Origin of the sequence: Sporosarcina jeotgali, assembly GCF_033304595.1 — a bacterium.
Taxonomy (GTDB): Bacteria; Bacillota; Bacilli; order Bacillales_A; family Planococcaceae; genus Sporosarcina; species Sporosarcina jeotgali.
Map to the genome: position 1 here is coordinate 1 of NZ_CP116341.1, position 57,671 is coordinate 57,671.

Below are 57,671 nucleotides of genomic sequence, written 5' to 3' on the forward strand. Positions count from 1 at the left end.
ATTCATAAAATGAGTCGAGGAATTCATTCCTTGGCTCGTTTTTTTGTTTGTTGAATTTTATTCTTATCCAGGCGATAAAAGGCTGGTTGGATGGTGTCTATTTGGGAGAAACTTATTATATATGGTGGGTAGGATAGGTGGAGGTTCGATTCTTATGAGCGGAATTGTGAGTTTATGATCACAATGCTAGGGTTATGAGCGGAATTTTGGGTTTATGATCACAATGCCGAGTTTATGAGCGGAATCTGGGTTTTCTGATCACAATGCCGAGTTTATGAGCGGAATCCTGGGTTTATGATCACAATGCCGAGTTTATGAGCGGAATTGGGGATTTATGATCACAATTCCAAGTTTATGAGCAGATCCCGAGATTCATGAGCGCATTCCATCTTCAATCTCTTCAATCCATATGCTCCGTCTTGATATCAGGACTTCTTTTTTGCGCCGGGGGACGGTTTCCATTATGGTTAAGGGACTACCCCACAAGGAGATGGCGCACATGGAATCAGTTTATGAGTTTACTGTACAGAAACCTGATGGGACTGAGCAATCACTCTCTGAGTTCGAAGGAAAGCCGTTACTCATTGTAAACACGGCGAGTAAGTGCGGATTTGTAAAACAGTTTGATGAGTTACAAGAGGTCTATGAGACGTATAAGGATCAGGGACTGACCGTTCTAGGGTTCCCGTCGGATAACTTCAACAATCAGGAGTTCGGGAGCAGCGGTGAAGCTGAGGAGTTTTGTCGGATGAACTTCGGTGTAACCTTCCCGATGTTTGCGAAGGTGGATGTCAAAGGAGATCATGCAGAGCCGCTATTCCAGTACCTTTCCTCTGAAAAGAAAGGGATACTCACGGAAGGGATCAAATGGAACTTTACGAAGTTCCTTGTAGACCGGCAAGGCAATGTTGTCGATCGATTTGCTCCGCAAACAGGGCCGTTAAAAATGAAGGATGCAATCGATAAGCTGATATGACAGAAAAGGTCCAATACTTTTACTTATTATAGCTACCTTGACACACCTCAACGCCGCTGATAACCTATTATCTAATATTTAACCGAAACTATAAGGGGGCATCAGGCATGTGGGAAACTAAATTTGCACGTGAAGGGCTAACATTTGATGATGTATTGTTGATACCAGGAGCATCTGAAGTGTTACCAAAGGACGTATCGTTGTCTGTTCAATTAACGGACAAGATTAAGTTGAACGTTCCATTGATTAGTGCAGGAATGGATACTGTCACAGAATCTAAAATGGCGATTTCGATGGCACGCCAAGGCGGTCTTGGTGTTGTCCATAAGAACATGAGTATTGAAGAACAAGCTGAGCAGGTTGTTACTGTTAAGCGTTCTGAGAATGGTGTTATCACAAATCCGTTCTTCCTGACCCCTGAACATCAAGTATTCGATGCGGAACATCTCATGGGGAAATATCGCATTTCCGGTGTTCCGATTGTAGACACGCTTGAAAACCGAAAGTTAGTCGGCATCATTACAAATCGTGATCTTCGCTTCATCCAAGATTATTCGTTAACCATTGATGATGTCATGACGAAAGAACAACTCGTAACAGCACCAGTGGGTACAACACTTGAGGATGCTGAAAAGATTTTGCAGAACCACAAAATCGAAAAGCTTCCGATTGTGGATGAAGATGGAACGTTGCGCGGGTTAATTACCATTAAAGATATTGAAAAGGTAATTGAATTTCCGAACGCTGCAAAAGATCATCATGGCCGTCTTCTGGTTGGTGCAGCTGTTGGAGTTACATCAGATACAATGGTTCGTGTTCAGAAGCTTGTCGAGGCTGAAGTAGACGTCATTGTGATTGATACAGCCCACGGACACTCTCAAGGTGTTATTGAGATGGTGAAAAAGATTCGTGAAGCGTATCCTGAACTTGATATTATTGCAGGGAATATTGCAACTGCGGACGCTGCAAACGCATTGTATGAAGCTGGGGCAGATGTTGTCAAGGTTGGAATTGGTCCTGGATCTATTTGCACGACACGGGTCGTTGCAGGTGTAGGCGTTCCACAAATTACAGCAGTCTATGATTGTGCAGCAGAAGCACGCAAGCAAGGCAAGACGATTATTGCTGACGGAGGCATTAAGTTCTCTGGAGATATCGTAAAAGCACTTGCTGCAGGCGGACACGCAGTCATGCTCGGCAGCCTGCTTGCCGGGACAACTGAAAGCCCAGGTGAGACGGAAATCTTCCAAGGCCGCCGCTTTAAGGTGTACCGCGGTATGGGCTCTGTTTCTTCAATGGAACGCGGTTCAAAAGACCGTTACTTCCAAGAGGATGCGAAAAAGCTTGTGCCTGAAGGAATTGAAGGCCGCATGCCCTATAAAGGTTCCCTTGCTGATACAGTTCATCAGCTAGTTGGCGGTATTCGCTCAGGAATGGGGTATTGCGGAACAAAAGATTTGCATACATTGCGTGAAGAAGCACAGTTCATCCGTATGACAGGCGCAGGACTTCGGGAAAGCCATCCTCACCAAGTTCAAATTACAAAAGAAGCACCGAACTATACAATTTCTTAAAACTAGGTTTTCAGGAACTTCAGCACCTTTCTTCTCGTCTTATATGGGCGGAAAGGTGCTTTTTTTTATTTTATATCCATCCCTTCCTTTAGGTATGATAAACTATGGGAGTAAATCGCGATGACGGAGGTAGAAATGTGAAGAAGATGAAGAACAGATGGCTGTCTGTACTATGTTCGGCAGTCTTGCTTGTAGCAGTATTTGGTGCAACACCCGCTCAGGCGGAATCGGCGCTTGGCCTCCATGTGGATGCAGCCATTCTAATTGACGCAGATAGTGGAAAGATTTTATATGAAGAAAATGCAGATGCTCCGCTTGGCATTGCCAGCATGTCAAAAATGATGGTCGAGTACCTTCTATTTGAAGCAATCGAAGAAGGTTCAATTACTTGGGATCAGGAGTACAAAGTAACGGATTATACATACACGGTATCTCAAAATCGTAAGTTGAGTAACGTTCCGCTTCGCCGGGATGGTTCGTATACGATTAAAGAATTGTATGAAGCACTTGCAATCTATTCAGCGAATGCCGCAACAATCGCGATTGCAGAAACAATTGGCGGAACAGAAAAAGAGTTTGTAAAGCTGATGAACGAAAAAGCAAAAGAGCTTGGATTGAAAGACTTTAAGTTTGTCAATTCAACAGGATTAAATAATAAAGACCTTCAAGGCATGTATCCGGAAGGTGCGGGCCCGGAGGATGAAAACGTGATGCCGGCTAAGTCAGTAGCTAAACTTGCTTATTCGCTGGTTAATGATTATCCGGAAGTACTCGAAACGACTAAGATTCCTACAAAAATATTCCGTGAGAATACTTCTGACGCGATTAATATGATTAACTGGAACACTATGCTGCCAGGTTTCTTATATGCCTATGACGGCGTAGACGGTTTGAAAACAGGAACTACAGACTTTGCAGGACACTGTTTCACAGGAACTGCAGTTCGTGATGGCAAGCGTGTCATTGCAGTCGTGATGAAAGCCGTTGATGCTAAAGGTGAAGGATCTTATAAAGCTAGATTTGACGCAACACGTTCACTATTCGATTATGGTTTCTCACAGTTTTCTGAAGTGGAGTTTGTTCCTGAAGGCTACCAGTTCAAAGGTGAAAAGACTGTAAAGGTTCTGAAAGGAAAAGAGAAAGAAGTTGCCATTCATGTAAAAGAACCCATTAAAATGATGGTGAAAACAAGTGAAAAGAAATTGTACACGCCTAAGTTAGTCATCGATAAGTCGAAATTAAAAGATGGTTCGCTTCAAGCACCTATTAAAAAGGATGCAGTTGTGGGTCACGTGGAGCTCGTGAAGAAAGACGGCTCTGAAGATTACGGGTTCATCAACGGGAAAATGGCACAATCAGAAGTGGTAACTAAAGAAGCTGTAGATAAAGCAGGCTGGTTCTCTTTGGCAATGGGAGGCATTGGTCACTTCTTCTCAGGACTCTGGGATAGCGGGACAGGCTTTGTAAAAGGATTGTTCAACTAAAAAAACGGGACAGACGCTATTTGGCGCTGTTCCGTTTTTTTATATTCCAGATGTTCATAAGTTTATGAATGCCTGTTTCAATTTGCTGTTCGCTTAGTCCGCCAAAGCCAAGCAAAAAGGATGGTGAACCGGTCGCGTGAGTGGACTGGTAGTCTTGCAAGCTGTAAACACGGATACCTCCCTGAAGGGCGAGGTCAGCTAGCATGGATTCTGATTGCTTTTTTTGTACAGTGACAATGATGTGCATTCCGGCTTCATCGCCAGAATAAGAAATGGATGGTTCGTATGCGGTGAGAGATTCTGTGAGTGTTTGCAGCTTTTTCCGGTACACTTTCCGCATCCTATTTAAGTGCCGTGAAAACTGCCCTTCTGCCATGAAGCGTGCAAGCATGTGCTGGTCAAGCCGCGGAACTGTAGATGCATATTGGATGAATGCCCCCTTATAACGCTTCAGCAACGCTTGCGGAAGCACCATATAGGCAATTCGAAGCGAAGGCATGAGTGATTTAGAGAATGTACTTAAATAGATGACATTTTCACCACGATCCATTCCTTGCAGAGATGGAATCGGCCGCCCGGCGTAACGAAATTCACCATCGTAATCATCTTCGATAATAATATGTTCCGGATTGGAAGAGGCCCAGTTCAGCAAAGCGGCTCTGCGTGGTGCAGACAGCACGGTACCTGTAGGGAACTGATGAGAAGGTGTCACGTATGCAACTGTTGCAGCAGAGCGCTGCAGTGCATCCACATCCATCCCATCGTCATCCACGGAAATAGGTACTGCGGGTCTTAAGTGATGGTCGAATACGTGATGTGTCAGCGGGTAGCCGGGATCTTCGACAGCATACACGGCTTCGTCTCCAAGAATCCGGATAATGAGGGGAATGAGTTGTTCGGTCCCTGACCCGACAATAACTTGCTCAGGCGTGCAGATAACGCCTCTTGAATGGTACAGATACGTAGCAATTTCATTGCGCAGTTCTACATCACCATGAGGATCACCAAGCTGCAGCAAATGTGCCGCGTGTTCATCGATGACGTCTTTTGCTACTTTCCTCCACTTTGCAAATGGGAACAATTCGGGATCCACCATTCCTGGTGAAAAGTCGATGGCTGCTGCAGGTTTGACAGGAGTGAGCACTTCTTTCACCTCTGCAGACTCTGTATAGGCCAGTTCTTCAATGTCTTGAACATAATAGCCGCTGCGAGGGACTGCTGTAATGTATCCTTCCGAAACCAGCTGACCGTAAGCCAGCTCTATAGTTGTTTGGCTGACTGAAAGAAATTCACTTAACTTCCGCTTGGACGGCAGTTTTTTACCGACAGGAATTCGCTGTTCCGTGATATCCTGTTTCATTTGCCGGTAAATTTGTTCGTAAAGAGGAATTGCATGGGATTTATCCAATAAAATCAGCCATTCTTCCATTATGAACCTCCATTCTGACCTTATTGACTTCTTCTAACTGTTCAATTTGTAAAGGTTATAACGGAAGTATACCGCAAGCAGTTGAAAGTGAAAATGACCTTCGCCTTCTAAATCCGTCCTTTGCTTGCCAAACCTTCTGGCATATAGTAAAGTTAAAGTAATTTCATACGTAATACGATGAAGGGAAGCAGTAGCAGCTGCGTTTTTCTTAAGAGAGCCGACGGGTGGTGCGAGTCGGTGAAAACAACTGTGAATCCATCCTTGAGCAGCCAGACTGAACAAAAGTAGGTTTGTGCCGGCACCGGAGCCGTTATTTCCTGTAGAGTGGATCAGCAATGTGCTGATTAAACTGGGTGGTACCGCGGGTAGTTCTCGTCCCTATTGATAGGGGATGGAGGGCTTTTTTTGTGCCTGAATTTCGGAAATCGTTAAAACCAATTGAGGAGGAATCGTAATGTTAGACAGAAAAGTGTTGCGTACAGACTTTGAAGGTGTGAAGAAAAAACTAGCAGTTCGCGGGGAAGACATCTCTGAACTGGACAAGTTCCCGGCATTAGATGAAAGACGCCGTGAATTATTGGCAAAAGTTGAGGTGCTGAAAGCGGAGCGTAACGAAGTATCTCAGAAAGTAGCAGAGATGAAGCGCAACAAAGAAGACGCAGACGAGTTGGTTTTGAAAATGCGCAAAGTTGGAGAAGACATTAAAGCGTATGATACAGAGCTAAACGAAATTGAAGAGCAATTGGATTACGTACTGATGCGTATTCCGAACATCCCTCACGAAAGTGTTCCTGTCGGTGACAGCGAAGACGATAACGTAGAGGTTCTTAAATGGGGAGAAACACCGGAGTTTTCGTTTGAACCGAAACCGCATTGGGAAATCGGTACGGATTTAAAAATTTTGGAATTTGAACGTGCCGGGAAAGTTACGGGAAGCCGTTTCGTATTTTACCGGGGCATGGGCGCACGTCTGGAGCGCGCACTTATTAACTTCATGATGGATCTTCATCAGGATGAGAATGGATATGAAGAAATGCTTCCGCCATACTTGGTGAATCGTGCAAGCTTGACAGGTACGGGCCAGTTGCCGAAATTTGAAGAGGATGCGTTCCTTGTTGAAAAAGAAGACTACTTCATGATTCCAACTTCTGAAGTGCCAGTAACGAACTTCTATCGGGATGAAATCCTGAATGCAGATATGCTTCCCAAAGCGTTTGCAGCATACAGCACAAACTTCCGCTCTGAAGCTGGTTCTGCAGGCCGTGATACACGCGGGCTGATCCGCCAGCATCAGTTCAACAAAGTGGAACTCGTTCGCTTTGTAAAGCCTGAGGACTCTTATGACGAGTTGGAGAAACTGACTGGACATGCGGAAAAAGTGCTTCAAATGCTTGAACTTCCATACCGGAAGTTGAAAATGTGTACTGCAGATCTTGGATTTACTGCGGCGAAAAAGTATGACTTGGAAGTATGGATCCCAGCACAAAATGCGTACCGTGAAATTTCTTCATGCTCTAACTTCGAAGACTTCCAAGCGCGTCGTGCCAACATCAGATTCCGTCGTGAAGCCAAAGGGAAGCCTGAGTATTTGCACACACTAAACGGCAGCGGACTTGCGATCGGCCGTACAGTTGCTGCGTTGCTTGAAAACAATCAGCAAGAAGATGGTTCAGTACTGATCCCTAAAGTATTGCGACCATATATGGGTGGAAAAGAATACATTACAGCTGCTGAATAAATGTAAACGTAAATAGCGGCATTGGAAGTTATTCTGCTTCCAATGCCGCTTCTTTTTTCGCTCGTTTTTTCTTTTCACGCAACGCCCTGAAGAAGTCGGTAAGAAGGGCACCGCATTGTTCCCCAAGGACACCTTCACGGACCTCACATTCGTGATTGAACCGTTCATCATTCAGCAGCCGGTAAAGTGAATCGACACACCCTGCTTTTCGGTCCCGGGCGCCGTAGACAACTGTTGGGATTCTCGATTGTAATATGGCCCCCGCACACATCGGACACGGCTCAAGCGTCACGTAAAGAACAGTCTCTTCAAGCCGCCAGCTGCCTATGACCTCGCATGCATCTTGAATCGCAGAGAGCTCCGCATGAGTGACCGCATTTTGCGTTGTCTCCCGTAAGTTATGAGCACGCGCAATCACTTCACCTTGATGTACAATCACTGCACCTATAGGGACCTCACCAAGCACTTCCGCTTTTCTCGCTTCTGCTATCGCCAACTCCATAAAGTACTGATCTTGGTCGTTCACATTCATACTCATCGCTCCTTATCCTCAGTGTAGCATGGTTTTAAACGGAATGTTCCACGTGGAAAAAATGTCACAACCAAACGAGTGCCTCCTGTGATAAACTAAAGGGACGACATTAAGTGAAAGACAGGAGCGTTGGTCATGACCATTCCATTCATAGCAGTAGAAGGACCAATAGGGGTTGGGAAATCCACATTGTCCAAAGCGATTTCAGACACCCGCCAGTTCCATCTGCTCATGGAAATTGTGGATGAAAATCCGTTTCTCAATAAATTTTACGACGACATCGAAGAATGGAGCTTTCAAACTGAAATGTTCTTCCTTTGCAATCGTTACAAACAGCTCGGCGACATTCAAAAACACTATCTGGCAAAAGACAAGCCCGTCGTCGCAGACTATCATATATTTAAAAATCTCATCTTTGCACAGCGCAGTCTTTCGGAAAGCGACTATGCAAAATATGAGCAAATCTATTCCATTTTGACGGCAGGGATGCCCGTCCCGAACGTCATCGTCTACTTGCATGCGAGTCTAGAAACACTCATGAAGCGAATCTCCATGCGAGGACGTGACTATGAGCGGGGCATGGATCCGAACTACCTTCGCCAGCTGTCCGAAGACTACGATACATTCATTGATCGATTTGAACGCATGCACCCTGAAATTCCAGTCTTGCGTTTTAACGGAGACGAACTTGATTTTGTTGCGAACCCGCGTGACCGGCAATACATCCTTGACGCAGTTGATGCCGTCATGCAGAAAGAGGTTATTTAAGTGAACAACTTACGTGAAAAATATGGAATTCCGCAAAACGCGGTCATTACAATTGCAGGAACAGTAGGTGTTGGGAAATCGACAATGACAACAGCACTTGCTGAAGCACTCGACTTCCGCACGTCTTTTGAAAATGTGGACCAGAACCCGTACTTGGATAAATTCTATGAAGACTTCAAAAAGTGGAGTTTCCATTTACAAATTTACTTCCTCGCTGAACGTTTTAAAGAACAGAAGCGTATCTTCGAATATGGCGGGGGATTCATCCAGGATCGTTCGATTTATGAAGATACAGGGATCTTTGCACGGATGCATATGGAAGAAGGCACGATGGATCCGATTGATTATGAGACGTATACGAACTTGTTCGATGCGATGGTCATGACGCCGTACTTCCCGCATCCGAATTTGCTTATCTATTTGGAAGGCCCGCTTGACAGTATTATTGATCGCATTCATGAACGCGGCCGTGAGATGGAGCAAGAGACACCGATCACGTATTGGGAAGAAATGCATGCACGGTATGAGAAGTGGATTGACTCCTTCACAGCATGTCCTGTACTTCGTTTAGACATTAATGATTACGATTTAATCACGAACGCCCACGAGGTGGAATTGATCGTCGAGAAGATTGGCGGCATTTTGTCTCAAACGGAACCACTTCGCAGTTCATAAAGGAACAAGACCTTTTTCGGCAGTGAAATCTGTCAGGAAAGGTTTTTTTCATTTTTTATCGAATGAATGAATAGAGTAATCCTATCCGTGAACGGCGTAATTGACGCGTTGAAAATGATTCACGTATAGTGAACCCTATAGAAAATTCCACTTTGAAGGAGCGAATTCCTATGACTGTGAACAAAATATCGACAATTACGTATGCTCATGAGCTTGAGCAGCGTTATGCCGCGGCAAGCCGTCGTGATGAGTTTTACGTAAAAGAAGATGTGATTTACTTTGATGGCAACTCTCTTGGATTATTATCCAAACGTGCAGAAACCTCGTTACTCTCCGTTCTGGAATCATGGAAAACACATGGTATTGACGGATGGATGCAAGGGGAGCGTCCATGGTTCAACTTGTCTGAAGAATTGGGAGCTTCCATGGCTCCGCTAATTGGTGCTGAAGCTGAAGAGGTGATTGTAACAGGCTCGACTACTTCGAATCTTCATCAGCTGCTTGCAACATTCTTTAAGCCGGCAGAAGGTCGAACTAAAATTTTAGCGGATGAATTAAACTTCCCTACGGATATCTACGCAATCCAAAGTCAGCTGCAGCTGCATGGACTGGACCCTGCAGATCACCTCATACAAGTGAAAAGCCGTGATGGACAAACGTTGCAGACTGAAGACATGATCGAGGCAATGACGGATGACGTTGCCGTTGTGATTTTATCCGGAGTTCTCTATCGCAGCGGTCAAGTTCTCGACATGGAAAAGGTTACTGAAGCGGCTCATGCACGAGGGATTTTAGTTGGCTTCGACTTGTGTCATTCGATTGGAGCGATTCCGCATGCACTGGATGATTGGAATGTCGACTACGCATTTTGGTGCAATTACAAACACTTAAATGGCGGACCAGGTGCAACGGGCGGTATATACGTGAATAAAAAACACTTTGGGACACAACCAGGACTCGCGGGATGGTTCGGTTCTGCAAAAGACCGCCAATTCGATATGGAGCATACGTTTACGCCTGCAGCTGGTGCTGGGGCACTTCAAATGGGTACACCAAACTTACTCAGTGCTGCTCCATTGATTGGCTCACTAGAACTCATGAATGAGGTTGGAATGGAAGCAATCCGTGAACGTTCACTCGCATTAACTGCTTACTTGCAGGAGTTAATTGAAACGGATCTTGCAGACTATGAATTTACAGTAACCAGTCCACGAGAGGATGCTGAACGCGGCGGCCATGTCTTTGTCGTGCATAAAGAAGCTGCACGTATATGCAAGGCGCTAAAAGCAAACGGAGTTATTCCGGACTTCCGTACACCCAATGGGATCCGCCTTGCACCGGTTGCACTTTACAATACATTTGAAGAAGTGCTTGAGACCGTGAACATTCTAAAACGTATTATGGAAGAAGAACAATATAAACAATTTGAAAATAAGCGAGAAGTCGTCGCGTAAACGAAAACTGGGGGAATTGTCATGAATAAGGGGATTTCAGATTTGAACTTAGATCAAGAAGACATTCACACGGATTTTAAAAAGGAAATGACATACGGGGAATATTTGCGGCTCGATCAGATTTTATCAAGCCAAGAAAGATTGTCAGGCCATCATGACGAAATGCTGTTTATCATCATCCACCAAGTAAGTGAACTTTGGATGAAACTGACGCTGCACGAACTGACGGCAGCCATTACTGCAATCGACAAGGGAGAAATGCAATCAGCATTCAAAAAACTTGCGCGTGTGACGAAAATTCAATCTCAAATCATACAAGCATGGGACGTACTCTCGACAATGACGCCTGCGGAATACTTGGAATTCCGCGATTCACTCGGCAAAGCGTCCGGATTCCAGTCCTATCAGTATCGTCTAATTGAATTTGCACTTGGTTATAAGTCTTCTCACATTCTAAAGATTTACGAGAAGGACGCGGAAGTGCATGCGATGCTGAAAGACGCGTTGAACCAACCAAGTATCTATGATGTGGCAATTCGGGCATTATCAAAAGCAGGTTTTGCGATTAATCCTGAATTGCTTGATCGCGACTTCAGTGTCACGTATGCAGGGGATCCAACCGTTGAAGCAGCTTGGGAAGCGGTCTATCGTGATGTCGATAAATACTGGGATTTGTATCAGCTTGCAGAAAAGCTTGTGGACGTCGAGGATTGGCTGCAGCAGTGGCGGTTCCGTCATATGAAAACGGTTGAGCGGATTATCGGTTTTAAAACAGGGACAGGCGGATCGTCTGGTGTGAATTACTTACGCCATGTGCTTGATCACAGATTCTTCCCAGAACTATGGGATCTGCGAACAAAGCTGTAAGAATAAGAGAGAGCTGAAAAAGGGGGAGCTGTATGGAGGAGAAAAATCGAACGGAACAGTGGTCCTCTAAGTTAGGATTCATATTATCATCTGCGGGGGCTGCGATTGGACTCGGCGCCATCTGGAAATTCCCTTACGTAACAGGAATGAGCGGAGGAGGTGCGTTCTTCCTCCTGTTCATCGTGTTCACCCTAGTGATTGGTTTACCGATGCTGCTGTCAGAATTCATCATCGGCCGCGGAACAGGCAGAGAAGCGATCAGTGCGTATAAAAAGTTAGCACCGGATAGTGTGTGGGTGTGGATTGGCAGACTTGGCGTTTTAGGTTGCTTCTTACTGTTGTCATTTTACAGCGTAGTTGGCGGCTGGGTACTCGTCTATAGCGGGCTTGCAATTCCAGGCAATGTAATCGGGGATGGAACGAACTACGGCGAGCTATTCGGTTCAGTAATCGGCTCCGTTTGGATTACGCTGCTCGGATTGCTGTTATTTACAATCATTAACGTCATCGTTATTGCGTCAGGCATTCAAAATGGGATTGAGCGCGCCAACAAATACATGATGCCATTGCTATTCATCTTTTTCATTATCTTAGTGGTGCGTTCATTGACGTTAGACGGTGCAATGGAAGGTGTGAAATTTTTCTTAGCTCCTGACTTTTCTAAAATTACGGGCGAGTCCGTTCTCTATGCACTCGGGCAGTCGTTCTTCTCATTAGCTGTCGGGTTCTCGTGTATGGTAACGTACAGTTCGTATTTGAAAAAGGACGTTAGTTTGCGATCATCTGCAGCATCCGTCGTGGGGATGAACATCTTTGTTTCATTGCTTGCGGGGCTTGCAATTTTCCCAGTTGTCTTTGCGTTCGGGCTGGCACCTGACGAAGGACCGGGATTGCTGTTCATGGTGCTGCCGGAAGTGTTTGGGCAAATGCCGTTTGGGGAACTGTTTTTAGCATTGTTCTTACTGCTATTCTTATTTGCTACTTTGACTTCTTCGTTCAGTTTGTACGAAATCATTGTCGCTGCACTAACGGCCAATGGCAAACGTACGCGGAAGACGGTTGCTTGGCTTACGGGACTCATCGTGTTCGTGGCGGCGATTCCATCTGCCATGTCCTCCAGTTTACTAGAGTCCTTTATGATAAATGGCAAGAGTATTTTCGATAGCACGGACTATCTCGTAAGTAACATACTTCTGCCACTCGGAAACTTACTCATTGCAGTTTTCATCATCCACAGAATGGACCGTGAACTGGTAAAACAAGAATTCCACTTGAGTACAAATGATTCTCCTGGATTGTTCAGGGTATGGCTCGTCCTGATGACCGTCGTCGTACCACTAACAATCGCGGCTGTATTTATAAATAATCTTTGATACGTGTAACTAGAAAGGATGATGGGCATGAAGAATTTAACACAGTGGATTGACATCACACAGCCCCTCAGCAATTCGATTGCAAAATGGCCCGGGGATACTCCGTTTAATTATGAGCTCACGTTTACGAAAGAACAGACAGGCTCCGTCAATATCGGTCAAGTAACCATGAGTGTCCACACAGGGACGCACATTGACTCACCATTCCACTATGATAATGATGGCAAGCGAGTGCATGAACTGGATTTGTCTTTGTATATCGGGCCAGCCACGGTCGTAGATGTCACAGGACATGCAGAAATCGGTCGTGCAGAACTAGAAGGATTCAATTTTAAAGATGTGGAGCGGCTCCTTCTTAAAACAGGGGGACACCCGGATCCAAATACGTTTCCAAAAGATTATCCAGTGTTGAAGGCAGACATCGGTCCTTTTTTGAAGGAACGGGGAATTCGGTTAATTGGCGTAGACGTCCCGTCCGTCGATTCAGTCGACAGCAAAACGATGGACGCGCATCACTCGCTTTACGATAACGGAGTCAACATTTTGGAAAATACGGTACTGTCTAACGTAACACCTGGAGTGTATGAACTGATTGCACTTCCGCTTGCGTTGGAAGGTTCAGATGGAAGTCCAGTACGCGCAGTGCTGCGTTCATTGGAGGGATAATAAAAGAGCTGCTTAGAGGGGATTTGGCCCTTTGAGCAGCTCTTTTTGTATAAACTAAGACGGAACACGCAGTGAAAAATCAAGTCCTTCTCAAGGATAAGTAAAGTGTGAGCTATCGAGATTGTGCTGTAACAAACTGTCTCAACCTTGAAAGATGAGCCAGTTCAGACTAGTTGGAATTTTATATAACAAACTAATTGGTAATTTGATACAATAGGTTAAGATTGATGTATTCCATGTACGGTAAAGGGCTAGAGGGGTGTGCCAGAATAAGTAAATTTGTATAAGGGGACTAAGCTGATGAAAAAAATCGCTAGTAGATTAACTCTATTATTCATTCCATCATTATTAATTGCTTGTAATAATCCAGAAGATGAAGCGTATTTTATTTACAGTTCAAACTTCACCGGTCAACTAATCGAATGTCTCGATAATGAAGGCATTGAATACAAGCTGGATGATGATAAAAATGTATTGATCAAAAACAAAGATAATGAAAAAGCCGTTATGCGATGTGCTTAAGAACCTTGTAATCAGGCCACTATACTGAACTTCACGAGAAACCATTCTTTGTAAAACTAGTCAGATTACACAATGAATTATTGTGTAAGGGAGTGTTTATTATAGGGATTTCAATAATGATTTTAATTGTTGTTGGTATTATTGCATGTTTAACTTTTGTCATTCCTGCATTTCTAGCTGTTACAAATGGCAAAAAGAGAAAACCACCTAGAATAATCTCCTATGTAGTAGGGGGACTGTTGATTTTTCATTGGATATTCTTCTTAGTTAATGGTTATGCATTATTACCACCGAGTATTGCGGATGCTGTGTTTACACCCATTTGGTTAGCTTTATGTCTAGCAGGGGCAATTACGGCAATCTCGGAGTTTATGAACAATAAAATCATTGCAATCCCAATGGCCGGCTTAACCATTATCAGTTTACTATTTACTGTTTTAAGCTATGGAATCTCCAATTAAAATAAAAAAGCGGGGGATTAAATGTATATTGCGTCAATTGGTTTTTTTATAATTTTTCTTATGTCAACGGCCACGGGACTACTTTTAATGTTTAAGCTTAGAAAGAAAAATATATATAATGTTGTTTCTGGAACTATTTTTTTGGGGGTTGGGATCTTTTCTTTAATAGCCAGCGTAACTTTTTGTTTTGAATGGTAAATAAGGACATTATTCCTGAAAGAAGAACGAGAGTTTCCATTCTATGTAAATAGATGGCCAGTGAAATGTATATACAGAATAGGGGGCATCCCTAGCACAACTTTGTGTTTCAAACGGGCCAAATTGCTAAGGAGAAATGACTATGAGTGTACTTACAGTGGCGAGTGTGTTTCTGGGGATTGGAATTATTTTGTTTCCCTTCGGTATATATTATTTAAAGGAGAGAATGGAATTACTTGAAAGTTTAAACCCCTCTAAAAAAGTATTAGCAATTGCACTCGAGGTCCTAGATGTGATGACGGGACCCGTATTTTCAGGATGGCTTTTGTATTTATCGTTACTGTTAATGGCGTGTGGTGCAGTGTTACTTATCTTGGTTAGCCAATAGAATTCGCCATGGACTCTAATGTGCTTGGAGTAAATGGGGGCTTCAATGGAATAAAAGTAGTGCCAGAATAGGCCATTATCTAGCATGCAAATTGTTGCTTTGCGCTCCAGACGGAACGCCTTCCGAGGGGCGTGGCTTGAGCCCATAGCTGTCAACTTAAGAATGTTGTGTAATCTTTCCGAAATGTTGGTATATGTGAATACAAACAACTTTTGGAGAGGAGTTCTTTGTTATGACCACTACATCTCAGACCATTCATCTTCTGGAACAACTATTTACCTGTATCAAACCGTCGCGAGTCGATGAAATTGCGAAAGAAACGGGTTTTATCAAAAGAAAGCGGGTCATGACGGCAAGTGACTTTCTGGCGTTACTCTTCCAATTTCACGGTAACTTTGCGGGCTGTTCCATCCAAGAACTGTGTTCCACATTGGTCGCGGAACAAGAAATTCTAATCAGTCGGACGGCTTTGGATAAAAAGTTTACGCCAGAAGCTGCCGTGTTTCTCCGGCGCTTAATCCAAGAAATCCTCCATCATCAGTATCTGGAACACGTTTCTACTCATTCCTCCGCAGATCTGCTTCCTTTTTTAAGCATCCGGGTATTGGACGCGACGGCTATCGAAGTACCGGATCATTTGAAGAAAAGGGCTACAGAAACTGAGCAGGAATCCGCAAAGATTCAATATGAATATGATGTTCTGTCAGGTAAAACCACGTTTTTGGATGTTGATTTCCGACGTGTGAACGATACAAAAAAAGGTGCCGAACGTATCCCATACGTGAACGAAAAGGATCTTTGCCTGCAGGATTTAGGGTATTTCAGTTTCGAACAATTCAGCCAGATAGGGGAGAACGGCGGCTTCTATATTACGAAGCTGCGGAATGATGCCTACTTGGCATTCAAAAATCCTTATCCTGCGTATCATCCAAATGGAAACGTAGTTCAAAGCAGCCTGTATTACCGATTGGATCTGGTGACACTTTGCCAAAACCTAGAACCTGGTGAACATTTAGAGCTGGAGGGTGTTCATTTCGGCAGAGATGCCCACTTTCCCGCCCGCTGTATTGTGTATTCACATGATGAGACCCAGCGGCAATGCAGATTGAAGAAAATTCAACGGCGCACCACCCGATCGGGCAAGAAACCAAAGAAAGTGGTAAGTGATCTAGCAGGCATTACGGTCTATATGACTAACTTGCCCGAATCAGTGCCCGCTGAGAAGTTGGTAGAACTCTATCGATTGAGATGGCATGTCGAACTTTGTTTTAAAACCTGGAAATCTTATCTTGGAGTCGATCAATTCAAGATAATGAAGAAAGAAAGGTGGCTCTGCCATCTATACGGAACACTCCTAGCCATCATCATCAGCCAGCTGATTGCCTATCAATTGCGCAATATCATATGGGAGGAAGAACAGCTGGAAATCAGCGAGATGATTGCCGTACGTACGGTAGCCATCGGATTCTTACCCAAGCTATATCGAATTTTCACAGACGAAAAGAAGGCGTTTACAGACTACCTGGGTCTGGTCATCAGGCTACTCATCAAAACAGCCAGAAAACCAAAGTCAACCAAAGGAACAGCCCTTCAACGCCTTCAATTCAATTAGAGACATCCAATCAGCCCTCTCGCTAAAAAGGAAGTTGGAATTCTCACCCATTCATTTCCCTATATTTAAGGGAAAAAACGTAATTTGGCGTAAAGAAGGAAAAATATCTTTAGTTCTTAAGTTGACAGCTATGGTGGCTTGAGCCTCCTCAGTCGCAAAAAATGCTCCCTGCGGGGTCTCAAGGCGCACGCTGATCCCTTCGGAGTCGTCCGTCTTCCGCTCCAAGCACCGGAGTGTAGTTATTATAAAGCATACATTCAAGAATCGGGCCAGATAAAAGATTAATTGTTGTATTCAAGTTCGGGCTTTAATACTAAATTTAAGAAGGAGGAGAAGAAAATTATTGGTTTAATAGTATTATTATTTCTCTTATTACTAATCTCTTTAAATATTGGATCCTTCTTATTGTTGAAAAGAGGAAAGCTTAGTTTAGTTATTATTTTAGGAATTATTATGATGATGCTTTTCGATGTTCTTGGTATTAAAGGTGGAGAATTATTTCTTCGTTTCGGAGGAGGAGAAGGCCATGGTTATTTTGCAGCAATGTGTGCTGTGTTTACTTTCGTTAATGGATTTCTACTTGTAACGACAGTAATTATCATGTTTATTATCAGAGTAATAAGAAATAAAAAAAGAATTTCCTCGTAATACAATCGGGGGCATTTCAGTAATACGACTATGTCGCAATAAGGACAAAGAACAGAGGAGGGAATTGTAGTTAGTTTTTAAAAGGGAGGTACAAGGATGAATTCGTCAAAAAAAGGCTGGACCATAAGCATATTCATATGGATAGTTACAGGAATATTGTTATTACTAATATTGGGGACTGTCTTTTTATTCATGTATCTTAGAGCGTCATTGGTGCCAGATGAAAAAGAAATGGAAAAGGCAACTGAACAAGCAGAACAATACCTACAAACAAAATATCCAGAAATGAAATACCAAATTTCACATATCTCTTATAATAGTGAAGAGCAATCCGGAAATTACGATTATGCTGCAATGGTTATTGATATAGAGACACAAAAATCATTTATGGTTTATGAAAATAGAATTACCGGAAAAATGGAAGATGATATATCAATTCAGGAAGAAGAAGAATTCCTTAAACAAGTAAAACCAAAAATTGTTAGTTACATAAATCAAAAATTCGGTGAAACAAATGAGATATCTCTTACGGCATCTTATGAGGTAGGAGGTATACCTTCGCTTAATATTGGGCTAAATAACAATAAAGAAGAATTAAGCGAAGAAATGTTTTTATCTTTTATTAATTATCTGCAGAATGAATTGAAAATCGAACATGCATATGTATCGATTCAGTATGACAACGGAAATGAATTATGGGATACAAGCTATTAATAAATTAGAAGAGTTGCTTTATTTAAGTATAAATTTTAAGTCTACTATTCACTAATCGTGCCAATATCACAAACGGGCCAGAGAAAAGGAGAATGATTAATTATGAAAAAGAAATATATTGCCATAGTTGCTGTAATGTCTTGTTCATTATTTTATTTTGGAAATGATTATATTTCATTCGCTTCGTCAAATGAAGATGAGAAAATCGATAATCTTTTTGAAACGGAATTATATGATAATGCTGAAATGAAATTTGGCGTAACTGGTATGGGAGTTAGTAAGAGTGAAAAGATCTTATCAGTACAAGTGGATGGAGATAGCTTGAGTAATAAAGAAAAAGCGAAATTGTATTTTGAAAAAGAACTCGCCAGCAATGGTATTAATAATTACGAAGTTGAAATTTTAAATCTAGAAAAATGAGTTGAATTATCTAGCGAAGAAAAGTTATGTTGATGAATATTCTTCAATCGGGTGCATTTGTGGAATAGTCAACCTATCAACTCCCACTCCACCCGAACACCAAAAACAAAACTGGCTGGAACAGCGCATTCCCACTGTTCCGGCCAGTTTTTTCGTATGCTGTAAATGATTCGGAGTATTATGAAGCCCCCCCTGATCTCCGTTATTCCAGTAAAAACAAAAAAATAAATCCTTTTCACACCCAGGCGTGTTATATAGAAGTATGGAGGTTAGATCATGTATGAGGATGACGCGGTATTAATCAGCGCGATACAGCAGGGGGATGAAGACGCAATGGCGCAGCTGGTACGGCGGTATTACGATGAGATCTTCCGTTATATTTACCGTCTCGGGAGTCCGTATGAAGAAGCAAAGGATCTGACACAGGAGACGTTTGTCGCGATGCTGCAAGCCTTGCCTGCTTACAAGGAGCAAGGGACGTTCAAAGCGTGGCTGTACAGGATTGCGCGGAACCGGGCGATGAATTTCGTTACGAGGACGAGGCGTTCAGTTGAACTCACGGACGAGCATGACTTGCTTCATCAGGAGTCGGACCTGGAGGAACAGTTCTCCGATCGCTCCGAAGTGAAGGAGCTGCTTGAGTCACTTCCTGCGAAACAACGGGATGCGCTGATTTTGAAATATTATCATGGCTTCACGGCCAAAGAAATCGCAAAGATTACGAAGACGACCGTGCCAGCAGTGAAATCGAGACTGTTCCAAGGGCTGCAGAAACTGCGGAAACGAGCTAAGGGGGTTATGGAGTGAAACAAGGTAAACGTGAAGATGATCAACTGCGCCGCTGGCTGCACGACGACATTCCTCCTGTTATTCATGAACAGGACAGGGAGAGAACCATTGACTACTTGAAGTCTTACATGCCTGTTCCGCAGAAAAATACAGCGGTTGTCATGAAACAACTTGTCCGGCAATCATTCAAAGATCTTTGGGGGCACTTCGCTGTACAGCTAAGTCTTCTGGTGATCGTGTTGATGGGTACTGTTACCATCCTTTCCAGCACCCCGGATCAATGGATTCTTTTCATCCTCACTGCACCAGCCCCTGTGTTTTTAGCAGGGTGGCATCTTGTGCATACACAGACCAAGGACATGGTGGAATTGGAACAGACGTTTACCTTCTCGCTTCAGCAGGTTCTGTTTTCGAAATTGGTGGCAATCTGTCTGTGGAGTCTGATCTTATACGGCGGGGCATTGCTGTATGCGGCGTCCATTCAGAAGGCAGGTCTCTTCTCGCTATCGTTCCATATTGCGGTAGCAGGAATCACGCCGATTCTGCTGTTCTGTGTCATTCTGCTGGCGATCAGTACGAAGTACCGAAATCCGCTGTCTTGGACAGTCATACTGCTAGTATGGGTCTCGTTCATCTTACTTTCCATCTACACACCGTTCGGCTCACTACTGCTGTCGGTTCATACCCTGATTTTCATGGCTGCTAATATTGGACTGGCTGCTGTCTTCATACGACAACTGACTAAACTTTGGAGAATGGAGCGATTACCGGATGGGATTTAGTAAACTAGCGTGGGTAGAAGGAAAAAAGCTATTCTTGCAGAATGAACTCTACATGGCTCTTTTCCTTTGTACCGTTCTATATGCAATGGGAACGAATGCAACCATCGATTCTTCGCAAGCGGTATTTTTCTGGCAAGAGATGGCGTCCGTCATGCCTTATATCGGTTATATGCTGATTGCGGTAACCATCGTCGTCGGTGTTTCCCGGTGTATGCCGTTTGAGCGGGAAAAGGAAATGGAGGAATTGTTGGTTACATACAAGGCAGGTCGTGTGCAGCTGTTGGTCGTGAAACAATTCGTCCTCTTCCTCTTTTGTGTATCAATCGTGTTGTTTTATTACGTTATTACAAGTCTGGTCCTGCTTGCCTATGCGTCGCCGACAGGGTTGTTTGTACAGATGGGAGCAAATACTCCCAATTACCTCACTCCGAATCCTGACTGGACATTTGCAAAGCTCATGATATTGGAGGGGGGCTACATGGTATTGGCAAGTTATATCTTTGCCTTGTTCGTCTTTCTCCTTTCGTTATTCATCAAACGAAGTGTATTCATCATGCTGACGGCTGGCGGCATTTTTGCTTTCTGGGAGCTGTATGAAAAATATATCTTTTACTATATCCAAACCATGCCTGGCATCGAGTACTTGGAGAACGTATACAGATATGGTTTGAACGGAATGTTGAGCTTCGAATATTTAGAAGGGTATGTCGTGTTATCAAATACAGAGGTTTTACTCCTGTTCCTCAGCCTGGCTGCCGGCTTGTTTACCGTAAATCTCATACTCGGGAGGCGACGGATCAATGTTGCCTTGGGAAGTTAAAAAAATCATGCGGAACAAATGGGGGTTCCCTGCAGTCCTCGTCATATGTGGTTTTTGGAGTGTAATGATCTATTTTGCTGCCCAAAAAAGTCCGGCACATGTCTTGGCAACTGCGGATGCGTTCTGGCATGTCCTCGGCACACTGTCGATAGGCTTCCTGATCCTCGCAATGACTACAAAGATATTCATCTTGGACAAGGAGGAAGGCGTGCGGGAAGTCATTCTCACAACCCGTCATGGGAAATCGAAAGTTTTTTTTGTACGGCTGGGAGCTGCTGGCCTCTGTGTACTATTCATGGTCCTTCTCTTTACAGCGATTCAGCTGTCAGGAGCTGCTTTGGCCGTTCCGCCGGAGTCATTCACCGAAATCTTAAGGGGCTGTGCAGCCGGCCTGCCGTACGTACTGGTGGGCAGTGTTCTATTTTCGATCTTTGCCGCCTGTGTTTGTGTCACCTTTCAATCCCACACAATCACTGTGATCCTGTGTGGCTTATTGTATGGCCTGACTTTTTTGCTGAGAGGTAGCCTACTGACGGACTTCTCCATAGAGTGGTTTTTAGAAAAAGGATTTTTTTCGTATCTCATACGGGCACATGAAGTGGGCAACGAACCGCGTCTGCCTCAATTGGTGATCTGGTATATGATTCTGATCGCCGGTTCCATGTTTTTGACGAGGAAACTACAAAGGAGGAGACATGAACTGTGACTCTAAAACTAGAAAAAGTCAGTCATCAGTACAAAGACCACGAGGCACTGAAATCGATAGACTGCGAATTATCTCCGGGAATCTACGGATTGCTGGGGCCGAACGGAGCAGGCAAATCGACACTTCTGCGTATCATGGTGGACGTCATTGCACCGACAAGCGGACAGGTACTTTACAACAATCGTGCCATCACAACACTCGGCGCCGCGTATCGTGACAAGCTCGGATACTTGCCGCAGGACTTCCATGGATACAGTCAGTTCACAGCTGAAGAGTTTTTGAAGTACGTGGCGAACTTGAAAGGGCTCGATGCCAAAACAGCCCGAGTGCGTGTGAAACACGTATTGGCACTAGTGGGCCTGACAAGCGTAAGTCGAAAAAAACTGAAAGGCTATTCCGGCGGGATGAGACGGAGAGTCGGAATTGCTCAGGCTCTGTTGAACAACCCGAAAGTCCTCATCCTGGACGAGCCGACAGCCGGGCTGGACCCGAGCGAACGAATCCGACTGCGGGGAATCCTGTCCCAGTTGGCGCAGGATACAATCATCATCCTCTCCACGCATATCGTGTCGGATATCGAATACGTCGCTGACGAAGTGCTCCTGTTAAAAGAAGGACAGCTCATTGGAAAAGCGTCCCCTCGTGAGCTGCTGGCCAAGTTGGATCGCCAAGTATGGGCGGTCCAAGTACCACATAACGAACTGCAAACGTACACAACGGCCTACCCGGTCTCCAACCTGCAGCTGCAAAAGGAGCACGCGGACATACGGATTATTTCTCATGCGAAGCCTCACATCTCTGCTCAACAGGCAGAGCCTAGGATGGAAGATTTATATGTGTATTATTTTGGCAGTGGGGATACGAGCAATAGTTGATTTGATGAAGTTAAAAAGACATCTCAGTAATGTCAGTATCAGTTAATTTTATGGCGGGAGAGTGGTTATCTTTCTCGGAAAGAAGAGAGAGGAACTGGAATATTTGAATTATATGTAAAAAAGAGTGAGGCATAGTAAAATGTTCTATAATGGAAAGATCCAAGGTGTTGCGCAATCGGGCCAGATTGTCTAATTATCAAGGGATCCTTAATTTTGCTGATAGAGGTTCCTGATGGCGAGTCATGCAGTAGAAACCTCTGTAAATGTAAACTGATTACAGCCAATGAAATGTACCACCTGTGACAAGTTATTTACCAATGAGTGACAACATATGTACCAAGTAACGTCAACCGTTTACCACTAGGGATTGGGTGCTGATTCTTATACTCACAACTTTACATGGAGAGGCGGGCATGATAGCCTTCGCGGGGCAAGCCAGCCATGTGTTGCTGGCCTTCCGGCTTGGAACTCATGCCCGTAGAGGCTCCGTGTCAAGTTGTTATAAATGCTTACCGTCTACGATCCATACTGCTAAAAATCGCTTTATTCCCTAGCGGACAAGCGTCCCAGCAAGGTTGGTAAATACATTGTCATAGCGTGGTAAATTCTTTGGCGTTCCGTGGTAAAAAAGATGTCACGAGTGGTAAAATCGTGTGGCCGTAATCAGTAAACCGTCAAAGTATTATAATTCGGATAAGTAGGGGATGAAAAATGAGTTCTAGAAACAAATGGATTACAATCGCACTCTGTGTCCTAATAGTTTTTTATATTATCAATGAGCTTTTCAGGCATTTTATTTTCGGTTTTCCATTTTGGCTTTTCGTGAATATCCCTTTGTTTTTGATTTCGTTTGTAGGTGGAGCGATCTTATTAATATTTTGGAGCGTTGGTTTTTTCAAAAACAGAGAAAAAGGAAAAAATCTTGTCCCTTTAGTAATGAGCTTACTGCTGTTCTTCTTGTTATTAGCTAATCCCTTGTCTCCATTAATTCAGAAAGCTGAATTCAATTTTAACCTTGACGAAAGAGACGAGATAGCTAATTTAATTTTGGATGGGAAAATACAATCTTCGAATACACGAGGAGACCTTTTTCATATTCCTGCAAACTATAAAGGTTCATCATTGTCAGATGGAAAAGAAGTAATGAAAGTTAATGAAAAGCTTGTTTTCTTCACTAACAGAGGAATTCTTGGTAACTTTTCTGGTTATGTTTTTTCTCCAAACGGAGTCGAACCAAACGATAAAGACCTTGCAGCAAACATAGTGAAATTGAAAAAAATGAAAAAGAACTGGTATTACGTATCCTGTACTTAATGCAAAAAAACTTGAATGGAGTTATTCCAGAATAGGGCGCGATTGCGGAAAAGCGATTTTCACCAATGGGGCAATTCCATTACAAAAACCTCCACTTTCCGGTAATGACCACTTTATTCAAATGACAGTATTAATTTGATAATTTCAATGAAGCGGGGAATCATACGCCTAAAGAGAAACAGAGGTGTAAAAATGATTAGAACCCTTTCGCTTTTGTTGCTATCCTTCTGTTTATTGACCAACTATTCAGTTGCTAACGATAAGCCCCGTCTTTATGAAGAGATGTATCCCGAAATTGGTTACAAATCTGTGGAGGGTGCATTGGATGATTTCGAACAGCACTTCAAACAAAAACTTAAACTGCCGCTTAGGGTTCCGCCTATAATCTGTATAGGCTACACTTACTTGGACAATAAAATTAGGGTCTTGTAGAATATAACCAAAGAGATGAGGAGAATCTACATGACTGAAAAACGAGCAAGACGGACCTATACCAAGGAATTTAAAAACCAAATTGTGCAGCTACATGAAAACGGTAAAACACGTACAGATATTCTTCGTGAGTACGATCTAACCTCCACTACTTTTGATAACTGGGTGAGGCGTCACAAAGCGACTGAATCTTTTGAAGAAAAAGATCAGCGTACAGACGAAGAGAATGAATTAATCAAATTACGTAAAGAGAACCAGCGTCTCCTAATGGAGAACGATATTTTAAAGCAAGCCGCGCTGATCATGGGACGAAAGTAGATGTGATTCAAAACAACCGTCACAAATACTCGGTATCAGCAATGTGCGACGTCCTAGGGATCGCGAGAAGCACGTTTTACTACACTTCCGTTAAACAACCTGAAGATAAAACCCTGCAAAAAGATATCAAGGTAATTTTTAAACAGAGTCGAAACAATTACGGTACACGCAAAATCAAAAAAGAATTAGAGAAGATCAACCGGACGGTTTCTAGACGTCGTATTGGTCGCGTCATGAAGCAAACAGGTCTTGTGTCCAATTACACTGTCGCACAATATAAACCGTTTAAATCAAAAGTGAATGAGGAACCTGTAAAGAATGTTCTGGCGAGAAACTTTAACGGTCAAGAAGAATTGGCTGTGGTTGTCAGTGATTTAACATACGTAAGAGTCAATGGAAGATGGAATTATGTATGCTTATTTGTCGATCTTTTTAATCGAGAAATCATCGGCTACAGCGCAGGGCCAGAAAAGACAGCAAAACTTGTATACAAAGCCTTGTCTAGCATTGAGCGCAACTTAGATCGCATCCAATTGTTCCATACAGACCGTGGAAGTGAATTTAAAAATCAACTAATTGACGAAGCTTTAAAAGCTTTTGGCATCGGAAGATCACTGAGTATGAAAGGATGCCCGTACGACAATGCGGTAGCAGAATCCATGTTCAATGTGGTCAAAATAGAGTTCATTAAGCAAATGACCTTTTCTTCTATCAGCCAGTTAGAGCGTGAACTACAGGATTATGTGAATTGGTTCAACCGGGTTCGGATTCACGGAACGCTGGATTATCTAACGCCTATTGAGTACCGATTAGGGACCTTATAAAAATTGTCCGATTTAATGTTGACAAGCCAATCTTTACTCATCAATTCGGCAGGCTGAATGATTTAGAAGGTGACCTTAATGACACATTTGAAGTGGCATTTATTAATGACCAGTTATCTGAAAACCATTTTAAAATTGAGGTTCGGGCTGTTGCACATAAAATCGAGTTTAGTGACAAGGAAGTTTTAAAAACCTTTAAACTGGATAATGCAAATACAGCAAGATATATGGAAAAACCGATTTCTGGTTTTAATTTGTTAGAATTTGAAAGAGATAATTGGCAATATGTGTTCAGTATCGATAAAAAAGTTTCTGATAGGATTACGCCTGAAATTTTAGTTCAGATAGCAAATTCTATTGATTTCTAAATATGCGCTTCTAACACTTCGCTGTTACTTCCAAAAGCCATTTCCTGAAAGTTTTGAATGGAACGAGAAACAACGGATGACAACATCCCTGCAATAATTGGAGATGTAAAAAGAGCGAGTTCGGATTATCAGCTAATCCGGACTCGCTCTTTTTATCACCTACACACGTGCAATGGCTGTTTGGAAAAACTCGTCATACAGGGAACGGAGCACATCGGTTTCATCCTTTTTATGAATACCGAACACTAAGCTGACTTCAGTGGACCCCTGGTTGATCATTTGAATGCTGGCGCCTGTTTTTGCGATTGCTGTTGCAGCACGCGCCGTCAAACCCGTTGTATCCCGCATACGTTCTCCGACAAGCACCACCATCGAGTAATCGCGGCGGAAGTACACATCATCTGCATCTAAATCTTCCTTCACGCGGTGTAAAATGCGGGCTTCCTTTTCTTCCGTCAAAAACGTATCGCGAATTATGACAGACATGTTGTCAATTCCTGAAGGCGTATGCTCAAATGGAATTTCTTCGTCCTCCAGAATCTGCAGCAAGCGCCGGCCGAAACCGATTTCCACGTTCATTAAGTATTTATCAACGAAAAGTGTTGAGAAGCCATCATCAGCGGCGATCCCGACAACAGGCTGAGAACCGCACTCCCGCTCTTTCACAATCATCGTACCTCGAGCACTTGGATTGTTTGTATTTTTAATGCACACCGGAATTGACCGCAAGAACGCAGGCCGTAATGCTTCTTCGTGGAATACTGTGAAACCTGCATACGAAAGCTCACGCATTTCACGGTATGTCATTGTATGGATGGCACACGGCTGTTCAACCACGTTTGGATTTGCAGAAAACACCGAATCGACATCGGTGAAGTTCTCATACAGTTCAGCCCCGGTCGCTGCAGCGAGCAGAGAACCTGTAATATCTGAACCGCCCCGATTGAATGTGCGGAGTGTTCCGTCTTTTGTGTAACCGAAGAAACCAGGGAACACGATAATTCCGCGTCTATTCCGTAATTCAGCAAGGAGTTCCTCGCCTTCAGGAAGCGCCTGCACCCGCTGCGGACGTTCATTGACCAACAAACCGCCTTCTTTTGGACAGACATACGTCGCTTCCATGCCAATCGATTGCAAATACGCCGCAATGAGTTTCGCGTTGTTGTCTTCACCGGACGCTTTTAGGCTATCCATGAATAAAATCGGATCTTCTTTGTCGAGCGAAAGCCGTTCACGCAAGTCTTTTTCAATTACAGTGTTCATCGAACCATCAAGACCGAGTTCCTCTGCAATCTCTTCATAACGAGCAAGAACTTGTTGCAGTTCCGACTCAGCATCTTGGCCAATCAAGGCCTTTTCTGCAAGAAGAATGAGCAGATCCGTCACTTTGGTATCGTCACTGTGACGTTTGCCTGGAGCGGAAACGACAATAATTTTTCGGGATGAATCGGAATGGATAATGTTTGCTACTTTTTTGATTTGTTGAGCCGATGCAACAGATGTTCCGCCAAATTTACAAACCTTCATTTAACCAGATCCAATCTTTAATTAATTGTGACTTGTGTGATATATTGAATAACAATACCATGATAGGGTTGTCCTGTGAAGACTTTATCTTTATACTGTCTCTATGGAAAGGACAATTGTTTTTTCATAGTGTACATAATAGCGAGGGGAATCGTCAATGAGAAAAGAAATCGGAATTGGATTATTAGGTTTTGGTGTTGTTGGAAGCGGCGTTGCGACGATTTTACACAAGCATCGGGAAGACTTGCAGCATAAGCTTGGTGTACCGGTACGCATTAAGCGTGTGCTGATTAAAAATAAAGAAAAAGAACGGGACACCGAATTGCCGAAAGAAGCATTCACCGATCAGCTGGAAGATCTGCTGAATGATGATGCCATTGACTTCATCGTCGAAGTGTTTGGCGGGACGGACGATGCAAAAACAGCTATCGAACGTTCTTTAAAAGCAGGAAAAGGTGTCGTCACAGCCAATAAAGATGTAATGGCCGTATATGGGAAAGAATTACTTGCGTTAGCAGATGAAAACAGCTGTGACTTGTTTTACGAGGCGAGTGTAGGTGGCGGGATTCCACTTATCCGTACACTTGAGGATGGACTGGCGTCTGATCGGATATCATCACTTCTTGGCATCGTAAACGGAACGACGAACTTCATCCTCACAAAGATGAAGGAAGAAAAGAAGACGTATGAAGATGCACTTGCTGAAGCTACAGCACTTGGCTACGCAGAAGCAGATCCATCTGCTGATGTAGACGGGATTGACGCTGCCCGGAAAATGGCCATCCTCGCATCGCTTTCGTTTTCGTCTGAAGTGCAGCTGGATGATGTTTTCGTACGGGGCATGAGTGTCATTGAAGATGGGGATCTGGAGCTTGCAGAGCAATTCGGGTATACCATAAAAATGGCGGGATCAGCGAAGAAGGATGAAAACGGAATTGAAGTGGCGGTTGAGCCTGTTTTCGTGAAGAACGAACATCCTCTTGCTTCTGTTAACAACGAGTTCAACGCTGTATATGTTTACGGAGATGCGGTCGGAGAAACAATGTTTTATGGACCAGGTGCAGGCTCGCTGCCGACTGCGACATCTGTCACATCAGATATCGTAGCGGCTTGTCGAAATCTCTTGCTTGGCGTGAACGGAAAACGAATTCATTCTTATCAATATGAGCGCAAAGTAAAGTCGGATGAACAGAAGTTTGCCAGCTATTTTCACCGGATTTCTGTACAGGATGAAATTGGCGTACTATCTCGCTTATCTTCTATCTATAGCCACAATAAGGCGAGCTTAGCAACGGTAATTCAACATGCGGATCCAAAACGTGAAGATGCCGATTTAATCTTCATCACACATGCGATTTCGAGAGACCAGCATTTGAAAGTCATTGAAGAATTAAAAGTGGCGCCGGAAGTAAATTGCGTACTAAGCCACTATCGAGTAGAGGGGGACTGACCGATGAGACGATGGAATGGACTAATAGACGAATATCGGGAATGGCTTCCTGTATCGGAGCAAACACCGGATTTAACACTGCAGGAAGGCAATACACCACTCATTCACTTGAAAAACTTATCTGAACAGTGGGGTGTGAACTTATATGTGAAAACGGAAGGTGCCAATCCGACGGGATCGTTTAAAGACCGCGGCATGGTAATGGCCGTTGCAAAAGCGAAAGAAGAAGGAAAAACAACACTTATTTGTGCGTCCACAGGTAACACATCAGCGTCAGCTGCAGCTTACGGCGCACGCGCAGGGATGCGGACAATTGTCGTCATTCCTGAAGGTCGGATTGCACTTGGTAAATTGGCCCAAGCAAAAATGTATGGTGCTGAAATCCTGGAAATCGAAGGGAACTTTGACGAAGCATTGCAAATGGTGCGAGAAGCTGGCGGAGGCGATATTGCACTCGTTAATTCGGTGAATCCGTACCGGTTGGAAGGCCAAAAAACAATTGCATTTGAAACGATTGAACAGCTCGGAAGCGTTCCGGACATTTTTGCGTTGCCTGTTGGAAACGCTGGCAATATTTCAGCTGCGTGGAAAGGCTTTACGGAGTATGCGGAGAAAAGAGGCGGGGACAAACCACAATTATTAGGCGTACAAGCGGATGGTGCGGCACCTATTGTTTACGGTCGTGTTTTTGAGGAGCCTGAAACAGTTGCGACTGCGATTCGCATCGGTAATCCTGCGAGCTGGCACTTAGCGGAAAAAGCGTTGTCAGAATCAGGCGGTCATATTTTAGCTGTGACAGATGAAGAGATTCTGGAAGCGTACAGTTTGCTTGCTGCAACGGACGGTGTGTTTGCTGAACCCGCTTCATGTGCGACAATTGCAGGTTTGAAAAAGCGTATAGAGTCAGGAGAAATCAAGAAAGGGACAACCATTGTAGGGGTCTTGACGGGAAATGGATTGAAAGATCCTGAAACCGCAATTCGAGTCAATGATGGGAAGCCATTCATGACACGTGCAGAATTTGAAGCATTCGCGGCTGACTTGCAAAAGGAGGCGAAGTAAATGGGCAGTACTCCATTTACCGTGACCGTCCCTGCAACGACTGCCAATCTTGGACCGGGCTTCGATAGTATAGGGATGGCACTGTCACTGTATATGACGGTAACTGCAGAGCCTGCAGATCGATGGACAGTCGTCTATGAAGACGAAGAAATGAAGGGACTTCCAACGGATGAAGACAATTTAATCGTTCAGACAATCGGAAAAGTGGTGCGTCGCGCAGGTCGCGAAACGATGCCTTGCACGCTGCGCGTGAAGTCTGACATCCCTTTAGGAAAAGGACTCGGCAGCAGTGCAGCAGCGATTGCGGCGGGTGTAGAAATCGCGGACCAGCTGCATGATTTAAAGATGAATCAGAAAGAGAAGATGTGGTTCGGTGTCGGCATCGAAGGCCACTCAGATAATGTAACGGCAGCAATTGCTGGAGGCGTGACAATTTCTTTTTACGATCATACATCGCTGGAAGTTATGAAGTTCGATGCCCCGCCAATTGGAGGCGTTGTCCTCGTTCCGCCTGTTGAGATGAAAACTGACCACTCTCGCGGGCTTCTTCCGCATCAGTTGGATCATAGCAAAGCAACAGAAGGAAGTGCCGCGAGCAGTCTCATGGCGGCAGCTCTTGCAAAAGGGGAATGGTCACTCGTCGGGCGCATGATGGATCGCGATATTTTTCATGAACCTTATCGAAAAAAGATGTTTCCTGACTTCGATGCAGTCCGGGAAGTGAGTCATGCACATGGTGCTTACGGCATGACGCTGAGCGGTGCCGGGCCTTCGCTGTTCGTTGCAGTACATGCCGGCCGTGAAGAAGAGGCGGCACGGCTCCTGGAGGAGAAATTCCCTTACTATAGATGTATTGCTGTCACTCCGGTTGCAAAAGGTGCAGCGGTAGAGGCATAACAAAAAACTAGAGAGTACATGTATTCTCTAATCATTAGGCATGCTTCCGTAATTCATTAATAGACCATGAAAAAAGCTGTCCATGATCAGGTTTCCCTTTTCATGGACAGCTTCTTTTCTATGTTATCGAAATAGAACTTATGTATGGAGGAGGTAGAGGGATTCGAACCCCCGCGGGTTTTGACACCCCTGTCGGTTTTCAAGACCGATCCCTTCAGCCGAACTTGGGTATACCTCCGTGTTAGACAAGTAATAATATATCAGGCATCTGAAAAGAAGTCAACAACTTTTAATGAAAAATCTCAGGGGCACGTAAAAAAGTGTGAAAGTTGATTTTTTGGCAAGCTACTCGTATAATTAAATTTGCCGTGCTAGGTGGGGAGGTAGCGGTGCCCTGTAACTTGCAATCCGCTCTAGCAAGACTGAATCCCTTTCCTGAGGCCGTCCGTATTGTAGGGTCTGCCTTTTGCACGTAGTGTTGACATTTGGGTCCCGCGCAATGCGAACCCACGAACCATGTCAGGTCCGGAAGGAAGCAGCATTAAGTGGAATTTCTCATGTGCCGCGGGGTCGCCTAAATCGAGCCAACGACAAGAGTAACGCTTATGTGCGGCGGTCAAAGGAAGGTGCACGGTGTACATAGCAAAAGCCTCTTATCCCACTGCGGATGAGGGGCTTTTGCATGTTTTTTAAGCAATTTTTTTCAAAACCTATACAGCTTGAACTCCGTAAAAAACGCAGCTCTCAAACAACGTCTTGCCTGATGTTTTGTGGTATACTAATAGGAATGAATGAAGCGAAAAGAAAGGGGAGCGGACGGTTGAGTTACCAAGCTTTTTACCGGGTATACCGGCCTCAGACATTCCACGAAATGTCAGGACAGCAACACGTAAAACAAACACTTCAAAATGCTCTCCTCCATAACAAAACGACCCATGCCTACTTGTTCTCAGGTCCCCGTGGAACTGGAAAGACGAGTGCTGCTAAAATTTTCGCTAAAGCACTGAACTGCGAAAATGGACCTGCGAAAGAACCATGTAACGAATGTGAAACTTGCAGAACAATTACAGAAGGATCAAATACAGATGTCATTGAATTTGATGCAGCGTCCAATTCTCGTGTTGAAGAAATGCGCGACATCATTGAAAAGGTCCGCTATGCACCGGCTTCATCCAAATATAAAGTCTATATTATCGATGAAGTGCATATGCTTTCCAATTCAGCCTTCAATGCGCTGTTAAAAACCTTGGAAGAACCACCCGCGCACGCGGTATTCATCTTGGCGACAACAGAGCCTCACAAACTGCCGCTCACTATTATTTCCCGCTGTCAGCGATTTGACTTCAAACCGATTACTGCCGCAGAAATCGTGGAGCGCATGACGCACGTTTTAAAAGATGCGGACATTGAAGCTGACGCCAGTGCACTAAAAGTAATCGCACAAGCGGCTTCAGGCGGGATGCGGGATGCGCTCAGCATGCTGGACCAAGTTGTCTCTTTCAGTGGAGATCGAGTCACTGCAGAAGAGGCATTGCTTGTAACGGGATCTGTTGGAGAGGACATCTTCCTTCAGCTTGCAGAAGCTTTACTGACTAAAGACGCTGGTGCTGCACTGACATTATTAAACCAGCTCATTGCAGAAGGGAAAGATGTCTCCCGTCTAGCAGAGGATTTAATAACATTCTTCCGTGATTTACTGTTATTGCGGACGGCGCCTGATCTTACAGACTTACTGGAAGTCATTTCAGGGGACGAACGCTTTGTTGCCTTGGCGCAAGCGTTCGAGCCGGATACTTTATACGCCTATATCGACATCTTAGGAGTGACTCAGCAGGAAATGCGTTTCTCCAACCATGCGAAGGTGTATATTGAGTCTGCATTGTTGAAGATGGTGCAAACGCGAGGAACTTCAAATTCAGGAACGGGTGGTGCAGCTGCATCACCTGAGCTTGAACAAAAAATTGCCGCCTTGGAACGGATTGTTGCAGAATTGCAGCAACAACTCGCTAACGGAGGCGGACCTGCAGCACAAGCTGGGGAAAAAACACCGGCATTGCGCAAAAACTCTTCCAATAATGCGCGCGCATACAAGATTCCGACCGGCAAAGTCCATCAAGTGTTAAGTGCTGCAACTAAGCAGGACATTCAAGTGATCCGGGAAGAATGGGCACGCATGATGCAGACGATGCAGCGTTCACATTCCGCACTTCTTGAAGAAACAGAGCCAGTAGCAGCATCGGATAGTGCATTTGTGTTAAAATTCAAATATGAAATCCATTGTCTCATGGCGTCTGAAAACGCATCCCTCCGTTCAGGACTTGCGGAAGCGCTGCGTCAGCAAACCGGTAAAGCCTACGACGTGGTTTACGTCCCTGAAGAGGGATGGCTTAAAGTTCGAGAGGATTTCATCCGCAAAAGCGGGGTGTCTAAGCAACAGTCGCAACCAGAGGGGAATTCCGCTGCTGGCGGCGAACCAACTGATGCTTCAGTTTTTGATGAACCGCCGGCGTTTCTTGAAGGCGCAGAACTGACACAAGAGGATCCAATTGTATCAGAAGCAGAAAAATTGTTTGGTAAAGAATTTATTACCGTCCATGACGAGTAACTTAACTAAAAGAGGAGGAAATAATAATGCGTGGTATGGGAAATATGCAAGGTATGATGAAGCAAATGCAAAAGATGCAAAAGCAAATGGGTGAGGCTCAAGAAAAATTAGGTGAAGAGCGCTTAGAAGGAGCAGCAGGCGGCGGTATGGTGAAGGTAATCGTCTCAGGCGACAAAAAGGTTGTTGAGGTCATTGTGGATCCATCCGTGATTGATCCTGAAGATGCTGAAATGTTACAAGACCTTATCGTGATTGCAACGAATGACGCAATGGAAAAAGCAGAAGAATTAACGAACTCTACGATGGGACAATTCACGAAGGGATTGAACCTTCCAGGGATGTTCTAGGAGGCAAAACCATGCATTACCCTGAACCGATATCCAAACTGATTGACAGTTTTATGAAACTGCCAGGCATCGGCCCGAAAACTGCGGGCCGGCTGGCGTTTTTTGTGTTGAGTATGAAAGAAGATACTGTGCTCGACTTTGCGAAAGCGCTGGTTGATGCCAAACGTAATCTAAGGTTTTGCTCCGTGTGCGGACATATTACAGATATCGACCCATGTCACATCTGTCAGGATCAGTCACGAGACCGCACCCTGATTTGTGTAGTACAAGATCCGAAAGACGTGATTGCCATGGAGAAAATGCGTGATTACAAAGGACTTTATCATGTTCTGCATGGTGCGATTTCTCCTATGGATGGCGTCGGGCCGGAGGATATTAACGTACCTGACTTGCTGAAACGTCTACAAGATGAGGAAGTGGAAGAGCTGATTTTAGCAACTAACCCAACGATCGAAGGCGAAGCAACCGCGATGTATATTTCACGTCTTGTGAAACCGTCCGGCATTCCAACTAGCCGAATCGCTCATGGGTTACCGGTTGGCGGAGATCTCGAGTATGCCGATGAAGTAACGCTCTCTAAAGCATTAGAAGGGCGGCGACAACTGTGAAACGGTCGGGGGGACTGTTTCGCAGGAGGAACAAGCTGAAGCGGGAATACGATGAAAAGTTACGGACATTGATGTTAGATACACGAGAAGAGTGGGAGCGGACGAAATCGATTGAAAAGTATGCAGATGATTTCGATCAGGAAGTTGTGATTCGAAAAAAAATTGCTGAAAGCAATCATTTTTATCTGTACAAAGAAGCTAAAATCAGAAATCTTGGCATTGAGTGAACTAAACAACGATTGCTTTGCATAGACTGCTAATAGTCCATTGTAAAGGGGGCAGCTTCTGCTATGAAAGTTGCTATAATTCTCGCACTCGGTGTTGTCCTGCTCTTCGTACTGCGTTTGACCAAGCCTCAACTGCAAACGGCGGCTGAAAAACTATCCATATTGTGGTTCCGGCTCGCATTTGCCTTCCTGATTCTGTTCATCATCAACATCGCTGGCGGTTTTGTTGGATTGTACGTGCCGATTAATATTGGATCAGGCTTTTTACTGGCAGTGCTTGGAATTCCGGGATTGGCGTCTTTACTCGTCCTGGCAGTTTTCCTGTAAGGATGGGTGATCGATAGACGCCTTCTCGTGAAGTCAGCCAATGTGTGCTGACTTTTTTTACATAGAAGATGCAGCAAAATTACTAAAGGAAGGAGGAGAAATGAATGGATCATACAAAAAGACCTGTAGTGGAAGCGCTGCAAAATTTTCTGGCAACACGGCCAGTATCGTTTCATGTACCTGGACATAAGCACGGGCTACTCTCTAAATTGCCCGAGGATCTGAAAGCTGCACTCCGATACGATGTAACGGAATTGACAGGACTGGATGATTTGCATGCACCCGCTGAAATGCTTGCAGAAGCACAAAGAATGCTAGCGGATGTCTATGGCGCAGATCAGAGCTTTTTTCTTGTGAATGGCTCTACAGTCGGCAATCTTGCAATGATCCGTGCAGTTTGTGCACCAGGCGATACATTACTCGTCCAGCGCAATGCGCACAAATCCGTATTCCATGCAATGGAGTTAGCGGGAGTACAGGCTGTTTTGCTTACGCCTGAGTGGGACGAAACAACTTGCACTGCAGGCGCTGTTTCATCTGCAACTGTTGAAGAGGCACTAGAACGACACACGGATGCGAAAGGTGTTGTTGTGACGTACCCGACGTATTACGGAACAGCAGGGAGTGACTTGCAGACAATTGTTGAGTGTGCACACGAACGGGGGATACCAGTACTTGTAGATGAAGCCCACGGCGCACACTTTGTGATAGGAAGTCCATTTCCGGTATCTGCCCTTCACGCCGGAGCAGATATCGTCGTTCAATCGGCGCACAAAACGTTATCCGCAATGACACAGGCTTCCTTTTTACACGTAAATTCAACGTTAGTCGATATACACAAACTTACACATACACTTTCTATGCTGCAAACAAGCAGCCCCTCTTATATGCTGCTTGCATCCTTAGACGACGCGAGAGCAATGGTTGCCGGTTACTCAGAAGATGACAAGCAAGCGTTTCTTGCATGGCGAAGTGAATTCATCAGACAACTTAAGAAGGTCAAAGCGCTTGAAGTTATTGAGACGGAAGATCCGTTAAAAATTCTCCTTCGACAAAAAGAAGCATCTGGTTATACACTGCAGCATGCGTTGGAAGGATCGGGAATCTATACAGAACTGGCAGACGAACGCCAAGTACTCTTTGTGCTTCCTCTGCTAACTGAAGGGACCGCGTATCCTATAGACTCCATTTGCAAAGCAGTCGATTCAGCGGTACAACAGTTGCAAAGCAGTGCTGTAGAAGTACCTGAAAAGGATGAACCGCTTGAGGAAGAGCCGCGTAAGTTCTTCATTACAACGAGCAGCCAGTCAAAAAAAGATACGGAATGGGTTTCTGCAGAGTCGGCAATCGGCTGTCAAACTGCTGCAGCAATTATTCCATATCCACCTGGAATCCCGCTCGTCTTAAGTGGTGAGCATTTGAACCTGCACCAAATACAAGAGATTTGTCATATGACGGAGTCAGGCGCAAAGTTCCAAGGAGCAGTGCGGGTTAATGGATCGGCAACGGAAATTGAAGTGTTGAGTGCACAAGGAGAAGATTGGAATGGCTAAAGGGATATTCATCACATTCGAAGGACCAGAAGGCGCAGGAAAAACAACGGTCATTAAGGAAGTTTATAACCGGTTGCAGCAGCAGGGAAAATACTCAGTTTTAACAAGAGAGCCTGGCGGAATCCGGATCGCAGAGAAAATCAGAACGATTATTTTAGATAATGACCATGAAGAAATGGATGGCCGGACAGAAGCGTTATTGTACGCAGCCGCACGACGACAGCATCTGACTGAAAAAGTTGTTCCCGCACTGGAAGATGGGGCAATTGTCTTGTGTGATCGTTTTGTAGATAGTTCTCTTGCGTATCAAGGATACGCAAGAGGTTTAGGCATCGATGAAGTTCTGTCGATAAATGAATTTGCAATTGATGGCCTCATGCCCGATCATACAATTTACTTTGACATATCCCCAGAGGCAGGGTTGGCAAGAATTGCAGCGAGCGGAGAACGGGAACAGAATCGTTTGGATAATGAAACACTGCAATTCCATAAAGATGTGGCGGAAGGATATCGCCTCGTGCAAAAAATGTTTCCAAAACGGATTCAGCCCATTGATGCCGGCGGTTCTGTAGAAGAAGTTACAGAAACTGTCTGGAAAACAGTTGCATCATTCATTTCTTGAGCCGTTTCATGATATAATAAAAGAAAGCGGAAAAGGAGAGATACCCCGTGAAACTTATAGTGGCAGTAGTACAAGACCAAGACAGTAATCGACTTTCATCAGCATTGACGAAAGGTGACTTCCGAGCAACGAAATTGGCAAGTACAGGCGGATTCTTGAAGTCAGGGAACACAACATTTTTAATCGGTACAGACGATAGTCTTGTCCCGAAAGCGTTGGACCTCATTCGAGACAACTGTCGTTCGCGTGATCAAATGGTGGCTCCCGTCTCACCAATGGGCGGAAATGCTGACTCCTATATTCCATATCCAGTTGAAGTTGAAGTCGGTGGTGCAACGGTATTTGTTCTGCCAATCGAACAATTCCGCCATTTCTGATTCATATCGGAGTGATTAGTAATGAAAGTAAATAATGAATATCGCGCAGGTCTTGATAAATTACGGAATGACCCGCTTAAATCTCCACAGGGCGGGGAGCGTTTTGGTCAAATGGTTCAAAAACAAGAATCACGCCTGCATGGAGAACAGATTACTCGTCTGCTGGGCGATATATCCAGCGCAGGTGACCGGCTGGCACGGTCCCGTAATTTACGAGATATGGCTAAATTTAAAATGCTCGTCAAACGTTTTCTTAAAGAGTCTGTTGAAACCGGTCTCGGACTGAAACAGTCACATACGTGGAACCAGTACGGAGAAGGACGGCGGCTGAAAATTGTTGAAACAATTGACCAAAAGCTAATCGAATTGGCAGAGCAATTGCTTCAAGATGAAGAGTCTTCTATGGATCTTCTCGCTAAAATTGGTGAAATCAAAGGACTTCTCATCAATCTATATACATGAGGACGTTTTCTGATACATAAGAAAACGTCTTTTTTATACGAAAGGGGGGCAGTAACATGGATAATCAGTTGAGCAGCAGAATCGCAGCCGAACAGCCGGCGGTCGCTGCCAGGTTCAGTGCTGCCTACCGAAATCACCGTATTGGGCATGCCTATATATTCGATGGTGAAAAAGGAATTGGTAAACACGAAGCAGCGTTATATTTTGCACAGTTATTATTGTGTGAGCAGCCAAGCGAAAATGTTCCATGTGGAACATGCAGCGCCTGCAAGCGTGCTGCTTCAGGAAATCACCCGAACATTTTAACGATAGAACCGGATGGTCAAGATATAAAAAAGGATCAAATGGCAGGATTACTTTCTGTTATGACGAAAAAGGGATATGAGAGTGGCCGCCGTATCTATATGATAGACCAAGCTCACCGCATGAACACCGCAGCTGCCAACGCGCTGCTCAAGTTTTTGGAAGAACCGGAAGGCGATGTGACCGCAATATTACTGACAGATGCCTATCATATGGTATTACCTACGATTCAGTCCAGATGTCAGCGCATTTCTTTCCTTCCGCCTCAACGGGAACAGCTGCTGGAAACCCTTAAAGCGGAAGGGGTTTCTCCATCACTTGCAGCTACGGTGACGTCACTTACAGCGGATTCAGTCCGTGCTGCAGAACTCGCGGCGGACGATCAGTTTGTAAGTTTACGAAAAACAGTGGTAAAATTAGTTCAAGCCATCGATCATCACGTATCAGATGCATTATTACTGATCCAGTCTGAATGGACTCCTTTTTTGAAAGAAAAAGAAGACACTGAGATGGGACTGGACTTGCTTCTATACATGTACCGTGATATTGTGGCGAAGAAAGCGGGACTGTCTGCAACACCCGCATACCCGGATTTAGATGAATTCATAACAAGTCTAGCAATGAAAATGACTTATGATCAGCTGTCCTCAATTTTGGAATCCGTTTTGCAGGCAAAAAAGCAATTGCATCGCAATATGCACCGTACGCTTTTAATGGAGCAATTGGTGCTCAGTATGCAGGAGGGGTTATTCGTTGTATAACGTTGCAGGAATCCGCTTTAAAAAAGCGGGTAAAATACATTATTTTGACCCAATGGATTATGACTTGAAAGTAGACGATTATGTAATCGTTGAATCAGCACGTGGCACAGAGTATGGAAAAGTAGTAAGTATGATGGTGGACATGGATGGTTCTGATTTAGTTCTGCCATTAAAGAAAGTTATCCGTCCCGCTAGCACAGAGGACATGGATAAGGTAGAAGAAAACCAACTCGACGCTGAAAAAGCATTCACTACATGTGTCGCAAAAATCCAAGAGCACAAACTAGATATGAAACTTGTCGATGTGGAATATACATTTGATCGAAATAAAGTGATTTTCTATTTTACAGCTGAAGGGCGAGTCGATTTCAGAAACTTAGTGAAAGACTTAGCATCCATTTTCAGAACGAGAATCGAGCTGCGCCAAATAGGCGTCAGGGATGAAGCTAAAATGCTTGGCGGAATTGGCCCTTGCGGCAGAATGCTCTGTTGTTCTACATTCCTGGGCGATTTTGAACCAGTTTCTATTAAGATGGCAAAAGACCAGAATCTATCACTTAACCCTTCCAAGATCTCAGGGTTATGCGGAAGATTGATGTGCTGTCTAAAATACGAGAATGACGAGTACGAGGAAGCCAAAGCACTCATGCCTGATATTGGTTCACGTATTGAAACTCCAGATGGACCAGGAAAGGTCGTCGGTCTGAACTTGCTGGAACGTTTGTTGAAAGTGAAATTAACCGATCAGGACCAAACACTTGAATATGCTTGGGAAGAACTGTCGAAGAAGACGGGACAGCCCGTCAATTGATGAAGTGATGAGGTGACAAAGTTGAAAGAAGGGAACTTTCTCGATAAGGTAATCGAATACGAACAACAACTCGACTCTATGCATAAGCAATTCCGTGAAATAATCGGTTTTGTTGCCAAGATGACGGAAGAAAACCATTCACTTCAACTTGAGAATCATCATCTGCGCGCACGTTTAGACGAGTTGGATTTACAAGCTGCTGCTGATAAAAAAACCGCAGAACGATCGCAACGGGCAGACGTTGGCGAAGGCGTAGACAATTTGGCTCGCATTTATAATGAGGGATTCCATGTATGCAATGTCCATTATGGAAGCACGCGTAAAGGTGAGGATTGCCTGTTTTGTCTCTCGTTTCTAAGTAAACAAAATTTGTGAATTTTAGCCGATCCCTATCTTTCTAGGTGTCGGCTTTTCTATATATTGAAGTAACTATTATTTATTAAAGGAGTACCTGATGGAACCAATCGAATTACGGGGTGACGAACGCCTCGATTACTTACTTGCTGAAGACTTGCGAATTATTCAAAGCCCCTCTGTTTTCTCATTTTCTTTAGATGCTGTACTGCTGGCCCGATTTGCGTACATGCCGATTCGACGCGGAAAGGTTGTTGACTTGTGTGCTGGAAATGGGGCAATTCCACTGTTCTTAAGTGCTCGAACTTCAGCCGATATTATAGCCGTGGAGCTGCAGGAACAACTCGCTGATATGGCAAGTCGCAGTATTGCTTATAATCAGCTGGACCAGCAAATTACAATGCTTTGCGATGATGTCATCGGGATCGCCGCAAAAATTGGATTTGACCAATATGATGTCGTGACATGCAATCCGCCTTACTTTAAAGCGTATGAAAATAGTGAACAAAATCAAAAAGAACCACTGACAATTGCGCGGCACGAAGTAAAATTGACGCTGGACCAGGCGGTGCGTTCTGCGAGTGAGTTACTGAAGCAAGGCGGGAAGGCAGCATTTGTCCATCGTCCAGGAAGATTATTGGATATCATCACGTCGATGAGAGCGAATCGGCTGGAGCCGAAGCGTATTCAATTTATTTATCCGAAAGAAGGAAAAGAAGCAAATACGCTGCTAATTGAAGGAACCAAAGATGGAAAGCCTGATTTGAAAATACTTCCCCCGTTATATGTCTATCAATCAGACGGTACGTATACTGAAGAAGTGAGGCAGCTATTGTATGGAACAGAAGAATGATCACCTGTTTTACGTACTTGAATGTAAAGATGGCTCTTATTATGGTGGATACACGACAGATTTAGATCGAAGGGTTGCCGCGCATAACTCAGGTAAAGGGGCAAAATACACGCGGGCAAGAAGGCCTGTTCGTTGTATTCATCATGAAAATTTTGAAACAAAGCGGGAAGCGATGCAAGCGGAGTATCGCTTCAAACAGTTGACCCGACCCGCGAAAGAACGGTATTTGAAACTGGAGGAGGCAGACGAATGATCACACAAAAAAGCGCAGAATGTGTAAACGGTGTCCTGTATTTAGTCGGTACACCAATTGGAAATTTAGAAGATATGAGTTATCGGGCAATCCGCATTTTAAAAGAGGCAGATATGATTGCAGCCGAGGATACGAGGAATACAGTGAAGTTGTCCAATCACTTTGAAATCGATACGCCATTCATGAGTTACCATGAACACAATCTGGAAGCAGGCGGAAGAAAAATATTAGAACTGCTGGCAGAAGGGAAGACTGTTGCGCTTGTGAGCGATGCCGGGATGCCTTGTATTTCAGATCCCGGAGCTGATATTGCTGAAAAAGCGATTGCAGAGGGATACGCAGTTGTACCTGTACCTGGACCCAATGCTGCAATTAGTGCTCTCGTCGCGTCGGGAATTCCAGCGCAGCCTTTTTTATTTTTTGGATTTTTAGATAGACAAAAGAAAAAACGACGCCTTCAGCTGGAGTCGCTGCAGAACCGTCAGGAAACTTTGCTTTTCTACGAGGCACCGCATCGACTGAAAGAAACGTTGCGTGCATTGAAAGAACAATTTGGACCAGACCGCAGGATTACTCTCGCTAGAGAACTGACGAAACGATACGAAGAGTTTGTAAGAGGCACAATTGATGAGGCGCTTACCTGGGCGGAGTCCACTGAAATTCGTGGAGAGTTTTGCATAGTTGTAGAAGGTATTGATGAGATGGAAGCTGTGGTTGAAGAAGAGTGGTGGAGTTCACTAACTTCGGTTGAACATGTTGAACAATTGATGGAAGAAAAAGGGTATACCTCAAAAGAGGCAATCCGTGAAGCCGCAGCAGATCGGGGTGTCACTAAACGTGAAGTGTACCAAGCGTATCATGTAGAGTAAAAAAATAACATCTGGTCTTTTTTAAAAGGCCAGATGTTATTGAAATAAAATTATTAAATCAAGACATTTTGTCTTCAATTTCAGCGATTAGCTGCTTAGCACCTTCAGGACTGAGGATTAATTTACCATCGATCAATGTTAAATTGTCATCTGACACTTCTCCAGTAACTGAACATGTCATATTAGGCATGTATTTCTTCAAGATGATTTTATCATCATCCACATAGATTTCCAGCGCGTCTTTTTGAGCTATGCCGAGTGTCCGACGCAGTTCGATAGGGATAACTACACGGCCGAGTTCGTCGACCTTACGTACGATTCCAGTAGATTTCATAGCGGGTTTCCTCCTAAAAGATAATAGTCATTCGTCAGATTTCGACATTTTTCTCTTGTCTGTCTATTATCATACCAAGTCTTCCATTTAACGTCAATAGAGAAGAACGGAAACTATGCAATGAATAATAGATACATGAAAAACGCACATAATGATGAATGATAGTTGCAGATTTGAGATAGAAAGAACGTGTCTTACATAAATCTTTCAAAAAATTAAAAAGAGGTTGACTTCCCGTGTTAGTCACTTTATAGTTAGGAACAATTCTTGCGACAATCGAATAGCAATACATCACTTTCTTATCCAGAGAGATCGAGGGGCAGGCCCTATGACATCTCGGCAGCGGGTTCATTACACGTGAACACTGTGCCAATTCCTGCAAATGCGTCATGCATTTGGAAGATGAGAACTGAGATGGTTTCACTTAACATTGAAGCCTTCTTTTTTCTCGTTTTATAGAGAAAAAAGAAGGCTTTTTCCGTTCAATCAAAAGAAAGTTCGATGACTGCGCTCGTTGCTGCACAGAATGATTTCACTAAGGAATGGAGGGTTCAGCGTGATTGAATTTAAACAGGCAGCTAAAACATTTCAAATCGGAAAGCGCAAAGTAACGGCTGTTAATAATGTGAGTTTGTCCGTTGCACAAGGAGAGATTTTTGGCATCATCGGGTTTAGCGGCGCGGGGAAGAGCACATTATTGCGCCTCGTTAATATGCTGGAGCGTCCAACCACTGGCTCAATTCAAGTCCAAGGTGTAGACCTCGCCTCTCTTTCTCAAAAAGATCTAAGAAAGCTTAGGCGCCGAATCGGAATGATCTTTCAGAACTTTAATCTGTTTACTTCCCGCACGGTTGCAGGAAATGTGGCATACCCGCTTAAACTAGGGGGCGTACCTAAAAAAGAAATTTCTGCGCGGGTAGCAGAACTATTGGACTTTGTCGGACTGTCTGATAAAGCGAATGATTACCCCGAACAACTTTCAGGCGGTCAAAAGCAGCGCGTAGGAATTGCAAGAGCATTGGCAACTTCGCCAGATATTTTGATCTGCGATGAGGCAACGTCCGCCTTAGACCCAGACACGACAGCCGATATTCTTAGACTCTTAAAAAAAGTGAACAAGGAACTGGGAATCACGATTTTATTGATCACACATGAGATGCACGTTATTCAAGAAATATGTGATCGTGTCGCTGTGATGGAGGACGGAGAAGTAATTGAGACAGGGTCTGTATTCGACACATTTACAAATCCGCAGCATCCGACTACGCAGCGATTCATTCAATCGATCCAGCAGGATCTTCCCTCTGATACATTGCTTCAAGAGTGGCGTGCAAAGGGAGGGAGAAAACTGTATCGTGTCATTTTTAAAGGAGAGATAGCAAGTGATCCAGTTCTTTCAAGGCTCACACAGCAATTTGGAGTGAATTTCAATATTGTGTACGGGTCCATTCGTGAACTGCAAGAGAAGTTTTTCGGGAATTTGTTAGTTTCATTTGACGGGGATGAGCGTTCCGTAGATTCGCTGCTTGCTGCATTGAAAGAAACCGTGGAAATTGAGGAGGTTGCTGTACATGAAAGTTGATTGGACCACATTTTGGCCCAGAATTATAGAGTCTACGGGCGAGACGGTTCTAATGGTCATTGCAACGCTCGTCTTTGGCTCGATTTTGGGAATCAGTATCGGCTTACTGCTTTACGTAACGAGAAAAGGAAACATTTTAGAGAAGCAATGGGTGTTTCAAACGTTGAATATCCTTATCAATATCATACGTCCAATTCCATTCATCATATTTCTTGTTGCATTAAGTCCTGTTACACGAGCGGTTGTAGGTTCCACAATCGGAACGTGGGCAGCAATCTTTCCAATGACAATCGCAGCCTCATTTGGAATCGCCAGGATTGTAGAAAATAATTTAGTCGGAATAGAACCCGGCGTGGTAGAAGCAGCTAAAGCAATGGGAGCGAGCCCTTTGCAAATCATATTTACAGTTCTCATACGGGAGGCTCTGGGTCCTCTGATCCTTGGTTTGACATTCGTAACGATTAGTTTGATAGATTTCTCTGCAATGGCCGGTACTGTTGGCGGGGGAGGATTGGGACACGTCGCTATGACATACGGATATCAGCGTTTTGATGGAAGTGTCATGCTGGTTACAGTAGTGATTCTGATAATCCTAGTCCAAGTAGCTCAATGGATAGGAAACACGTTTTCAAGAAAAGTTATGAGACGCTAGCCTGTTAGTTAACCCGCAAATGGAGGAGATTATAAAATGAAAAAAGTACTTATCTATTTAGGAACTGCCTTACTTTTACTGACGCTCGGAGCTTGCAGCCAAAAGACATCGGGAGAAGAAAACGATTCGAAAAAAGTGAGAATTGGTGTGACAGGATCAGACGGTGAAGTATGGCCGATCCTTAAGGAGAAAGCCGAAGCAGAAGGAATTGAAATTGAACTCATTGAGTTTGCCGATTACACTTTACCGAACCAAGCACTGGCAAACGGAGATATTGACTTGAACTCCTTCCAGCACATTGCATTCTTAAGTCAGTTCACCAAAGAAAATAATGCAGACTTAACACCAATTGGCGCCACAATCATTGCACCGATGGGGATTTACTCAGAAAAGCTGAAGTCTATTGATGATATTGAAGATGGAGCACGTATCGCAATTCCAGATGATCCATCTAACCAGGCACGTGCTTTGAAGTTACTGGAATCGGCGGGCTTGATTAAACTGGCAGATGATTTCGGATTATTCGGAGATCCTTCAAAGATTGTCAAAAATCCTAAGAACCTCGACATTTATCCAATAGTAGCTCAGCAAACTCCACGCGTACTGCCGGATGTTGCGGCTTCCATCATTAATAATGGAGTCGCTGGACAAGCAGGTTTTGATCCGGTGAAAGATCCTATCTATTTAGAAGACAGCGATGACGACAATACATTGCCCTATGTCAACATCTTTGCAACGAGAACTGCGGATGAAAACAATGAGACGTATTTACGGATTGTCGAATTGTATCACGATGAAGACGTGAAAAAAGCGGTTGAGACAGATACAAATGGCGGCTCTGTCGTAGTTGATATTTCTAAGGAAGAATTACTGAATGTCTATAAAGGACTATAAGGGAGGAAAACTATTATGAGCACAATTATTTCTAATCGAGATGTTATTTTAAATTCCATTGAATCGAACCGGGATCTATACATTCAAACGAGTCAAGTAATCCATGCAACTCCTGAAATCGGAAACCAGGAATTCTTTGCTAGTAAGAAGCATGTTGAGCTATTAAAAAGTGAAGGGTTTGAGGTTACAACAGCAGTTGCAGGTCATGAAACTTCCTTTTACGCAGTGAAAGACAGCGGAGTTCCAGGGCCGACTATCGCGTTCCTTGCCGAGTATGATGCACTTCCAGGATTAGGCCACGCATGCGGTCACAATATTATTGGCACAACTAGTGTTGCTGCGGGTATTGCTTGTTCCAAAATACTATCCGAGAGTGGGGGACGGATCATTGTGCTGGGCACGCCTGCTGAAGAAGGCGGTCCGAACGGCAGTGCAAAAGGCAGTTTTGTCAGACACGGCTATTTAAAAGGTGTCGACACAGCACTTATGATTCATCCATCCGGGAAAACGGCATTGACGAGTGAGACATTAGCTGTTGACCCGCTAGACTTCCATTTCTACGGAAAGCCTGCACATGCGTCAGGATCACCTGAAAAAGGGATCAATGCATTGGACTCGGTTATTCAACTCTTTACGGGAATCAATGCACTCCGCCAGCAGCTCCCGTCGGACGTGAGAATTCACGGCATCATTACACACGGGGGAGATGCCCCTAATATAATCCCGGAATATGCATCTGCACGATTTTTCATCCGGGCGGATACATGGGCAAAAACCGAGGAAACTTCTGCTAAGGTTCGAGCTATAGCTGAAGGTGCAGCGCTCGCAACAGGAGCTAAAGTTGACATAAAACGATTCCAAAATGAAGTAAAAGATTTTGTATTGAACTCTGTATTAGACGCGACTTTGCGTGAAGAATTAGAAGCAGCTGGTGAAATCGTGCATACAGAAAAGAGAACAGGCAAAGGATCTACGGATGCTGGAAATATTAGCTACGAGGTCCCGACCGCGCATCCTTATATAAAGATTGGCCCGGATGACTTGGTTGCCCATACGGATGAATTTAGAGAAGCCGCAAAGTCATCTGTTGGTGATGAAGCACTTATCACAGGGGCAAAGGTGCTGGCGTCAACTGGTTATAGACTGCTGACAGACGCTGAGCTATTGCATCGTGTGAAAAAAGAATACGAAAAAAGTTTAGATGAGAAAAAGTAAGATTAGTAATATGAAATTCTTCTACTATATTATCTTAAACCTAACAAACAGCTTATACTTCCTGACTAAGAGGGAGTATAAGCTGTTTTTAACTTGGAGATAGTTATATTATAGAAGTAAAGTGGAATTCGATGTCGGCTTCGATAAAGAATTGGACATCCGCGTTAACCGAGAACTATAGTTAAAAGAATAGTATTTTAAGAACACCATAACTTTTAATGCAGATAAGATCTTTTGTAAAATCGATCTACTCATTACACACCTCACCATAGCTAAATGTTCAGAAGTTCGATAAAATGAGGTAATCGATAAGGGTACAGGAGGAATTGCAGTGGCTGAACAGAAAAAAACATTTTATATTACAACACCGATTTATTATCCAAGTGGCAAGTTCCATATCGGCACGGCGTATACAACAGTCGCTTCCGATGCGATGGCACGATACAAGCGTCTTCGCGGGTACGATGTTCGATTCCTGACGGGAATGGACGAGCACGGGCAAAAGATTCAAGAAAAAGCAGAAGAAGCCGGCCGCCCTCCTCAGGAATACGTCAACGATATAGCGGACTATGCAAAACGCATATGGAAGCTGATGGACATTACGTACGATGACTTCATTCAAACGACCGAAGAGCGTCATAAAAATGCGGTCCAGAAGATTTTTCAAAAGTTTCTCGATAATGGAGATATCTATAAAGGGGAATATGAGGGGTGGAAGTGTATTCCTTGCGAATCCTATTTCACTGAAGCGCAGCTGGTAGATGGTAATTGTCCGGACTGCGGACGTCCAGTGGAGCGTGTCGCTGAAGAATCTTATTTCTTTAATATGAAGAAATATTCAGATCGTCTTCTTCAATATTACGAAGATAATCCGGGATTCATCGAGCCGGAATCACGTAAAAATGAAATGATCAATAATTTCATTAAACCGGGTCTGGAAGACTTATCCGTGTCCCGCGTTTCCTTCGACTGGGGCATTAAAGTTCCGGGAGATCCGAAGCATGTCATATACGTTTGGGTGGATGCCTTAACGAATTACATTACGTCACTTGGCTACTTGTCAGATGACGACTCATTATTTAACAAATACTGGCCAGCTGACGTGCAAGTAGTTGGTAAAGATATCGTTCGTTTCCACACGATTTACTGGCCGATTTTCTTGATGGCGTTAGACTTGCCGCTGCCGAAGAAAGTCTTTGCACATGGATTCATCATGATGAAGGACGGTAAGATGTCCAAGTCTAAAGGAAATGTTGTCTATCCAGACATGCTCGTTGAACGTTTTGGTTTAGACGCAACTCGTTACTTCTTATTGCGTGAACTTCCGTTTGGTCAAGATGGAACATTTTCTCCCGAATCATTCGTAGAACGCACGAATTATGATTTAGCGAATGATTTAGGAAACTTGTTGAACCGATCCGTTTCGATGATCAACAAATACTTTGATGGTATTGTGCCTGTAGAACTTGCAGAGCCAACGGAATTCGATGAAAGTTTACGGGCAACAATGACATCGACTGTACAAAAGTATGAAGAGTCTCTTGAGAAAATGCAGTTCAGTATCGTTCTTTCAGAGCTATGGACACTGGTATCACGGACAAATAAATACATTGACGAAACAGCGCCCTGGGTTCTTGCAAAAGAAGAAGCAGATCGCGGGAAACTGGCGTCAGTAATGGTCCACTTAGTCCAATCATTACGACATATTGCCGTTATGCTGCAGCCATTCATGCCTGAGTCTCCTAAGAAGATTATAGAACAACTTGGATTGGACAAATCACGATTGGCTTGGGATACATTAGGTGATTTCAATACCATTCCGGAAAATACAAAAGTGATTGAAAAGGGTGTACCGATTTTCCCTAGACTGGAAAACGACGTTGAAATTCAATATATCAAAGAACAAATGGCGATTACGGCTCCGAAAGAGTCTGAAAAAGAAGCACCTATAAAGGAACAATCGGAAGAAGAGTCATCAGAAATTACAATAGATGCATTTAATGCGATCGATTTACGTATAGCGACTGTAACCGCATGTGAAAAAATTCCGAAAGCAGATAAGTTATTAAAGCTGCAGGTTGACTTGGGATATGAGCAGCGACAAGTCGTTTCAGGTATTGCTGAACATTACACACCTGACCAATTGGTTGGACAAAAGGTAATTGTTGTAGCAAATTTGAAACCCGTTAAATTGCGCGGAGAATTGTCACAAGGGATGATCTTAGCGGGGACATCAGACGGCGTTCTGAAACTTGCGACAGCAGACGCATCTCTTGCAAATGGATCACGAGTGAAATAATATAGGGCAGCGGCTTTCTTCGGAGAGCCGCTGCTGTCTTTTGTTTGTAACCGTTTTGTAATGAAACTGCGATGTTTATGTAAAGACCGCGAAGTACACTATATCTTATGTGAGGCGAATGAAATGTTAATAGATACACATGTGCATTTAAATGATGATCAGTATGAAGACGATATAGAACAAGTCATTCAGCGAGCGCTTGATACAGGAATTGAGCGAATGGTCGTTGTTGGATTTGATCGGCCCACGATTACAAGAGCCATGGAACTTGCAGAAATGCATAGCTTTATATACGCAGTAGTCGGGTGGCATCCGGTTGATGCGATTGACTGTACAGAAGAAGATCTTCAATGGATCGAAGAACTGGCAGCTCACCCGAAAGTTGTTGGGATTGGTGAAACCGGACTCGATTATCATTGGGATAAGTCACCGAAAGAAGTTCAGCAAGAATTGTTTCGAAAGCAAATACGACTTGCTCAAAAAGTGAAATTACCTGTCATCATTCACAATCGTGATGCAACAGCAGATGTCGTACGAATTTTGCAAGAGGAAGAAGCAGAAATTACGGGTGGTATTATGCATTGCTTTAGTGGAAGTGTAGAAACTGCTAAACAGTGTATTGACATGAACTTTATGATCTCTCTTGGCGGACCCGTCACATTTAAAAATGCTAAGGTGCCAAAACAAGTTGCAACAGAGATACCGTTAGAATATCTGCTTGTAGAAACAGACGCACCATACCTTGCCCCGCATCCGCATCGCGGCAAAAGAAACGAACCTGCATTTGTTGCGCTTGTGGCAGAACAAATCGCGGAACTAAAGGGAATATCACTCGAAGAAGTGGCTGAAACTACTACTCAAAACGCTATGAAACTATTTTCCATCGACTGACTCAAGTGCCGGAAGAATTGCCCATTCCTGGATAGAAGGGGACTTCCGGCATTCCTATGCAGGAAAGTTAGATCGGTTGACAGCGAGAAATTGAGCCTATATAATCAGCCGAGTGAATAAGGAGGAGAATTTTTCATGACGAAACGAACCATGGGAAACCTATTCTTTCAATCATTGAGGTTTAAGAAAATCGCAGCAGGAACAGCAATATTAGCAATTTTTGTTACTGTTCTTTCTCTTGTCGTATATGAAGGTACGAAGAAAAGCATCTTGCTAGAAGCAGGTGGCGAAACATTAGAGTTAAAAACACACGCAAAAACAGTCGAAGACGTACTGGCACAGCGTGATATAGAGATTGGGTCACACGACACAGTCTCACCCTCAGCTGCAACATCTATAAAAGATGGTATGACGATTGATTGGAAACAGGCAAACCCCGTTGCAATAAATATGAATAATGACTCGACGACCATTTGGACAACGAAGTCTACGGTTAAAGATGTACTGACAGAAGCTGGTGTAGAATTGGATGAGCATGATTCAGTTGAACCAAGTTTAGATAGTCATGTCGATAAGAAAAGTGAAATCACGATTGATAAAGCTTTTCAAGTTACGTTGAAAGATGGTAAAAAGTCTACAAAGGTGTGGTCCACTTCGACTACGGTCGCTGACTTTTTAAAGAACGAAAACATCCAATTGAGTGAGTTGGATCGAGTAGAGAGCAACAAGGAGCAAGTATTGCTGCCGAAATCTGTTGTGTCGATTGTTCGTGTGGAAAAGGTCACCGATGTAGTGGAAGAGACGACGGATTTTGACGTGAAAACACGTACTGACGATAGTTTACTGAAAGGTCGAGAAAAAATCGTCCAAGAAGGTAAAAGCGGGAAAGTCAGAAAGAGATTCGAAATCGTCAAAGAAAACGGAAAAGAAGTTTCGCGAAAGCTTATTCGCGAGCATGTTGTCTCGCATCCTAAAGCTAAAGTAGTTTCAGTAGGTTCAAAAGTGGTGATTGCAAGTGCAGCGCCAAAAGCTTCTGCTGTTAAGACTGCATCATCTAAAAAGACGAGTGTTTCACGTGGAAACGGAAATGAGTCTGGAAAAGTGATGTACATGAACGCAACAGCTTACACAGCACATTGCACAGGTTGCAGCGGTATTACAGCTACTGGCATTAACTTGAGTGCTAATCCGAACTTGAAGGTTATTGCAGTAGATCCAAGCGTAATTCCACTAGGTTCAAAAGTATGGGTGGAAGGCTATGGTTATGCAATTGCAGGCGATACTGGCGGTGCTATTAAAGGCAGTCGAATTGACTTGCACGTACCAAATGACGCGGCTGCTAGAAAGTTTGGCAGACGACAAGTAAAAATTAAAGTGTTGAACTGATAGAACTTCGCACAATCATTATAAGCAGTATGCAACAATCCGCATGGCTAAAATTGAGCCATGCGGATTGTTGCGGTCATAGACGTATTCTGTACAACGGCACGTACAGCCGTTAGAATTAAAGAAGAATTGTTTCAGGAAATTATTCATCTGAAACAGAAATCTAAAGCACGCATCCACATACCCTGCAGGAAAGAGGAATACAGTGAATATAAAAGAAGTCATCGTAGTTGAAGGGAAGTCCGATACGATTGCGATTCAACGGGCAACTGGTGCTGACACAATTGAAACCAATGGCTCAGCAGTCGGACAGGAAGCCCTCACTAAAATCCGTCATGCTCAACAAACGCGCGGCGTTATCGTTTTTACGGACCCCGACTATCCAGGAAGAAGAATCCGGGCAATCATCGAGCAGCAAATTCCGGATGTTAAACACGCTTTTTTAACGAGAGATCGTGCGATTGCTAAAAACGGAAAGAAAGTCGGTATTGAGCATGCTACTGATGAAGACATACGCAACGCTCTTCAAGCGGTTTATACAGTCGACACAACTACTATAGAAGAAACACCGCGTGATCTCCTAATTGAAGCTCGCCTAATTGGGCATCCTGAAGCTAAAAAGCGACGCGATCGATTAAGCGAACTTTTAAAAATTGGTCAAGTAAATGGCAAGGGACTTCAAAAACGTCTTGCCATGTTTCGAATTAACGAAGCTGCACTTATGCAGGCGCTTTTAACGATAGACGAGGAGGAACAGGAATGGTGAAAGATATCGCAACCCCTGCACGAACGAAAGAGATATTAGAAAAGCATGGATTTTCCTTTAAAAAAAGTTTGGGGCAGAACTTTCTGATTGATCCAAACATCTTAAAGAACATTATTTATCATGCAGGTATCGATAAACGTTCGGGTGTCATTGAAATTGGGCCAGGAATCGGAGCATTAACGGAGCATATTGCGCGAGCTGCAGGAAAAGTTGTTGCATATGAAATTGATGATCGCTTATTGCCAGTCTTAGAAGACACGCTATCACCCTACACGAACGTCAAGGTCATTCATCAAGACATACTGGACGTCGATTTGAATGCAGCTATCGAAGAGCATTTCTCGGATGTTGACGAAGTGACGGTAGTCGCAAACCTTCCTTACTATGTAACAACGCCAATCATCATGAAGTTTTTAATGGGAAAAGTGCCAATTGAACGAATGGTCATCATGATGCAGCACGAAGTTGCAGATCGCATTACTGCTGTTCCCGGTACAAAAGCGTATGGATCTCTGTCTATTGCTATTCAGTACTATATGGATGCTGAAGTCGCGATGGTTGTACCTAGAACTGTATTCATGCCACAGCCGAATGTAGAGTCAGCAGTCTTAAGATTATCACGAAAAACAGAACCGCCTGCTTCAGTAATTGATGAAGAGTTTCTATTTAAAGTGGCAAGAGGATCTTTCGTACAGCGACGGAAAACCATTCTCAACAATTTGCAGACGTCTCTTCCGCAAGGGAAAGCGAAAAAGGATTTAATCCTGGAGGCACTTTCTAAAGCGAGTATCGATTCGGTGAGAAGAGGGGAAACACTTTCCATTGAAGAATTTGCGAACTTGTCAAATGCTCTATACGAAGAGTTCGGAGCAAGCGAAAAATAAGACATCTTATACTTATGACTATTTTAAGAAAAAAAGAATGTCGAAAGATGAAAATTTGCTATAAAGGGATTGACAAAGCTGAATGCAACCTGTTAAAATTTAAATTTTAATTGACAGAACTTTTTAACTGTGTTATGATTGTATACAGTGAGGTGGAAGCGACGTGCCAAAAACATTAGCGGACATTAAGAAGTCATTGGATGCTCACTTAGGAAAACGTCTGCACCTTCGTGCAAACGGCGGTCGTAAAAAAACGATCGAAAGAGCTGGAATCCTTCGTGACACGTATCGTGCGGTATTTGTAGTGGAACTTGATCAGGACGAAAATGCGTTTGAACGGGTATCATACAGCTATGCGGATATTTTAACTGAAGCAGTTGAAATAACGATACTGGACGGTGGAGACACCACAGCATTTGAGATTAAATAGCACTCTTATCATTTTTTGATTTATTTTTAAACAAAACACCTTTTGCTTTCTTTTGAGAGCAGGAGGTGTTTTTTTATGGTTAGTGTCCATACTACGCGTGTCAGCCAAGAAGGAGGAAACCTGAATGGCGAGAAGAAACGGCGTAATGTCTGAGCAATTAAAAGAGGAAATTGCAAAAGAACTTGGATTTTACGATGTTGTTCAACGTGAAGGTTGGGGAGGCATTAAATCGCGGGATGCAGGTAATATGGTGAAACGCGCAATTGAGATGGCAGGACAAGGGATGGCAGGTAAAGACCGGTCGCAATAATGTTCGTTGAACCCTGTACGACCCAAATCCAACCAATGGCTGACGAAAGGGGCTGTCGCATCGCACACTTTGTGCTTTGCACAGCTCTTTTTTGTGGCTAACATTGTTTTTTTAACGAATCCGGGCAATTTTAAAGCTGCCTATGGTAAAATAGTGAGCAATGAAGTTTGAATGGAGGCAGCCAGATGAGTATGATATCTGAAAAAGCGCCAGCTAAAATAAATTTAACGCTTGATGTCCTGCAAAAACGTCCTGATGGTTTTCATGAAGTTGAAATGATTATGACGACAGTTGACCTAGCAGATCGTATTTGGCTCAAGCCCTTAGATCGTGGCATTACAATCCAATCTTCGGAACGATTTGTACCGAATGATAAACGCAACCTCGCATGGCAGGCGGCAGACATTTTGCGTAAAAAATTTGATATCCGAAGTGGAGTGGAAATCACTCTCGACAAGAATATCCCGGTGGCTGCAGGCTTAGCGGGGGGCAGCTCTGATGCGGCTGCTACTTTACGAGGGTTGAATAGAATGTGGGAACTGGGACTGTCTTTGGACGAGCTGGCAGTGCTCGGTGCAAAGATTGGGTCGGACATTCCGTTTTGTGTATATGGAGGAACCGCTCTTGCTTCCGGCCGGGGGGAGAAAATTCAACACTTATCAGTACCGCCGAATTGTTGGGTGGTTTTAGCCAAACCTCCTATATCCGTGTCAACTGCAGATATTTATGGAGGCCTGGATATCCAAAGTATCCAGCACCCTGACACAGCGGGCATGATGGATGCACTTGCTGCTTCCGACTATGAAATGATGTGTCAGAAGGTAGGGAATGCATTGGAGCCAGTCACGATGAGACTACATCCTCAAGTTAGCGTACTAAAAGAACAAATGCTGAAGTTTGGTGCGGATACAGTATTGATGAGCGGAAGCGGCCCTACAGTGTTTGGTCTTGTTGAACACGAATCGCAAGTTGCACGCATTTATAACGGACTAAAAGGATTTTGTCCGGAAGTGTATGCGGTCCGGATGATGGGGGAACGTATCAATCTTGCTTGAAAACGGACGATTGTGTTAGTCTGAAGGTATAATATTCGGGTTTTAGGAGTTGTTGGACATGAAGTGGAAGAGGAGTGAACGTCTCGTTGAGATGACACGCCATCTGTTGGAAAGCCCTCACCAACTCATCCCGCTAACGGTTTTTTCAGAACGTTTTCAGGCCGCAAAATCATCAATCAGTGAAGACCTGACGATTATTAAAGAGACATTTGAAGAAAGTGGTGCTGGAAAACTATTGACAGTTTCTGGCGCTGCTGGCGGTGTGAAGTACATTCCGCTAATGTCTGATCGAGCGGTGCGAGAGGTGATCGCACAAATGATTGAAGAATTGGGTCACTCGGACCGGTTACTGCCGGGCGGATACTTATATATGACAGACTTACTCGGTAACCCGCAGCTGATGGATAAAGTGGGAAGAGTGTTTGCCTCGGCTTTCGCTAATCACAATATCGATGTTATTATGACTGTAGCAACGAAGGGCATCCCAATTGCCCAAGCGATTGCCCGTCATTTGAATGTTCCTGTTGTGATTGTTAGACGAGATAGTAAAGTGACCGAAGGATCGACAGTGAGCATTAACTACGTTTCTGGATCAACACGGAGAATCCAAACGATGGTTTTGTCTAAACGCAGCATGAAAAGCGGACAACGAGTCTTAGTAACGGATGACTTCATGAAAGCCGGAGGCACGATGCTTGGTATGCGCCACCTTGTTGAAGAATTCGATTGTGAATTGGCAGGGGCTGCTGTACTCGTCGAGTCTGAGCACACAGAAGAGGTCCTGGTCGAAAACTATCGCTCTCTCGTGAAGTTATGTAAAGTGAATGAACGGGATCGGACAATCGAACTGGAAGACGGAAACTACTTTTCGGAAGGTGGAGATGAAAGATGAATTATGTAGCGACTGAACAAGCACCGAAAGCGATTGGACCTTATGCACAAGCGGTAAAGGTGAATGGGTTGGTTTACACGTCAGGACAAATCCCGCTGAACACAGACGGAGAAGTTGCCGGCGCAACAATCGAAGAACAGACGAACCAAGTGTTTGAGAACTTGAAAGCAGTTCTTGCAGAAGCAAACTCATCTCTAAACCAAGTAGTGAAAGCAACGGTATTCATAAAGGATATGAATGAGTTCGGGGCACTCAACGAAGTGTATGCAAAGCATTTCGGAGAGCACACACCAGCTCGTTCTACAGTGGAAGTAGCGCGTCTTCCAAAAGACGTAAAAGTTGAGATTGAAGTTGTTGCGGTTGCAGCAGAGTAAAACAAAACGTTCCTTTCGAGGGACGTTTTTTAGTGAATGCGGGGAATTTTTAATAATCGGAAAAATTTAAATTTGGATAAAGGGATTTAAAAAGTTTTGTAGAAAGTGTACTGCATACAGTTTTCACGAAAGGGGAATGGGAACGAGTATGCAAGTTACTAATGTTCGCTTACGAAAGATTGAAACCAATGGGAGAATGCGCGCGATTGCTTCCGTTACATTTGACGAGGAATTTGTTGTCCATGACATACGGATTATTGAAGGGAATGACGGTCTGTTTGTAGCGATGCCCAGCAAACGAACACCAGACGGAGAGTTCCGTGACGTCGCACATCCTATCAATCCAGCATCACGAACAAAGATTCAAGAAGCTGTTTTAGAAGCCTATTATGCAGATGAAAAAGAACCAAAGTTTGAAGAAGTACCTGTTTAAAAAAATCTGTCGATGAATTGTCACAGAGCCGCGGCTATTTTCAGCAGCGGCTCTTTCTACGCGATTCTAGTAGAAGTCTTGCGGAAAAAAACTATTAATAATAGAATATTGATACCAACTTGTCAAGTAGGAATAGTTGAAAAATCAGTCTTACTCAGCTATAGTCAAATATGAAAATACAGATGGGGGACAGCTCATGACACATACATATGCAATTGTTTTGGCCGCAGGTCAAGGCACACGCATGAAATCCAATTTATACAAAGTGCTGCACCCAGTTTGCGGTAAACCAATGGTGGAACACGTTATTGATCACGTAAAAGGTATTGGGGCAGACCGTGTAGTAACCGTTGTCGGTCACGGGGCAGAACTCGTGGAAGAGACGCTCGGTCAAAAAAGTGAGTATGTCCTTCAAGCCGAACAATTGGGAACGGCTCATGCCGTACAGCAAGCCGAAAACCTTCTGGGTGATTTAGAAGGTACAACACTCGTCATTTGCGGGGATACACCGCTTATCCGATCAGAAACGATGGATGCACTTGTAAACAAACATAAAGAGCTGGGTGCGAAAGCGACGATTCTAACAGCCATTGCAGACAATCCTGCTGGATACGGCCGAATCATCCGCGGCGACCAAGGTGAAGTACTTCGTAATGTGGAACAAAAGGATGCAACACCTGAAGAACAGGCAGTCACTGAGATTAACACGGGGACTTACTGCTTCGATAACCGTGCACTTTTTGAAGCACTCAAAAAAGTAAAGAATGACAATGCACAAGGTGAATACTACTTACCTGACGTGATGGGTATCCTTCAATCTGAAGGCGCACTGATCGGAGCGCATGTTTCAGACGATTTCAGCGAAACGCTCGGTGTGAATGATCGCGTTGTACTCGCACAAGCAGAAGCCGTCATGCGCCATCGTATTGCTGAAAAGCATATGCGTAACGGGGTAACAATCATTTCGCCGGAAACAACTGTAATTAGTGCAGATGCAGTGATCGGCCGTGATACGGTTCTTCAGCCAGGTACGATTATTGAAGGCCGCAGTTCAATTGGTGAAGAGTGTCTGATTGGACCGAATAGCCACATTATTGACAGCGAAGTCAGTAATAAGACTTCAATCCATTCGTCTGTCGTCAAGTCCAGTAAGATTGGATCGAATACGACGGTTGGTCCGTTCGCACATATCCGTCCCGAAACGGATCTCGGCGATCATGTGAAAGTCGGAAACTTTGTGGAGATTAAGAAATCATCATTTGGAACAGGCAGCAAAGTA

At 43.9% G+C, this 57,671-nt stretch carries 63 protein-coding genes, 1 tRNA gene, 1 other RNA gene, 1 riboswitch and 1 other annotated feature (1 of these 67 running past the window's edge); of the genes, 60 read left to right on the forward strand and 5 right to left on the reverse strand.

Going from position 1 to position 57,671, the window contains the following annotated elements:
- The first annotated feature begins 499 nt into the window (after positions 1–499).
- From PGH26_RS00005 to PGH26_RS00015, 3 genes are all read left to right on the forward strand, one after another.
- Positions 500–976, forward strand: coding sequence for a glutathione peroxidase (locus PGH26_RS00005; RefSeq protein WP_323692023.1), 477 nt, complete (start codon positions 500–502; stop codon positions 974–976).
- 107 nt (positions 977–1,083) lie between these two features.
- Positions 1,084–2,550, forward strand: a complete 1,467-nt coding sequence (gene guaB, locus PGH26_RS00010; RefSeq protein ID WP_323692024.1) for an IMP dehydrogenase — start codon at positions 1,084–1,086, stop codon at positions 2,548–2,550.
- A gap of 137 nt (positions 2,551–2,687) precedes the next feature.
- Positions 2,688–4,034: a serine hydrolase gene (locus PGH26_RS00015; RefSeq protein WP_431312507.1), complete on the forward strand. Its 1,347-nt coding sequence runs from the start codon at positions 2,688–2,690 to the stop codon at positions 4,032–4,034.
- A gap of 16 nt (positions 4,035–4,050) precedes the next feature.
- On the opposite strand, the gene pdxR is transcribed toward PGH26_RS00015, so the two are convergent.
- Positions 4,051–5,463 (reverse strand): MocR-like pyridoxine biosynthesis transcription factor PdxR, encoded by a 1,413-nt coding sequence (gene pdxR / locus PGH26_RS00020; RefSeq protein ID WP_323692025.1) that lies wholly within the window; start codon positions 5,461–5,463, stop codon positions 4,051–4,053.
- A 168-nt stretch (positions 5,464–5,631) separates the two neighbouring features.
- Positions 5,632–5,846 (forward strand) — a binding site (T-box leader).
- Positions 5,847–5,917: 71 nt separating this feature from the next.
- Here pdxR and serS point away from each other — a divergent pair.
- Complete coding sequence (gene serS / locus PGH26_RS00025; RefSeq protein ID WP_323692026.1) at positions 5,918–7,201, forward strand: serine--tRNA ligase; 1,284 nt, start codon at positions 5,918–5,920, stop codon at positions 7,199–7,201.
- A gap of 28 nt (positions 7,202–7,229) precedes the next feature.
- Here the strand turns inward: serS and tadA are convergent, their stop codons facing one another.
- Positions 7,230–7,733, reverse strand: coding sequence for a tRNA adenosine(34) deaminase TadA (gene tadA, locus PGH26_RS00030; RefSeq protein ID WP_323692027.1), 504 nt, complete (start codon positions 7,731–7,733; stop codon positions 7,230–7,232).
- A 135-nt stretch (positions 7,734–7,868) separates the two neighbouring features.
- Between tadA and PGH26_RS00035 the strand changes: the two genes are divergently transcribed.
- The 21 genes from PGH26_RS00035 (at position 7,869) to PGH26_RS00135 (ending at position 25,727) form a co-directional block, all read left to right on the forward strand.
- On the forward strand, positions 7,869–8,501 hold the full coding sequence (locus PGH26_RS00035) for a deoxynucleoside kinase (RefSeq protein ID WP_323692028.1): 633 nt from the start codon (positions 7,869–7,871) through the stop codon (positions 8,499–8,501).
- Positions 8,502–9,176, forward strand: a complete 675-nt coding sequence (locus tag PGH26_RS00040) for a deoxynucleoside kinase (protein WP_323692029.1) — start codon at positions 8,502–8,504, stop codon at positions 9,174–9,176. It abuts the gene before it with no gap.
- Between the two features lie 170 nt (positions 9,177–9,346).
- On the forward strand, positions 9,347–10,630 hold the full coding sequence (gene kynU / locus PGH26_RS00045) for a kynureninase (protein ID WP_323692030.1): 1,284 nt from the start codon (positions 9,347–9,349) through the stop codon (positions 10,628–10,630).
- Positions 10,631–10,651: 21 nt separating this feature from the next.
- Entirely contained in the window at positions 10,652–11,497 is an 846-nt protein-coding gene (gene kynA, locus PGH26_RS00050; RefSeq protein ID WP_323692031.1) for a tryptophan 2,3-dioxygenase, read from the forward strand.
- Between the two features lie 32 nt (positions 11,498–11,529).
- Entirely contained in the window at positions 11,530–12,870 is a 1,341-nt protein-coding gene (locus PGH26_RS00055) for a sodium-dependent transporter (RefSeq protein WP_323692032.1), read from the forward strand.
- Between the two features lie 27 nt (positions 12,871–12,897).
- Positions 12,898–13,536: an arylformamidase gene (kynB, locus tag PGH26_RS00060; protein WP_323692033.1), complete on the forward strand. Its 639-nt coding sequence runs from the start codon at positions 12,898–12,900 to the stop codon at positions 13,534–13,536.
- Between the two features lie 300 nt (positions 13,537–13,836).
- Positions 13,837–14,058: a hypothetical protein gene (locus PGH26_RS00065; protein ID WP_323692034.1), complete on the forward strand. Its 222-nt coding sequence runs from the start codon at positions 13,837–13,839 to the stop codon at positions 14,056–14,058.
- 116 nt (positions 14,059–14,174) lie between these two features.
- Positions 14,175–14,519, forward strand: coding sequence for a hypothetical protein (locus PGH26_RS00070; protein WP_323692035.1), 345 nt, complete (start codon positions 14,175–14,177; stop codon positions 14,517–14,519).
- Between the two features lie 340 nt (positions 14,520–14,859).
- Positions 14,860–15,105 carry a hypothetical protein gene (locus PGH26_RS00075; RefSeq protein WP_323692036.1) on the forward strand — a complete coding sequence of 82 codons (246 nt, stop codon included), beginning with the start codon at positions 14,860–14,862 and terminating at the stop codon, positions 15,103–15,105.
- Positions 15,106–15,337: 232 nt separating this feature from the next.
- Positions 15,338–16,717: an IS4 family transposase gene (locus PGH26_RS00080; protein WP_323692037.1), complete on the forward strand. Its 1,380-nt coding sequence runs from the start codon at positions 15,338–15,340 to the stop codon at positions 16,715–16,717.
- Positions 16,718–17,122: 405 nt separating this feature from the next.
- On the forward strand, positions 17,123–17,365 hold the full coding sequence (locus PGH26_RS00085; RefSeq protein WP_323692038.1) for a hypothetical protein: 243 nt from the start codon (positions 17,123–17,125) through the stop codon (positions 17,363–17,365).
- A 96-nt stretch (positions 17,366–17,461) separates the two neighbouring features.
- Positions 17,462–18,079 carry a YfjL-like protein gene (locus PGH26_RS00090; RefSeq protein WP_323692039.1) on the forward strand — a complete coding sequence of 206 codons (618 nt, stop codon included), beginning with the start codon at positions 17,462–17,464 and terminating at the stop codon, positions 18,077–18,079.
- A gap of 102 nt (positions 18,080–18,181) precedes the next feature.
- A complete protein-coding gene (locus PGH26_RS00095) occupies positions 18,182–18,499 on the forward strand; it encodes a YolC/YozM family protein (RefSeq protein WP_083034772.1) in 318 nt (105 codons plus the stop codon).
- 276 nt (positions 18,500–18,775) lie between these two features.
- Complete coding sequence (locus PGH26_RS00100) at positions 18,776–19,306, forward strand: RNA polymerase sigma factor (RefSeq protein WP_323692040.1); 531 nt, start codon at positions 18,776–18,778, stop codon at positions 19,304–19,306.
- Positions 19,303–20,070, forward strand: a complete 768-nt coding sequence (locus tag PGH26_RS00105; protein ID WP_323692041.1) for a hypothetical protein — start codon at positions 19,303–19,305, stop codon at positions 20,068–20,070. The genes PGH26_RS00100 and PGH26_RS00105 overlap by 4 nt, the downstream gene beginning before the upstream one ends.
- Entirely contained in the window at positions 20,060–20,890 is an 831-nt protein-coding gene (locus PGH26_RS00110; protein ID WP_323692042.1) for a hypothetical protein, read from the forward strand. The genes PGH26_RS00105 and PGH26_RS00110 overlap by 11 nt, the downstream gene beginning before the upstream one ends.
- Positions 20,871–21,596 carry a hypothetical protein gene (locus PGH26_RS00115; protein ID WP_323692043.1) on the forward strand — a complete coding sequence of 242 codons (726 nt, stop codon included), beginning with the start codon at positions 20,871–20,873 and terminating at the stop codon, positions 21,594–21,596. Before PGH26_RS00110 ends, PGH26_RS00115 begins: the two co-directional genes overlap by 20 nt.
- Complete coding sequence (locus PGH26_RS00120; RefSeq protein WP_323692044.1) at positions 21,593–22,471, forward strand: ABC transporter ATP-binding protein; 879 nt, start codon at positions 21,593–21,595, stop codon at positions 22,469–22,471. The genes PGH26_RS00115 and PGH26_RS00120 overlap by 4 nt, the downstream gene beginning before the upstream one ends.
- 711 nt (positions 22,472–23,182) lie before the next feature.
- The gene (locus tag PGH26_RS00125) at positions 23,183–23,785 is read left to right on the forward strand and encodes a hypothetical protein (protein WP_323692045.1); all 603 of its coding nucleotides are present in this window, start codon (positions 23,183–23,185) and stop codon (positions 23,783–23,785) included.
- Positions 23,786–24,247: 462 nt separating this feature from the next.
- Positions 24,248–25,359 (forward strand): IS3 family transposase gene (locus tag PGH26_RS00130; protein ID WP_323692046.1). Its coding sequence is split into 2 segments (ribosomal slippage): positions 24,248–24,500 and positions 24,500–25,359, totalling 1,113 coding nucleotides; the frame shifts between segments, so codons are not numbered across the junction.
- A gap of 92 nt (positions 25,360–25,451) precedes the next feature.
- The gene (locus PGH26_RS00135) at positions 25,452–25,727 is read left to right on the forward strand and encodes a hypothetical protein (protein ID WP_323692047.1); all 276 of its coding nucleotides are present in this window, start codon (positions 25,452–25,454) and stop codon (positions 25,725–25,727) included.
- A 159-nt stretch (positions 25,728–25,886) separates the two neighbouring features.
- Here PGH26_RS00135 and PGH26_RS00140 read toward each other — a convergent pair whose 3' ends face one another.
- A complete protein-coding gene (locus tag PGH26_RS00140; RefSeq protein ID WP_323692048.1) occupies positions 25,887–27,254 on the reverse strand; it encodes an aspartate kinase in 1,368 nt (455 codons plus the stop codon).
- A 157-nt stretch (positions 27,255–27,411) separates the two neighbouring features.
- Here PGH26_RS00140 and PGH26_RS00145 point away from each other — a divergent pair, with 157 nt between their 5' ends.
- Genes PGH26_RS00145 through thrB form a run of 3 tightly spaced genes read left to right on the forward strand, consistent with a single transcriptional unit; the run spans position 27,412 to position 30,663 of the window.
- Entirely contained in the window at positions 27,412–28,704 is a 1,293-nt protein-coding gene (locus tag PGH26_RS00145; protein ID WP_323692049.1) for a homoserine dehydrogenase, read from the forward strand.
- A gap of 3 nt (positions 28,705–28,707) precedes the next feature.
- On the forward strand, positions 28,708–29,766 hold the full coding sequence (gene thrC / locus PGH26_RS00150; protein WP_323692050.1) for a threonine synthase: 1,059 nt from the start codon (positions 28,708–28,710) through the stop codon (positions 29,764–29,766).
- Positions 29,767–30,663, forward strand: a complete 897-nt coding sequence (gene thrB, locus PGH26_RS00155) for a homoserine kinase (RefSeq protein WP_323692051.1) — start codon at positions 29,767–29,769, stop codon at positions 30,661–30,663.
- A gap of 145 nt (positions 30,664–30,808) precedes the next feature.
- Here the strand turns inward: thrB and PGH26_RS00160 are convergent.
- Positions 30,809–30,901 (reverse strand) — tRNA-Ser (locus tag PGH26_RS00160).
- Between the two features lie 128 nt (positions 30,902–31,029).
- Here PGH26_RS00160 and ffs point away from each other — a divergent pair.
- The 16 genes from ffs (at position 31,030) to rsmI (ending at position 41,995) form a co-directional block, all read left to right on the forward strand.
- Positions 31,030–31,297: signal recognition particle sRNA large type (gene ffs / locus PGH26_RS00165), an RNA gene on the forward strand.
- Between the two features lie 186 nt (positions 31,298–31,483).
- On the forward strand, positions 31,484–33,268 hold the full coding sequence (dnaX, locus tag PGH26_RS00170; protein ID WP_323692052.1) for a DNA polymerase III subunit gamma/tau: 1,785 nt from the start codon (positions 31,484–31,486) through the stop codon (positions 33,266–33,268).
- 26 nt (positions 33,269–33,294) lie between these two features.
- A complete protein-coding gene (locus PGH26_RS00175) occupies positions 33,295–33,615 on the forward strand; it encodes a YbaB/EbfC family nucleoid-associated protein (RefSeq protein WP_039043168.1) in 321 nt (106 codons plus the stop codon).
- Between the two features lie 11 nt (positions 33,616–33,626).
- Positions 33,627–34,223: a recombination mediator RecR gene (gene recR / locus PGH26_RS00180; protein WP_025783657.1), complete on the forward strand. Its 597-nt coding sequence runs from the start codon at positions 33,627–33,629 to the stop codon at positions 34,221–34,223.
- Positions 34,220–34,450 carry a YaaL family protein gene (locus PGH26_RS00185; protein WP_323692053.1) on the forward strand — a complete coding sequence of 77 codons (231 nt, stop codon included), beginning with the start codon at positions 34,220–34,222 and terminating at the stop codon, positions 34,448–34,450. Before recR ends, PGH26_RS00185 begins: the two co-directional genes overlap by 4 nt.
- A gap of 63 nt (positions 34,451–34,513) precedes the next feature.
- A complete protein-coding gene (locus PGH26_RS00190; protein WP_323692054.1) occupies positions 34,514–34,777 on the forward strand; it encodes a pro-sigmaK processing inhibitor BofA family protein in 264 nt (87 codons plus the stop codon).
- Positions 34,778–34,881: 104 nt separating this feature from the next.
- The gene (locus PGH26_RS00195) at positions 34,882–36,330 is read left to right on the forward strand and encodes an aminotransferase class I/II-fold pyridoxal phosphate-dependent enzyme (protein ID WP_323692055.1); all 1,449 of its coding nucleotides are present in this window, start codon (positions 34,882–34,884) and stop codon (positions 36,328–36,330) included.
- The gene (gene tmk, locus PGH26_RS00200; RefSeq protein ID WP_323692056.1) at positions 36,323–36,952 is read left to right on the forward strand and encodes a dTMP kinase; all 630 of its coding nucleotides are present in this window, start codon (positions 36,323–36,325) and stop codon (positions 36,950–36,952) included. Before PGH26_RS00195 ends, tmk begins: the two co-directional genes overlap by 8 nt.
- Before the next feature lie 47 nt (positions 36,953–36,999).
- Positions 37,000–37,329 carry a cyclic di-AMP receptor DarA gene (locus PGH26_RS00205; protein ID WP_025783662.1) on the forward strand — a complete coding sequence of 110 codons (330 nt, stop codon included), beginning with the start codon at positions 37,000–37,002 and terminating at the stop codon, positions 37,327–37,329.
- A 21-nt stretch (positions 37,330–37,350) separates the two neighbouring features.
- Positions 37,351–37,791 (forward strand): YaaR family protein, encoded by a 441-nt coding sequence (locus PGH26_RS00210; RefSeq protein ID WP_323692057.1) that lies wholly within the window; start codon positions 37,351–37,353, stop codon positions 37,789–37,791.
- 56 nt (positions 37,792–37,847) lie between these two features.
- The gene (holB, locus tag PGH26_RS00215; protein ID WP_323692058.1) at positions 37,848–38,855 is read left to right on the forward strand and encodes a DNA polymerase III subunit delta'; all 1,008 of its coding nucleotides are present in this window, start codon (positions 37,848–37,850) and stop codon (positions 38,853–38,855) included.
- Positions 38,848–39,666 (forward strand): PSP1 domain-containing protein, encoded by an 819-nt coding sequence (locus PGH26_RS00220; RefSeq protein WP_323692059.1) that lies wholly within the window; start codon positions 38,848–38,850, stop codon positions 39,664–39,666. The genes holB and PGH26_RS00220 overlap by 8 nt, the downstream gene beginning before the upstream one ends.
- Before the next feature lie 21 nt (positions 39,667–39,687).
- The gene (gene yabA, locus PGH26_RS00225; protein ID WP_323692060.1) at positions 39,688–40,041 is read left to right on the forward strand and encodes a DNA replication initiation control protein YabA; all 354 of its coding nucleotides are present in this window, start codon (positions 39,688–39,690) and stop codon (positions 40,039–40,041) included.
- A gap of 79 nt (positions 40,042–40,120) precedes the next feature.
- Positions 40,121–40,873 carry a tRNA1(Val) (adenine(37)-N6)-methyltransferase gene (locus PGH26_RS00230; protein ID WP_323692061.1) on the forward strand — a complete coding sequence of 251 codons (753 nt, stop codon included), beginning with the start codon at positions 40,121–40,123 and terminating at the stop codon, positions 40,871–40,873.
- Complete coding sequence (locus PGH26_RS00235; protein ID WP_323692062.1) at positions 40,857–41,126, forward strand: GIY-YIG nuclease family protein; 270 nt, start codon at positions 40,857–40,859, stop codon at positions 41,124–41,126. Before PGH26_RS00230 ends, PGH26_RS00235 begins: the two co-directional genes overlap by 17 nt.
- Entirely contained in the window at positions 41,123–41,995 is an 873-nt protein-coding gene (gene rsmI, locus PGH26_RS00240) for a 16S rRNA (cytidine(1402)-2'-O)-methyltransferase (protein ID WP_323692063.1), read from the forward strand. The genes PGH26_RS00235 and rsmI overlap by 4 nt, the downstream gene beginning before the upstream one ends.
- Before the next feature lie 58 nt (positions 41,996–42,053).
- Here the strand turns inward: rsmI and abrB are convergent, their stop codons facing one another.
- Complete coding sequence (gene abrB / locus PGH26_RS00245) at positions 42,054–42,329, reverse strand: transition state genes transcriptional regulator AbrB (protein WP_025783670.1); 276 nt, start codon at positions 42,327–42,329, stop codon at positions 42,054–42,056.
- 296 nt (positions 42,330–42,625) lie between these two features.
- Positions 42,626–42,738: riboswitch (SAM riboswitch) on the forward strand.
- A 147-nt stretch (positions 42,739–42,885) separates the two neighbouring features.
- Between abrB and PGH26_RS00250 the strand changes: the two genes are divergently transcribed.
- The 16 genes from PGH26_RS00250 to glmU form a co-directional block, all read left to right on the forward strand.
- Complete coding sequence (locus PGH26_RS00250; protein WP_323692064.1) at positions 42,886–43,911, forward strand: methionine ABC transporter ATP-binding protein; 1,026 nt, start codon at positions 42,886–42,888, stop codon at positions 43,909–43,911.
- Positions 43,901–44,563 (forward strand): methionine ABC transporter permease, encoded by a 663-nt coding sequence (locus PGH26_RS00255; protein WP_323692065.1) that lies wholly within the window; start codon positions 43,901–43,903, stop codon positions 44,561–44,563. The genes PGH26_RS00250 and PGH26_RS00255 overlap by 11 nt, the downstream gene beginning before the upstream one ends.
- A gap of 36 nt (positions 44,564–44,599) precedes the next feature.
- Positions 44,600–45,457, forward strand: a complete 858-nt coding sequence (locus PGH26_RS00260; protein ID WP_323692066.1) for a MetQ/NlpA family ABC transporter substrate-binding protein — start codon at positions 44,600–44,602, stop codon at positions 45,455–45,457.
- Between the two features lie 15 nt (positions 45,458–45,472).
- Positions 45,473–46,672 (forward strand): M20 family metallopeptidase, encoded by a 1,200-nt coding sequence (locus PGH26_RS00265; RefSeq protein WP_323692067.1) that lies wholly within the window; start codon positions 45,473–45,475, stop codon positions 46,670–46,672.
- Between the two features lie 331 nt (positions 46,673–47,003).
- Positions 47,004–48,971: a methionine--tRNA ligase gene (metG, locus tag PGH26_RS00270; protein WP_323692068.1), complete on the forward strand. Its 1,968-nt coding sequence runs from the start codon at positions 47,004–47,006 to the stop codon at positions 48,969–48,971.
- A 123-nt stretch (positions 48,972–49,094) separates the two neighbouring features.
- A complete protein-coding gene (locus PGH26_RS00275) occupies positions 49,095–49,862 on the forward strand; it encodes a TatD family hydrolase (RefSeq protein ID WP_323692069.1) in 768 nt (255 codons plus the stop codon).
- Positions 49,863–49,997: 135 nt separating this feature from the next.
- Entirely contained in the window at positions 49,998–51,248 is a 1,251-nt protein-coding gene (locus PGH26_RS00280; RefSeq protein WP_323692070.1) for a resuscitation-promoting factor, read from the forward strand.
- A 205-nt stretch (positions 51,249–51,453) separates the two neighbouring features.
- Entirely contained in the window at positions 51,454–52,014 is a 561-nt protein-coding gene (gene rnmV, locus PGH26_RS00285; protein ID WP_323692071.1) for a ribonuclease M5, read from the forward strand.
- Positions 52,008–52,898 (forward strand): 16S rRNA (adenine(1518)-N(6)/adenine(1519)-N(6))-dimethyltransferase RsmA, encoded by an 891-nt coding sequence (gene rsmA, locus PGH26_RS00290; protein ID WP_323692072.1) that lies wholly within the window; start codon positions 52,008–52,010, stop codon positions 52,896–52,898. The genes rnmV and rsmA overlap by 7 nt, the downstream gene beginning before the upstream one ends.
- A gap of 163 nt (positions 52,899–53,061) precedes the next feature.
- Positions 53,062–53,328: a biofilm formation stimulator Veg gene (gene veg, locus PGH26_RS00295; RefSeq protein ID WP_025783693.1), complete on the forward strand. Its 267-nt coding sequence runs from the start codon at positions 53,062–53,064 to the stop codon at positions 53,326–53,328.
- 124 nt (positions 53,329–53,452) lie between these two features.
- Positions 53,453–53,638 carry a small, acid-soluble spore protein, alpha/beta type gene (locus PGH26_RS00300; protein ID WP_323692073.1) on the forward strand — a complete coding sequence of 62 codons (186 nt, stop codon included), beginning with the start codon at positions 53,453–53,455 and terminating at the stop codon, positions 53,636–53,638.
- 191 nt (positions 53,639–53,829) lie between these two features.
- Positions 53,830–54,693 carry a 4-(cytidine 5'-diphospho)-2-C-methyl-D-erythritol kinase gene (gene ispE / locus PGH26_RS00305; protein WP_323693434.1) on the forward strand — a complete coding sequence of 288 codons (864 nt, stop codon included), beginning with the start codon at positions 53,830–53,832 and terminating at the stop codon, positions 54,691–54,693.
- A 58-nt stretch (positions 54,694–54,751) separates the two neighbouring features.
- The gene (gene purR, locus PGH26_RS00310) at positions 54,752–55,585 is read left to right on the forward strand and encodes a pur operon repressor (RefSeq protein WP_323692074.1); all 834 of its coding nucleotides are present in this window, start codon (positions 54,752–54,754) and stop codon (positions 55,583–55,585) included.
- Positions 55,582–55,959, forward strand: a complete 378-nt coding sequence (locus PGH26_RS00315; protein WP_323692075.1) for a RidA family protein — start codon at positions 55,582–55,584, stop codon at positions 55,957–55,959. The genes purR and PGH26_RS00315 overlap by 4 nt, the downstream gene beginning before the upstream one ends.
- 148 nt (positions 55,960–56,107) lie before the next feature.
- Entirely contained in the window at positions 56,108–56,392 is a 285-nt protein-coding gene (gene spoVG, locus PGH26_RS00320; protein WP_323692076.1) for a septation regulator SpoVG, read from the forward strand.
- A 196-nt stretch (positions 56,393–56,588) separates the two neighbouring features.
- Positions 56,589–57,671 carry the 5' portion of a bifunctional UDP-N-acetylglucosamine diphosphorylase/glucosamine-1-phosphate N-acetyltransferase GlmU gene (gene glmU / locus PGH26_RS00325; RefSeq protein ID WP_323692077.1) on the forward strand. The gene runs 291 nt beyond the window's last position, so the window shows 1,083 of its 1,374 coding nt (coding positions 1–1,083); it begins with the start codon at positions 56,589–56,591; its stop codon lies beyond the right edge, outside the window.

Coding starts and splice junctions, on each gene's coding strand:
- PGH26_RS00005 (WP_323692023.1), top strand. CDS start 500: ATGGAATCAGTTTATGAGTTTACTGTACAGAAACCTGATGGGACTGAG.
- guaB (WP_323692024.1), top strand. CDS start 1,084: ATGTGGGAAACTAAATTTGCACGTGAAGGGCTAACATTTGATGATGTA.
- pdxR (WP_323692025.1), bottom strand. CDS start 5,463: ATGGAAGAATGGCTGATTTTATTGGATAAATCCCATGCAATTCCTCTT.
- serS (WP_323692026.1), top strand. CDS start 5,918: ATGTTAGACAGAAAAGTGTTGCGTACAGACTTTGAAGGTGTGAAGAAA.
- tadA (WP_323692027.1), bottom strand. CDS start 7,733: ATGAATGTGAACGACCAAGATCAGTACTTTATGGAGTTGGCGATAGCA.
- PGH26_RS00035 (WP_323692028.1), top strand. CDS start 7,869: ATGACCATTCCATTCATAGCAGTAGAAGGACCAATAGGGGTTGGGAAA.
- kynU (WP_323692030.1), top strand. CDS start 9,347: ATGACTGTGAACAAAATATCGACAATTACGTATGCTCATGAGCTTGAG.
- kynA (WP_323692031.1), top strand. CDS start 10,652: ATGAATAAGGGGATTTCAGATTTGAACTTAGATCAAGAAGACATTCAC.
- PGH26_RS00055 (WP_323692032.1), top strand. CDS start 11,530: ATGGAGGAGAAAAATCGAACGGAACAGTGGTCCTCTAAGTTAGGATTC.
- kynB (WP_323692033.1), top strand. CDS start 12,898: ATGAAGAATTTAACACAGTGGATTGACATCACACAGCCCCTCAGCAAT.
- PGH26_RS00065 (WP_323692034.1), top strand. CDS start 13,837: ATGAAAAAAATCGCTAGTAGATTAACTCTATTATTCATTCCATCATTA.
- PGH26_RS00070 (WP_323692035.1), top strand. CDS start 14,175: ATGATTTTAATTGTTGTTGGTATTATTGCATGTTTAACTTTTGTCATT.
- PGH26_RS00075 (WP_323692036.1), top strand. CDS start 14,860: ATGAGTGTACTTACAGTGGCGAGTGTGTTTCTGGGGATTGGAATTATT.
- PGH26_RS00080 (WP_323692037.1), top strand. CDS start 15,338: ATGACCACTACATCTCAGACCATTCATCTTCTGGAACAACTATTTACC.
- PGH26_RS00090 (WP_323692039.1), top strand. CDS start 17,462: ATGAATTCGTCAAAAAAAGGCTGGACCATAAGCATATTCATATGGATA.
- PGH26_RS00095 (WP_083034772.1), top strand. CDS start 18,182: ATGAAAAAGAAATATATTGCCATAGTTGCTGTAATGTCTTGTTCATTA.
- PGH26_RS00100 (WP_323692040.1), top strand. CDS start 18,776: ATGTATGAGGATGACGCGGTATTAATCAGCGCGATACAGCAGGGGGAT.
- PGH26_RS00110 (WP_323692042.1), top strand. CDS start 20,060: ATGGGATTTAGTAAACTAGCGTGGGTAGAAGGAAAAAAGCTATTCTTG.
- PGH26_RS00115 (WP_323692043.1), top strand. CDS start 20,871: ATGTTGCCTTGGGAAGTTAAAAAAATCATGCGGAACAAATGGGGGTTC.
- PGH26_RS00125 (WP_323692045.1), top strand. CDS start 23,183: ATGAGTTCTAGAAACAAATGGATTACAATCGCACTCTGTGTCCTAATA.
- PGH26_RS00140 (WP_323692048.1), bottom strand. CDS start 27,254: ATGAAGGTTTGTAAATTTGGCGGAACATCTGTTGCATCGGCTCAACAA.
- PGH26_RS00145 (WP_323692049.1), top strand. CDS start 27,412: ATGAGAAAAGAAATCGGAATTGGATTATTAGGTTTTGGTGTTGTTGGA.
- thrC (WP_323692050.1), top strand. CDS start 28,708: ATGAGACGATGGAATGGACTAATAGACGAATATCGGGAATGGCTTCCT.
- thrB (WP_323692051.1), top strand. CDS start 29,767: ATGGGCAGTACTCCATTTACCGTGACCGTCCCTGCAACGACTGCCAAT.
- PGH26_RS00175 (WP_039043168.1), top strand. CDS start 33,295: ATGCGTGGTATGGGAAATATGCAAGGTATGATGAAGCAAATGCAAAAG.
- recR (WP_025783657.1), top strand. CDS start 33,627: ATGCATTACCCTGAACCGATATCCAAACTGATTGACAGTTTTATGAAA.
- PGH26_RS00190 (WP_323692054.1), top strand. CDS start 34,514: ATGAAAGTTGCTATAATTCTCGCACTCGGTGTTGTCCTGCTCTTCGTA.
- PGH26_RS00195 (WP_323692055.1), top strand. CDS start 34,882: ATGGATCATACAAAAAGACCTGTAGTGGAAGCGCTGCAAAATTTTCTG.
- tmk (WP_323692056.1), top strand. CDS start 36,323: ATGGCTAAAGGGATATTCATCACATTCGAAGGACCAGAAGGCGCAGGA.
- PGH26_RS00210 (WP_323692057.1), top strand. CDS start 37,351: ATGAAAGTAAATAATGAATATCGCGCAGGTCTTGATAAATTACGGAAT.
- holB (WP_323692058.1), top strand. CDS start 37,848: ATGGATAATCAGTTGAGCAGCAGAATCGCAGCCGAACAGCCGGCGGTC.
- PGH26_RS00230 (WP_323692061.1), top strand. CDS start 40,121: ATGGAACCAATCGAATTACGGGGTGACGAACGCCTCGATTACTTACTT.
- PGH26_RS00235 (WP_323692062.1), top strand. CDS start 40,857: ATGGAACAGAAGAATGATCACCTGTTTTACGTACTTGAATGTAAAGAT.
- rsmI (WP_323692063.1), top strand. CDS start 41,123: ATGATCACACAAAAAAGCGCAGAATGTGTAAACGGTGTCCTGTATTTA.
- abrB (WP_025783670.1), bottom strand. CDS start 42,329: ATGAAATCTACTGGAATCGTACGTAAGGTCGACGAACTCGGCCGTGTA.
- PGH26_RS00255 (WP_323692065.1), top strand. CDS start 43,901: ATGAAAGTTGATTGGACCACATTTTGGCCCAGAATTATAGAGTCTACG.
- PGH26_RS00260 (WP_323692066.1), top strand. CDS start 44,600: ATGAAAAAAGTACTTATCTATTTAGGAACTGCCTTACTTTTACTGACG.
- PGH26_RS00265 (WP_323692067.1), top strand. CDS start 45,473: ATGAGCACAATTATTTCTAATCGAGATGTTATTTTAAATTCCATTGAA.
- PGH26_RS00275 (WP_323692069.1), top strand. CDS start 49,095: ATGTTAATAGATACACATGTGCATTTAAATGATGATCAGTATGAAGAC.
- PGH26_RS00280 (WP_323692070.1), top strand. CDS start 49,998: ATGACGAAACGAACCATGGGAAACCTATTCTTTCAATCATTGAGGTTT.
- rsmA (WP_323692072.1), top strand. CDS start 52,008: ATGGTGAAAGATATCGCAACCCCTGCACGAACGAAAGAGATATTAGAA.
- PGH26_RS00300 (WP_323692073.1), top strand. CDS start 53,453: ATGGCGAGAAGAAACGGCGTAATGTCTGAGCAATTAAAAGAGGAAATT.
- ispE (WP_323693434.1), top strand. CDS start 53,830: ATGATATCTGAAAAAGCGCCAGCTAAAATAAATTTAACGCTTGATGTC.
- purR (WP_323692074.1), top strand. CDS start 54,752: ATGAAGTGGAAGAGGAGTGAACGTCTCGTTGAGATGACACGCCATCTG.
- PGH26_RS00315 (WP_323692075.1), top strand. CDS start 55,582: ATGAATTATGTAGCGACTGAACAAGCACCGAAAGCGATTGGACCTTAT.
- spoVG (WP_323692076.1), top strand. CDS start 56,108: ATGCAAGTTACTAATGTTCGCTTACGAAAGATTGAAACCAATGGGAGA.